Annotated in this window: 54 protein-coding genes (2 of these 54 running past the window's edge); 24 read left to right on the top strand and 30 right to left on the bottom strand. The window is 71.4% G+C overall.

Translation table 11 applies throughout. The features are described from left to right. The 5 genes from J5Y10_RS02280 to J5Y10_RS27680 form a co-directional block, all read left to right on the top strand. Positions 1-2314: the 3' portion of a helicase-related protein gene (locus tag J5Y10_RS02280; RefSeq protein ID WP_245214194.1), read on the top strand. Its footprint begins 653 nt before the window's first position; the window shows 2314 of its 2967 coding nt (coding positions 654-2967); the start codon falls outside the window, past its left edge; the stop codon is at positions 2312-2314. 9 nt (positions 2315-2323) lie between these two features. Then, the gene (locus J5Y10_RS02275) at positions 2324-2617 is read left to right on the top strand and encodes an RNA-binding S4 domain-containing protein (RefSeq protein WP_209370178.1); all 294 of its coding nucleotides are present in this window, start codon (positions 2324-2326) and stop codon (positions 2615-2617) included. Further along, positions 2614-4560, top strand: a complete 1947-nt coding sequence (locus J5Y10_RS02270) for a glycosyltransferase 87 family protein (protein ID WP_209370170.1) — start codon at positions 2614-2616, stop codon at positions 4558-4560. Before J5Y10_RS02275 ends, J5Y10_RS02270 begins: the two co-directional genes overlap by 4 nt. Before the next feature lie 116 nt (positions 4561-4676). Beyond that, positions 4677-5009, top strand: coding sequence for a ferredoxin FdxA (fdxA, locus tag J5Y10_RS02265; RefSeq protein WP_209370331.1), 333 nt, complete (start codon positions 4677-4679; stop codon positions 5007-5009). A gap of 294 nt (positions 5010-5303) precedes the next feature. Next, on the top strand, positions 5304-6299 hold the full coding sequence (locus J5Y10_RS27680; protein WP_245214193.1) for a CarD family transcriptional regulator: 996 nt from the start codon (positions 5304-5306) through the stop codon (positions 6297-6299). 18 nt (positions 6300-6317) lie between these two features. Here the strand turns inward: J5Y10_RS27680 and J5Y10_RS02255 are convergent, their stop codons facing one another. After that, entirely contained in the window at positions 6318-6935 is a 618-nt protein-coding gene (locus J5Y10_RS02255; protein ID WP_209370168.1) for a pyridoxamine 5'-phosphate oxidase family protein, read from the bottom strand. Between the two features lie 144 nt (positions 6936-7079). On the opposite strand from J5Y10_RS02255, the gene J5Y10_RS02250 reads away from it, so the two are divergent. Together J5Y10_RS02250 and J5Y10_RS02245 are read left to right on the top strand one after the other, a co-directional pair. Further along, entirely contained in the window at positions 7080-7973 is an 894-nt protein-coding gene (locus tag J5Y10_RS02250) for a dihydrodipicolinate synthase family protein (protein ID WP_209370166.1), read from the top strand. A gap of 9 nt (positions 7974-7982) precedes the next feature. Further along, positions 7983-8453, top strand: a complete 471-nt coding sequence (locus J5Y10_RS02245; protein WP_209370164.1) for an RrF2 family transcriptional regulator — start codon at positions 7983-7985, stop codon at positions 8451-8453. Position 8454: 1 nt separating this feature from the next. Here the strand turns inward: J5Y10_RS02245 and J5Y10_RS02240 are convergent, their stop codons facing one another. Then, the gene (locus tag J5Y10_RS02240; RefSeq protein WP_209370162.1) at positions 8455-9876 is read right to left on the bottom strand and encodes an alpha/beta hydrolase fold domain-containing protein; all 1422 of its coding nucleotides are present in this window, start codon (positions 9874-9876) and stop codon (positions 8455-8457) included. A gap of 27 nt (positions 9877-9903) precedes the next feature. Continuing rightward, complete coding sequence (locus tag J5Y10_RS02235) at positions 9904-11073, bottom strand: SMP-30/gluconolactonase/LRE family protein (RefSeq protein WP_209370160.1); 1170 nt, start codon at positions 11071-11073, stop codon at positions 9904-9906. A 183-nt stretch (positions 11074-11256) separates the two neighbouring features. On the opposite strand from J5Y10_RS02235, the gene J5Y10_RS02230 reads away from it, so the two are divergent. Then, positions 11257-12144 carry a dienelactone hydrolase family protein gene (locus J5Y10_RS02230; RefSeq protein ID WP_209370158.1) on the top strand — a complete coding sequence of 296 codons (888 nt, stop codon included), beginning with the start codon at positions 11257-11259 and terminating at the stop codon, positions 12142-12144. Here J5Y10_RS02230 and J5Y10_RS02225 read toward each other — a convergent pair. The 7 genes from J5Y10_RS02225 to J5Y10_RS02195 all read right to left on the bottom strand — a co-directional run bounded on the left by J5Y10_RS02225 (position 12141) and on the right by J5Y10_RS02195 (position 20552). Beyond that, positions 12141-13319, bottom strand: a complete 1179-nt coding sequence (locus J5Y10_RS02225) for a TIGR03862 family flavoprotein (RefSeq protein ID WP_209370322.1) — start codon at positions 13317-13319, stop codon at positions 12141-12143. The genes J5Y10_RS02230 and J5Y10_RS02225 overlap by 4 nt on opposite strands. Continuing rightward, a complete protein-coding gene (locus J5Y10_RS02220; protein ID WP_209370156.1) occupies positions 13312-14094 on the bottom strand; it encodes a succinate dehydrogenase iron-sulfur subunit in 783 nt (260 codons plus the stop codon). The genes J5Y10_RS02225 and J5Y10_RS02220 overlap by 8 nt, the downstream gene beginning before the upstream one ends. Before the next feature lie 14 nt (positions 14095-14108). Next, positions 14109-15935, bottom strand: a complete 1827-nt coding sequence (sdhA, locus tag J5Y10_RS02215; protein ID WP_209370154.1) for a succinate dehydrogenase flavoprotein subunit — start codon at positions 15933-15935, stop codon at positions 14109-14111. 166 nt (positions 15936-16101) lie between these two features. Beyond that, the gene (sdhD, locus tag J5Y10_RS02210) at positions 16102-16509 is read right to left on the bottom strand and encodes a succinate dehydrogenase, hydrophobic membrane anchor protein (protein ID WP_209370152.1); all 408 of its coding nucleotides are present in this window, start codon (positions 16507-16509) and stop codon (positions 16102-16104) included. A gap of 28 nt (positions 16510-16537) precedes the next feature. Further along, complete coding sequence (gene sdhC, locus J5Y10_RS02205) at positions 16538-16987, bottom strand: succinate dehydrogenase, cytochrome b556 subunit (RefSeq protein ID WP_209370150.1); 450 nt, start codon at positions 16985-16987, stop codon at positions 16538-16540. Between the two features lie 153 nt (positions 16988-17140). Further along, positions 17141-18145 carry an aspartate-semialdehyde dehydrogenase gene (locus tag J5Y10_RS02200; RefSeq protein ID WP_209370141.1) on the bottom strand — a complete coding sequence of 335 codons (1005 nt, stop codon included), beginning with the start codon at positions 18143-18145 and terminating at the stop codon, positions 17141-17143. A gap of 91 nt (positions 18146-18236) precedes the next feature. Beyond that, positions 18237-20552, bottom strand: coding sequence for a methyl-accepting chemotaxis protein (locus J5Y10_RS02195; RefSeq protein WP_209370132.1), 2316 nt, complete (start codon positions 20550-20552; stop codon positions 18237-18239). Positions 20553-20678: 126 nt separating this feature from the next. Between J5Y10_RS02195 and J5Y10_RS02190 the strand changes: the two genes are divergently transcribed. From J5Y10_RS02190 to J5Y10_RS02170, 5 genes are all read left to right on the top strand, one after another. After that, positions 20679-21107: a DUF1489 family protein gene (locus J5Y10_RS02190; protein WP_209370130.1), complete on the top strand. Its 429-nt coding sequence runs from the start codon at positions 20679-20681 to the stop codon at positions 21105-21107. A gap of 64 nt (positions 21108-21171) precedes the next feature. Further along, positions 21172-21990 (top strand): lysophospholipid acyltransferase family protein, encoded by an 819-nt coding sequence (locus J5Y10_RS02185; protein ID WP_209370129.1) that lies wholly within the window; start codon positions 21172-21174, stop codon positions 21988-21990. Then, complete coding sequence (locus J5Y10_RS28285) at positions 21987-23348, top strand: 3-deoxy-D-manno-octulosonic acid transferase (protein WP_342452813.1); 1362 nt, start codon at positions 21987-21989, stop codon at positions 23346-23348. Before J5Y10_RS02185 ends, J5Y10_RS28285 begins: the two co-directional genes overlap by 4 nt. 18 nt (positions 23349-23366) lie before the next feature. After that, on the top strand, positions 23367-24356 hold the full coding sequence (gene lpxK / locus J5Y10_RS02175) for a tetraacyldisaccharide 4'-kinase (RefSeq protein WP_209370127.1): 990 nt from the start codon (positions 23367-23369) through the stop codon (positions 24354-24356). A 153-nt stretch (positions 24357-24509) separates the two neighbouring features. Then, positions 24510-25358 carry a DUF2272 domain-containing protein gene (locus J5Y10_RS02170; protein ID WP_245214192.1) on the top strand — a complete coding sequence of 283 codons (849 nt, stop codon included), beginning with the start codon at positions 24510-24512 and terminating at the stop codon, positions 25356-25358. A 10-nt stretch (positions 25359-25368) separates the two neighbouring features. Here the strand turns inward: J5Y10_RS02170 and J5Y10_RS02165 are convergent, their stop codons facing one another. The 11 genes from J5Y10_RS02165 to J5Y10_RS02115 form a co-directional block, all read right to left on the bottom strand. Next, the gene (locus J5Y10_RS02165) at positions 25369-26322 is read right to left on the bottom strand and encodes a TAXI family TRAP transporter solute-binding subunit (RefSeq protein WP_209370125.1); all 954 of its coding nucleotides are present in this window, start codon (positions 26320-26322) and stop codon (positions 25369-25371) included. 11 nt (positions 26323-26333) lie between these two features. After that, positions 26334-27815 carry a carboxypeptidase M32 gene (locus J5Y10_RS02160; protein WP_209370119.1) on the bottom strand — a complete coding sequence of 494 codons (1482 nt, stop codon included), beginning with the start codon at positions 27813-27815 and terminating at the stop codon, positions 26334-26336. Then, a complete protein-coding gene (locus J5Y10_RS02155) occupies positions 27812-28501 on the bottom strand; it encodes an SURF1 family protein (RefSeq protein WP_209370117.1) in 690 nt (229 codons plus the stop codon). The genes J5Y10_RS02160 and J5Y10_RS02155 overlap by 4 nt, the downstream gene beginning before the upstream one ends. A gap of 69 nt (positions 28502-28570) precedes the next feature. Next, complete coding sequence (locus J5Y10_RS02150) at positions 28571-29440, bottom strand: cytochrome c oxidase subunit 3 (RefSeq protein ID WP_209370115.1); 870 nt, start codon at positions 29438-29440, stop codon at positions 28571-28573. Positions 29441-29556: 116 nt separating this feature from the next. Further along, positions 29557-30159: a cytochrome c oxidase assembly protein gene (locus J5Y10_RS02145; protein WP_209370113.1), complete on the bottom strand. Its 603-nt coding sequence runs from the start codon at positions 30157-30159 to the stop codon at positions 29557-29559. Between the two features lie 4 nt (positions 30160-30163). Continuing rightward, positions 30164-30316, bottom strand: a complete 153-nt coding sequence (locus J5Y10_RS02140) for a cytochrome c oxidase system small membrane protein (RefSeq protein ID WP_209370333.1) — start codon at positions 30314-30316, stop codon at positions 30164-30166. Continuing rightward, entirely contained in the window at positions 30316-31272 is a 957-nt protein-coding gene (locus J5Y10_RS02135) for a heme o synthase (protein WP_209370111.1), read from the bottom strand. The genes J5Y10_RS02140 and J5Y10_RS02135 overlap by 1 nt, the downstream gene beginning before the upstream one ends. A gap of 53 nt (positions 31273-31325) precedes the next feature. After that, positions 31326-32927: a cytochrome c oxidase subunit I gene (gene ctaD, locus J5Y10_RS02130; protein ID WP_209370109.1), complete on the bottom strand. Its 1602-nt coding sequence runs from the start codon at positions 32925-32927 to the stop codon at positions 31326-31328. A gap of 23 nt (positions 32928-32950) precedes the next feature. Further along, positions 32951-33853 carry a cytochrome c oxidase subunit II gene (gene coxB / locus J5Y10_RS02125; RefSeq protein ID WP_209370107.1) on the bottom strand — a complete coding sequence of 301 codons (903 nt, stop codon included), beginning with the start codon at positions 33851-33853 and terminating at the stop codon, positions 32951-32953. A 153-nt stretch (positions 33854-34006) separates the two neighbouring features. Then, the gene (locus J5Y10_RS02120; protein ID WP_257717180.1) at positions 34007-34333 is read right to left on the bottom strand and encodes an ArsR/SmtB family transcription factor; all 327 of its coding nucleotides are present in this window, start codon (positions 34331-34333) and stop codon (positions 34007-34009) included. 90 nt (positions 34334-34423) lie between these two features. Then, the gene (locus J5Y10_RS02115; protein WP_209370105.1) at positions 34424-34987 is read right to left on the bottom strand and encodes a hypothetical protein; all 564 of its coding nucleotides are present in this window, start codon (positions 34985-34987) and stop codon (positions 34424-34426) included. A 214-nt stretch (positions 34988-35201) separates the two neighbouring features. Here J5Y10_RS02115 and J5Y10_RS02110 point away from each other — a divergent pair, with 214 nt between their 5' ends. From J5Y10_RS02110 to J5Y10_RS02095, 4 genes are all read left to right on the top strand, one after another. Then, entirely contained in the window at positions 35202-35846 is a 645-nt protein-coding gene (locus tag J5Y10_RS02110; RefSeq protein WP_209370103.1) for a LolA family protein, read from the top strand. Between the two features lie 71 nt (positions 35847-35917). Beyond that, positions 35918-36724 (top strand): gamma-glutamyl-gamma-aminobutyrate hydrolase family protein, encoded by an 807-nt coding sequence (locus tag J5Y10_RS02105; RefSeq protein ID WP_209370101.1) that lies wholly within the window; start codon positions 35918-35920, stop codon positions 36722-36724. A gap of 444 nt (positions 36725-37168) precedes the next feature. Continuing rightward, positions 37169-37852 (top strand): fumarylacetoacetate hydrolase family protein, encoded by a 684-nt coding sequence (locus J5Y10_RS02100; RefSeq protein WP_209370099.1) that lies wholly within the window; start codon positions 37169-37171, stop codon positions 37850-37852. An 8-nt stretch (positions 37853-37860) separates the two neighbouring features. Next, positions 37861-38691, top strand: coding sequence for an exodeoxyribonuclease III (locus tag J5Y10_RS02095; protein WP_342452812.1), 831 nt, complete (start codon positions 37861-37863; stop codon positions 38689-38691). 7 nt (positions 38692-38698) lie between these two features. On the opposite strand, the gene J5Y10_RS02090 is transcribed toward J5Y10_RS02095, so the two are convergent. Continuing rightward, positions 38699-39181 (bottom strand): hypothetical protein, encoded by a 483-nt coding sequence (locus tag J5Y10_RS02090; protein ID WP_209370097.1) that lies wholly within the window; start codon positions 39179-39181, stop codon positions 38699-38701. 267 nt (positions 39182-39448) lie between these two features. Here J5Y10_RS02090 and J5Y10_RS02085 point away from each other — a divergent pair, with 267 nt between their 5' ends. Continuing rightward, complete coding sequence (locus J5Y10_RS02085) at positions 39449-40759, top strand: MFS transporter (RefSeq protein ID WP_342452811.1); 1311 nt, start codon at positions 39449-39451, stop codon at positions 40757-40759. Between the two features lie 102 nt (positions 40760-40861). Here the strand turns inward: J5Y10_RS02085 and ppdK are convergent, their stop codons facing one another. From ppdK to J5Y10_RS02065, 4 genes are all read right to left on the bottom strand, one after another. Beyond that, a complete protein-coding gene (ppdK, locus tag J5Y10_RS02080) occupies positions 40862-43540 on the bottom strand; it encodes a pyruvate, phosphate dikinase (RefSeq protein WP_209370095.1) in 2679 nt (892 codons plus the stop codon). Positions 43541-43550: 10 nt separating this feature from the next. Continuing rightward, on the bottom strand, positions 43551-45788 hold the full coding sequence (gene glyS, locus J5Y10_RS02075; protein ID WP_209370093.1) for a glycine--tRNA ligase subunit beta: 2238 nt from the start codon (positions 45786-45788) through the stop codon (positions 43551-43553). Then, the gene (locus J5Y10_RS02070; protein WP_342452810.1) at positions 45788-46642 is read right to left on the bottom strand and encodes a glycine--tRNA ligase subunit alpha; all 855 of its coding nucleotides are present in this window, start codon (positions 46640-46642) and stop codon (positions 45788-45790) included. Before J5Y10_RS02070 ends, glyS begins: the two co-directional genes overlap by 1 nt. A 94-nt stretch (positions 46643-46736) precedes the next feature. Continuing rightward, the gene (locus J5Y10_RS02065; protein ID WP_342452809.1) at positions 46737-48881 is read right to left on the bottom strand and encodes a heavy metal translocating P-type ATPase; all 2145 of its coding nucleotides are present in this window, start codon (positions 48879-48881) and stop codon (positions 46737-46739) included. 75 nt (positions 48882-48956) lie between these two features. Between J5Y10_RS02065 and J5Y10_RS02060 the strand changes: the two genes are divergently transcribed. Further along, a complete protein-coding gene (locus J5Y10_RS02060; RefSeq protein WP_209370089.1) occupies positions 48957-49376 on the top strand; it encodes a MerR family transcriptional regulator in 420 nt (139 codons plus the stop codon). A 1-nt stretch (position 49377) separates the two neighbouring features. On the opposite strand, the gene panC is transcribed toward J5Y10_RS02060, so the two are convergent. Then, positions 49378-50226 (bottom strand): pantoate--beta-alanine ligase, encoded by an 849-nt coding sequence (gene panC, locus J5Y10_RS02055; RefSeq protein ID WP_209370087.1) that lies wholly within the window; start codon positions 50224-50226, stop codon positions 49378-49380. A gap of 120 nt (positions 50227-50346) precedes the next feature. Here panC and J5Y10_RS02050 point away from each other — a divergent pair, with 120 nt between their 5' ends. Then, positions 50347-50730, top strand: coding sequence for a hypothetical protein (locus J5Y10_RS02050; protein WP_209370078.1), 384 nt, complete (start codon positions 50347-50349; stop codon positions 50728-50730). Beyond that, positions 50730-51140, top strand: a complete 411-nt coding sequence (locus J5Y10_RS02045; protein ID WP_209370076.1) for a DUF167 domain-containing protein — start codon at positions 50730-50732, stop codon at positions 51138-51140. Before J5Y10_RS02050 ends, J5Y10_RS02045 begins: the two co-directional genes overlap by 1 nt. A 4-nt stretch (positions 51141-51144) precedes the next feature. On the opposite strand, the gene J5Y10_RS02040 is transcribed toward J5Y10_RS02045, so the two are convergent. Beyond that, entirely contained in the window at positions 51145-51648 is a 504-nt protein-coding gene (locus J5Y10_RS02040; protein ID WP_209370068.1) for a YciE/YciF ferroxidase family protein, read from the bottom strand. 177 nt (positions 51649-51825) lie between these two features. On the opposite strand from J5Y10_RS02040, the gene J5Y10_RS02035 reads away from it, so the two are divergent. The 3 genes from J5Y10_RS02035 (at position 51826) to J5Y10_RS02025 (ending at position 54409) form a co-directional block, all read left to right on the top strand. Beyond that, positions 51826-53103 (top strand): FAD-dependent oxidoreductase, encoded by a 1278-nt coding sequence (locus tag J5Y10_RS02035; RefSeq protein ID WP_245214191.1) that lies wholly within the window; start codon positions 51826-51828, stop codon positions 53101-53103. A 29-nt stretch (positions 53104-53132) separates the two neighbouring features. Continuing rightward, a complete protein-coding gene (locus J5Y10_RS02030) occupies positions 53133-54095 on the top strand; it encodes a Bug family tripartite tricarboxylate transporter substrate binding protein (protein WP_209370065.1) in 963 nt (320 codons plus the stop codon). 86 nt (positions 54096-54181) lie between these two features. Continuing rightward, a complete protein-coding gene (locus J5Y10_RS02025; protein ID WP_209370063.1) occupies positions 54182-54409 on the top strand; it encodes a hypothetical protein in 228 nt (75 codons plus the stop codon). Positions 54410-54422: 13 nt separating this feature from the next. Here the strand turns inward: J5Y10_RS02025 and J5Y10_RS02020 are convergent, their stop codons facing one another. Then, entirely contained in the window at positions 54423-54797 is a 375-nt protein-coding gene (locus tag J5Y10_RS02020; RefSeq protein WP_209370061.1) for a hypothetical protein, read from the bottom strand. Positions 54798-54895: 98 nt separating this feature from the next. Then, on the bottom strand, positions 54896-55407 hold the final stretch of the coding sequence (locus tag J5Y10_RS02015) for a glycoside hydrolase family 17 protein (protein WP_209370059.1). The gene runs 1117 nt beyond the window's last position; only the last 512 of its 1629 coding nucleotides appear in the window; its start codon lies beyond the right edge, outside the window; the stop codon is at positions 54896-54898.

Raw genomic sequence — 55407 nt, 5'->3', positions numbered from 1 at the left:
AACCGACGCGATCGGGATGGGGCTGAACATGAACGTCGATCATGTCGCCTTCGCCTCCATCCAGAAGTTCGACGGCCACCGCCCCCGCCAGCTGACGGCGCAGGAGGCGGCGCAGATCGGCGGCCGCGCCGGGCGCGGCATGCGGGACGGCACCTTCGGCGTGACCGCGGACTGCCCGCCCCTGCCGGAGGACATGGTCCACAAGATCGAGAACCACCACTTCGAGCCGCTGACGCAATTGGCCTGGCGCAACAGCGACCTCGACCTCTCCAGCCTGGACGCGCTGCTGACGGGCCTCTCCCTCCCCCCGCCCCGCCCTGGCCTGGCGCGCGGGAACGACGCCACGGACCACATCACCCTGGAGCACCTCTCCCGCGATGCGGACATCCGCAGGCTCGCCGGGGGCCGGGCGCGGGTGCGGCTGCTGTGGGAGGCCTGCCAGATCCCGGACTTCCGCAAGCTCTCGGATGAGTCCCACACACGTTTCTGCGCACGTGTCTTTCGGCATCTCGTGGAGGATGGCAATCTGCCGGTGGACTGGGTCGCCTCCCAGATCCGGTATCTCGACAACACCGAGGGCGACCTCGATACACTGATGGCGCGGCTTGCGGGGATCCGCACCTGGACGTATGTCGCCGCCCGCTCCGATTGGCTGAAGGATGCCACCGCCATGCAGGAGGCCGCCCGCGCTGCCGAAGACCATGTCTCCGATGCGCTGCACGAACGCCTCACCGCCCGCTTCGTGGACCGCCGCGCGGCCCATCTGATCCGCAAGCTCGACGAGGGCGAGGAGAATCTCCTCTCGGCGGTCGCGCGGAACGGTGAGGTCACAGTCGAGGGACACGTCGTTGGTGCCGTGAAGGGGTTCCTCTTCGAGACCGCCGCCGATGCGGAGGACGAGGAGGAGCGCAAGGTCATGCTCCGGGCCGCCCGCCGGGCGCTGCGCGAGGAGATGCCCCGCCGCGTCGCCGCGCTGGAGACCGCGCCGGACGATGCGCTCAGCCTGACGAAGTTCCAGCGCATCGCCTGGAAGCCGGAGGGGGCCGACGAGGCCGCCGAGGTCGCGAAGCTGAAGCCCGGCACCACCCCCGAGAAGCCGGTGATCGAGCCCATCGATTCCGAGTTCGTGGACGGCGCCGAGCGCGAGCGCATCCGCGCCAAGCTCGCCGCCTGGTTCGAGGCCCTGGTCGCCCGCGACTTCTCTCCCCTGATCGAGGCCGAGAAGAAGGCTGAGGACGACGCGGAGCTTCGCGGCCACCTCTTCCGCCTGCGCGAGTTCCTGGGCCTGCTGCCCGGCGGCACGGAGCGCGAGATCACCCCGGAGATCCGCGCGAAGCTGAAGGCCATCGGCGTGCGCGCCGGCCGCTTCGCCCTCTATATCCCGGAGATGCTGAAGCCCCGGCCCATGGCGCTGCGCGCGCAGCTCTGGGCGCTGAAGGCGAACCAGGCCGTGCCGGAGGTGCCGGGCGGCGGCCTCGTCTCCATCACCCCGCCCCGCGACTGGCCGCGCGGCTTCGGCGCCACCATGGGCTGGGTGCAGGCCGGGCCGATGCTCGTCCGCCTGGACGTGGCGGAGCGCATCGCCGGCGAGCTGGGCCACCTGACCCGCCGCGCCGCCGCCGCGCTGCCCGTGGACGTGGCCAGCCGCCTGGGCGCTAAGGCCGACACGCTGCCGGCGGTGCTCACCGCGCTGGGCTTCCGGCTGGTGACGCCCGAGCCCCTGCCCGAGGACGCCTTCGGCCCGCCCGCGCCCCAGCTGGTCGCCGCAAGGCGTGAGGAGCACCAGCACCGTGGCGGACGCGGCGGCGAAGCCCGCCGGGATGGCCGCAACCGCGGCGGCCAGGGCCAGCGCGGCGGCCAGGGCGCGCCGGCCGAGGCGAAGCCCGTCGAGGCCAGCCCCGAGGGTGCCGGGACGGCGCCGACCGAGGGTGCCGCCACCGATGGCGCCGTCGTCGAGACCGGCGCCGCCACCGAGGCGCGCGAGGCCCGCCAGCCGCGCGGCCCGCGCCGCGACGAGCGGGGTGGCCAGCGTGACGGCGGACGCCAGGGGGACCGCGGCGGCCAGAATCGTCCTGACCACCGCGGAGATCGCGGCAGCCGCGCCCCCGGCGAGGATCGTGGCCCGCCCCGCAGCGGCCGCCCTGAGGGTCGCCCGGACGGTCGTTCCGGCGGCTACGGCAACGGGCCGCGACGCGACCGGCGGGACGACGGCCCCGTCACCCCCCGCCCGGTTTTCGAGCCGGCGCGCGGCAAGGGCCCGGACCCCGACAGCCCCTTCGCCGTGCTGGCGAAGCTGAAGCTCGGGAAGAGCTGAAGCGCGCGCATGGCGGAGGCGGAGGACCGGGACTGGCAGCGCCTGGACAAGTGGCTCTGGTGCGCCCGCCTGTTGAAATCCCGCTCCGCCTGCGCCGCGCTGGTCGAGGCCGGCTCCATCCGGCTGAATCGTCAGCCCGTGGACAAAGCCCATGCCCGGCTGCGGCCGGGTGACGTGCTGACCCTCGCCCTGGGCGGGCCGGAGCGCGGCGTGGTGAAGGTCTGGCGCGTGCAGGCCCTGGCCCTGCGGCGCGGCCCACCGGCCGAGGCCCGCACCCTCTACGAAGAGATCGCCCCGGGTTGAGCCCGCCCCCTGCCGGCCGGCCCTGGCGCGGCGCCTTTCGCGCCTGGGCCGTCGGCTTCGTCCTCTTCGCCGCCTGGGCACTCTGGTCCGGCGATGACACGAACTGGGACCTGCAGAACTACCACGACTACGGTCCCTATGCCCTGCTGCACGGGCGGATGGGGCTTGATGTCGGCCCGGCTGGCATCCAGGGCTACTTCAATCCCCTGCCCTACCTTTCCCTCTACCTGCTCCGGCAACTCCTGCCGCCGCCGGCCGTCGCCGTGGCGGTCGCGGCGCTCCAGGCGCTGACGGTCGGCACCGCCTGGGTGCTGGCCGGGGCACTGGGCGCGCGGGATGGCGCCGTGCGGGCCTTGGCGGTGCTGGCGGGCGCGGCGGGCGCAATGGCCCTCTCCGAGATCGGCACGAGCTTCGCCGACCTTGCCCTGGCAGCGCCCGTGCTGCTCGGCCTCGTCGCCGTCATCCGGGCCTGGGAAGGAGACCGCCGGCTGTTCGTCGCGGCCGGGCTGCTGGTCGGAGGGGCGGTGGGGCTGAAGCTGACGAACGCCATCTTCATCCCGGCCCTGGCCACCGCCGCCCTGCTGCCCTGGCGCGGGTTTCCGGCCGGCTTCGCCGCGGCCTGGCGCGTCGCGGCCGGGGGTATCGCCGGCCTTCTCCTCACGGGTGGTGTCTGGGCGGCCTATCTCCTGGCGACGCTGGGCAACCCCGTTTTTCCCGCCATGAACGGAATTTTCCGCTCGCTTTCTGCCAACCCGGACTCCTTCGCCGACCTGCGCTTCGTGCCGCAAGGGCTGGGGCAGGCCCTTCTATATCCCTGGTGGATCGCGACCGGCGCCCATCCCACGGCCGAGTTCCCCTCCGCCGACCCGCGCCTGCTCCTCGCCCTGCCGGTCTCGCTGCTGCTGCTCGCCGCCGCCTTCTTCCGCCCCCGCCCGACGGCGGAGGAGGAGGCGCGGCAACGGGCGATGCTGTTCCTGGTGGTCAGCACGGCCGTCTGGTTGCTCGGCTTCGCCATCCATCGATATGCCATCGTGCCGGATCTGCTGGCGGGGATGCTGCTGGTGATCCTGGCCGCCCAGACCCCTGCGCGGCTGGCAAGGCCGGCGGCGCTGGTGGTGACCACCCTCCTCCTTGCCGCGACCCGCGTGCCGGACTGGGGGCACCGGCCCTGGGCGGAGGCGCACACCCTGGTTCCGCCCCCGTGCCTCCGCGCACCCGCTGCGGTTCTCATCACCGCGCATCCCATGGGGATCTGGGGCCCCGTGCTGCCGGTGGAGTCCCGCCTCTTCGCCGTAACGGATACAGGCCTCGCCACCGGCGGGCCGCTGCGGGCCCGGATCGAGGCCGGGCTGCGCGCCCCGCCCGGCGGCCGGATTGTCACCCTCGGCCCCGACCTGCCGATGGAGGAATCAACCCGCGCCGTCATGGCCGGCTACGGCGTGGTGCCCACCGGCCCCTGCGAGCGCGCGCCAGGTGCCGCCGGTACCCCCGCCATCGCCTGCATCGCCACCCCGGCACCGTCCCGCCCCCTCGCCGCGCCCGATCTGACGGAGGGCAAGGTGGTGGATTTCAGCGCCTCGGGCGCGGGCTGGACTTATCTGGTCGCCCGCCCGCCTCCAGCCAGCCCGGGATGGGCCTCGGCGGGTCCCGAAGGAACCCGCGCGGAGGACGGCGCCCAGCTGGTGCTGCGGCCCGTTCCCGGCACCGCGCGGCGGCAGCTTGCCTTTGACCTCCGCGCAGCGGGGAACGGCCCCGCGCGCATCGCCGTCCTCCTCGACGGTCGTCCTGCGGTGGAGTGGGCGCTGCCGGCCGCCGGCGACGCCGAGGCCCATCTCTGCCTGCCCGCGGCGGCCGAGGTGACCGGCCTCGCCTTCACGGGCGGCGCCTTCATCCTCCGCCGCATGGCCCTGCGCCGGGCCGGGCCCGAGGAATGTCCGCCCTGATCCCGCGGCCCGTATCGCCAGCCGGCCAAACCCCGGCTTGCATGCCGCGCCGCAACAGTCCATCTGCCGGGCACGGGGCAATTTCTCCGCCCCGTGGGCCGTGAAGGGACGTGCTTGTGACCTACGTCGTCACCGAGAACTGCATTCGCTGCAAGTACATGGACTGCGTCGAGGTCTGTCCGGTGGACTGCTTCTACGTCGGCGCCAACATGCTGGTGATCCACCCCGACGAGTGCATCGACTGCGGCGTCTGCGAGCCCGAGTGCCCGGCCGAGGCGATCTTCCCCGACAGCGACGAGCGCGCGACGGACTGGGCCGAGCTGAACCGCACCTACGCCGCCCAGTGGCCGAACATGTCCCGCAAGGGCGAGCCCCCGGCCGATGCGAAGGAGTGGGATGGCAAGCCGGACAAGAAGGCGCTCTTCGACGCCGCCCCCGGCGAGGCCTGAACGACCCGTCGCGCCTCAACCGCGGGCCGCGCGCCGCGTTGCCCCATCGGACACGGCGGCGTGACGGAATCGACATCCTGTGATAATATACCGCCCGGAACGCGAGTGCCCCTTACCGGCCCGTAGAGGCCCGGCCGGGACTTGTCGTGCCGCAGGGCAGGAACGGCCCCTGCGGGGTCGGGACCGCCCCGTCTGCCCGACCTCCTGGCCGGAACCTGCGGCGTCACAGAGATCGCGGAGAGCATGATGAAGGCACCCGCCGGAAGCAAGGCGCCGGGCAAGGCTCCCGAGAGCATGCCCGAGAGCGCTCCCGAAACCTCCACCGCATCGAAGACCACGGTGCCGAAGCCTGTCGCGAAAGCGAAGCCCATGGCCACCGCTCGCAAGAGCGAGGCCCCCAGGGCCGAGCCGAAGCAGGCCGACGTCGGCCCCGCCCGCACGGAGACTGCCGCGACAGCGGGTCCGGTCGCACCGGCAACCCAGGCCAAGCCTGTCGCCAAGGCGCCAGCGCCGAAGGCCGCCGCCGCCCGCACCAGCAATCCCGCCAAGGTTGAGGCGGCGCCGCGGGCCGAGCCCGCCGCCCCTGTGGAATCGGCCGAACCCGCAACCTCTCCTTCCCGCGCCCCCGCGCGCCCCGCGCCCACCCAGGGCATGGCGGAGGCCCAGGCGCCCGCACCGAGCATGACCAGCAGCACAGCACCCGAGCCTGTCATCCAGGCCCCCATCCGTCCCGCCCCGCCGCCCAAGCCCCTCGGCAATGCCGGGAAGGACTTCAAGGCCGGCGACCACGTCGTCTACCCCACCCATGGCGTCGGCCAGGTGCAAGGGATCGAGGAGGTTCCCGTCGCCGGTCATACCCTCAAGGTGATCGTCGTCACCTTCGAGGAGAACCGCATGACCCTGAAGGTGCCAATGGCCAAGGCGGCCTCCTCGGGCCTCCGCAAACTCGCCTCCGAGAAGGTGATGGGCGAGGCGATGGACACGCTGAAGGGCCGCGCGCGCATCAAGCGCACGATGTGGTCCCGCCGCGCCCAGGAGTACGAGCAGAAAATCAACTCCGGCGACCCGATCGCCATCGCCGAGGTGGTGCGCGACCTGCACCGCAACGCCGGCCAGCCCGACCAGTCCTTCTCCGAGCGCCAGATCTATGAGTTGGCGCTGGACCGGCTGGCGGCCGAGGTCGCCGCCATGGACCGCACGGACAAGGTGGTGGCGACGCAGAAGCTGCTCGACCACCTCAAGACCGCTGAGAAGGGCGAGAAGCCGGAGAAGGGCGAGAAGGAGAAGTAGGGCGCCCTCAGGGCCCCCTTACCACATCGTCTCCTTCGCCCGCGCCGCCCAGCTGGCGTCATAGGGCTCGCCGCCGACCTGGCCCTCGCTCAAGGATGCCAGGATCCGGCCCGGGGTGGGCAGGCTTCCCGGCGCCACCCGGGCGGCCGGGTCCCAGAGCCCGGCGCGGATCACCGCCCGGGCGCACTGGAAGTAAACGCTTTCCACCGCCACCACGGTCACGCTGCGCGGCAGCTTGCCGTCCACCGCAAAACTCCCGAGCAGCGCCGGGTCGGCGGAGAGATGGGCGCGCCCGTTCACCCGCAGCGCGTTGCCGTGGCCGGGGATGAGGAACATCAGCGCCACGCGCGGGTCCCGCACGATGTTGCGGAGGGAGTCGATCCGGTTGTTGCCGCGCCGATCGGGCAGCAACAGCGTCCGCGCGTCAGCGATCCGCACCAGCTCCCCCGTCCGGTCGCCGCGGGGCGAGCAGTCCAGCCCCTCCGGCCCGACCGTGGCAAGGGCGAGGAAGGGCGAGGCCTCGATCATCGCCCGGTACTCCGGCGTGATGCGCGGCACCTCCTTCACGGTGGAGGCGTCGTTCGGCACGCCGTAGAGGGTTTCCAGGGCCTCGACGGTATCGATGCGGTGGGTCATCGGGGGTTCCTTTCGGCGCCTCCTGCTGCGCCGGCCGCTCCCGCTCCGCAAGCGCGCCGTGAAGCGCACCGCAAATCGCCGAGCCACCGTTGCGCGGGGGCCTGGACAGGTGGCGAACCTGTCGCCTTCCCCTAAGCTTGCCCCATGCAGGACTTCCACGGCGTCTTCCCCTATCTCGTCTCACCGATCGGCCCGGACGGGCGGGTACTGGACGAGGTTCTGGCGCGGCTCTGCGAGCACCTGATCGCCGCCGGCGTCCACGGCCTCACCCCGCTCGGCAGCACGGGGGAATTTGCCTACCTGAACGCGGACCAGCGCCGCCGCATCATCGAGGTGGTGGTGGAGGCCGCCGCCGGGCGCGTGCCCGTTGTGGCGGGGATCGCCGCGAACACGACGGCCGAGGCGGTGCGCCAGGCGAAGGAGGCGTCCGCACTGGGCGCGGACGGCATCCTCGCGATCCTGGAAGCCTACTTCCCCGTGCCGGAGGCGGGGGTGGTGGACTACTTCACCGCCGTGGCGGACGCGACCGACCGGCCGGTGGTGCTCTATACCAACCCGCAGTTCCAGCGCTCCGACCTCTCCCTCCCCGCCCTCGCGACGCTCTCGCGGCACCCGCGCATCGGCTACGTGAAGGACGCCTCCACCAACACCGGCCGCCTCCTCTCCATCATGGACCGGACGGAGGGGCGGATGCGGGTCTTCGCTGCCTCGGCCCATATCCCGGCGGCCGTGATGCTGATCGGCGGGGTGGGCTGGATGGCCGGCCCCGCCTGCGCCATCCCCCGCCAGAGCGTGCGCCTATACGAGCTATGCCGCACCGGCGACTGGGCGGCCGCCATGGCCCTGCAGCGCCGCCTCTGGCGCATCAACGAGCTTTTCGCCCGCCATGCCCTGGCCGCCTGCATCAAGGGCGCGCTGGATATCCAGGGCTTTCCCGTCGGCACCCCCCTCCCGCCGCAGGCCGCCCTTTCGCCACAGGGTCAGCAGGAGGTGAAAGCGGCGCTTGCCGATCTGGAAATCCACATGGGAGATACGTAGATAGGGCGGATGCAGCCGAGCCTCCGACTTCTTCGCCAGGACCGTGCCCTGACGGCCGTTTCCGTCCTCTTGGACGTGGCCTTCCATGCCGGTCGCGGCGGGAACGGCCCCGTTGCCGGCGGCGCGGAGGTGGCCAAGCGCCTGGGCGCGGCGCGGCGGGGGATCGAGCCGGTCTTCCAGGCTCTGTCCCGCGCCGGCCTGCTGGAAGGGGTGCGCGGCCCGCGCGGCGGCTACCGCCTGGCCCGACGGCCGCGCGACATCCGGCTCTCCGAGGCCGTGGCGGCGGTGGCGGAAGGGGCGGAGGCCAGCGGCGACCTCTCCGGCCCGCTTCACACCAAGGTGGCTGCCCCACTCTGGGCGGAGCTGGACGAGGCGCTGCGCGAGAGGCTGGAGGGCCTGACGCTGGAGGACCTTCTGCGCCGATCCCAGGCCGCCGGGCTGAACCCGCCGGCCTCGGAACCGCTGAACTTCGCGATCTGAGCTAGTCCACCACCCGCCAATTCCGCCGAGCCTGTTCCGCGGGGACGGTGAGCTGCACCCGCCCACCCTCGACCGCGGCCACCGAATCCAGCTCGAGCGCGTGGTTCTTCGCGTCCGGCGCGGTACCGTCCTTCCCCAGGATCATACGGGTGCCATCGAGATAGTCGATGGTGCCGATCACGCCGCCATCGGCGCCTGCCACTTCCATCCCCAGCTCGATGCGCGCCGCGATGCCGAGCCGCCGTGCCGGGCCTGAGGGAGGCAGCTCCGGGCGCCTGGTGCCGAAGGCGCTGCCGAGCCGCGCGGCCACATAGGCTTCCGCATTGGCCGCGGACTGCACCACCGTGCCCATGCCGAAGAACTCGTGCGTCACGCCCGGGTAGTTGCGGGAGGCGACGGGCACCCCGGCCTGCCGCAGCTTCTCGGCAAGGGCCTGCCCATCGCTCCGCAGCGGATCGATGCCAGCGGTGACGACCGTGGCGGGCGGAAGGCCCGCGAGGTTGGCGCGGCCTACCAGATCCACGCGCGGGTCCGCCTTGTCCGAGTCGTTGCGGAGGTAATGTCCCATGAACCAAGCCATCATCGCCCGGTTCAGCGGCTGGGCGTTGGCGTTCTCGCGGTAGGACTCCGTGTTCATGTCCACCCCGGCCATGGGATAGACGAGAACCTGCGCCACGGGAGGCTGCACCCCGGCATCCCGCGCAGCGATGGCGACATTGGCCGCCAGATTGCCGCCCGCGCTCTCCCCCACAACCGCCACGCGGCGGGAATCACCGCCGAAGCTCGCGGCATTCGCCACCACCCAGCGATAGGCGGCGAAGGCGTCGTCATGCGCCGCCGGGAACCGGTTCTCCGGTGCCTGGCGATAATGCACGGCCACCGCGATGGCGCCGGTGAGGTGCGAGAGGGCGCGCGGCGTCGCGTCGTAGGTGTTGAGGTCGGCGATCACGAAGCCGCCGCCGTGGAGGTAGAGGATCACCGGCCGAGCCACGCCCCCGCCGCCCGCAACCGGCCCGTCCGGCGTATAGACCCGCGCCGCCACCGCCCCGCCCGGGCCGGGCAGGGTGATATCGCGCGCGGCAACGCCGAGGCTGGGGGCCGGCGGCTGGTTATTCCGCCGCAGCAGCTCCTGCACCGCGTCCGCCGCGCCCGGCTGCCGCCGCGCCTCCTCCGGCGAGAGGTCCGCGATCGGCTTCGGCTTCAGGTCGTTCAGGGCGGCAAGCACGCGGAGCATGTCCCGGGTCGCATTGGCGGCGGGGTTGCCCGCGATGGCGCGGGTGGCGTCGCCCAACCGCTCGCCGAGGCTCGGGGGCTGCTGCGCGGCGACGGGCGGCGGCGGCTCCGGCGCCGGCGCGGGGCTGGTGCCCTGCGCCAGAGCCGTGGAGGAAAGCAGCAGCGCGGCGAGGGTCGCGACGGGCTTCATGGCCGGTTCATCCTGTCCGTGGCCGCTTCAGCGCGCGGGCTGCACGCGCCAGAGCGCGTAGGCCTGCTGCGGGGTGGCCCCCTTCTCGTGGTAGCGGGCCATGTCCTGGATCTGGGAGGTGGTGACGAGGATGGTCCCGTCCGGGGCCTCCGCGAGGCTGTCCGGCCAGCGCAGGCGCTTGTCCTGCACCAGCGTGTCCATCCGCCCATCGGGACGGCGGACCTTCAGCGAGTCGTCCTCGGGGCTGGTGACGTAGAGGTTGCCCGCCTTGTCCATCCAGTAGCCATCGGCCACGCAGGTGGTGCCGATCTTCTCGACCGCGGAGGCCAGGCGCGTGGGCGGAATGCCCTCGTCGATCAAGGAGGCGACGGGGAGGCGGTAGAGGGTGCGGCCCGTCAGCGCCTGCCAGTAGAGGTACTTGCCTTCCGCATCCAGCGCGATGCCGTCCGCGGCGAAGAGGGTGGGGCGGCCATCCGTGCGGCGCAGTTCCCGCCCATCCGCCTTCACGATCACGTCCGGCTCCGGCTGGGTGGGGCCGGCGCCGTCCAGCACGCGGCGCGCGCGACCGGTGGACAGGTCCACCACGACGATGGCGCCGCGCTGGCCGCTATCGGTGATGAAGGCCCACTTCCCATCCGGTGTCACGCGCACGTCGTTCAGATACGCGCCCTGCGGGGCCGTCGCGCTGTCGAAGGCCACGGTCTGGACGACCTGGTTGGTGCCCAGATCCACCTTCAGCATCTTCACGCCGCCGGGCATGTTGAACTCGTTGCCCGGCGCGGCGGGGTCGAGGATCCACAGGAAGCCCTGCGGGTCCACCGTCACGCTCTGCACGCAGATCAGGTGGTTCGCCAGGTCGCGCGGGGCGGCGTTGCGGTAGGCGTTCCACTCCGCATCCGGATAGGGCTTGAGCGACCCATCGCGTCCGACCTCGGCGACGGAGATCTCCACGTCCTTCTCCCAGCGCGGGAAGCAGACGAACATGCGCCCGTCCTTCGAGACGGCGACGCCCGTGACCTGCCCCTCGAAGGCGGCCACGCGCTCCAGCCCGTTCGAGGGCGGGGGGGCCTGCCCGGGGGTGGATCCGGGCGGCTGGGAAGCCGCCGTCTGCGCCCGGGCACCATCGAGGGCGGCGAGGCTGGCGACCGCGCCGAGAAGGGCGGCCCTGCGGCCGGCGCGGGGGGCGGTGAAGGACATGCGCGTCTCCTCGGGCGTGCTGGGCATGGACGTCCCGGGAGGACGGGCCAGGCGGTACGGTGGCGCGATAACGCCCGGGCAGCGTCGCCGTTCGTTCGGCCGGCGGATGAAGCTTCCTTGAAGGCGGCGTGCCGTGGCCGGCAGGGTGTGTAAGCTGACGTCCACCCAACCGAGGATTCGACCATGGACCGGCTGCCCGAGACCCCGCCCGCTGGGGAAATGATCTCCCCGCCCCTCTTTGAGCGCCTGGGACGGCGCGGCTTCCTCGGCACCACAGGCGGTGTCGCGGGCTATACCCTCGCGGCCGGGCGGGTGATGGCACAGACGATCGTCACCACCCCGGCGGATGGCCTGGTGGCCGGGGACATCATGATCCCGGCGGGGGACCGCGACATTCCCGGCTACCGCGCCCGCCCGGCCAGCGGCAGCGCCTGGCCCGTCGTGGTCGTGTGCCAGGAGATCTTTGGGCTCCACGAGTACATCAAGGACGTCTGCCGCCGCCTGGCCAAGGAGGGCTATCTCGCGGTTGCCCCGGACTACTACGTGCGCCAGGGCGACCCGAAGAACGCCGAGAACCAGCAGGCGGCCGCTGCCATCGCCATGCGCAAGCCGGATGACGAGCTGTTTCGCGACCTGGACGCGACCTGCGCCTGGGCGGCCTCGGATGGAGGCAATGGCGAGAAGCTGGCGATCATCGGCTTCTGCCGCGGCGGGCGGAACGTGTGGGCCTATGCGGCGCAGAACCCGAAGCTCAAGGCGGGCGTGGCCTGGTACGGGCCGATTGCCGGGCAGCCCAGCGCGCTCACCCCGCGCGTGCCGCTGGACATGGCGGCGGACATCAAGTGCCCCATCCTCGGCCTCTACGGCGAGGCGGACACCGGCATCCCCGTGGAGGGCCTGCGGACCATGGAGACCCGGATGCGCGAGGCCGGGAAGCGGTTCACCCTCGTGATCTACCCCGGCGCGCCGCACGGCTTCCACGCGGATTACCGCCCGAGCTATCGCGAGGAACCGGCCAAGGCCGGCTGGCGGCTGATGCTCGACTTTCTGAAGGGGAACGGGGTCGCCTAGCGCCCCATGGCCCGCAGCATGCCCCGGGCGGCGGCCCGCCCGGTGGCAAGGCAGGCGGTGAGAAGGTAGCCGCCCGTCGGAGCCTCCCAGTCCAGCATCTCACCGGCGGCGAAGAGCCCGGGGATGCGGCGGACCGCGTAATCCTCGTCCAGCTCCTCCCATCGGAGGCCGCCGGCGGAAGAGATGGCGCGGTCCAGCCCGGACACGCCGGCGACCCGGAGTTCCAGCGCCTTCACGGCGCCCTCCCCTTCGCGCAGCAGCGCGATGGCTGCGGGCGTCAGGGCGAGCTGGCGGCGCAGGTGGTTGGAGAGGGACTGCGCCCGCCGCGGGGCATCCAGCCGCCGCGTCACCTCGGCCGGCGACAGGTCAGGGCGCAGGTCCAGCGTGACCCGCGCCTCGCCCTGAGCCGCGACGGCGTCCCGGATGGCGGCGGAGAGGGCGTAGACCGCCCCACCCTCCAGCCCATGCGCGGTGATCATTGCCTCGCCCCGAACCGTGCGCCCACCGAAGGTGATGGCGATCCGCTTCAGCGGCGTGCCGGCGAATCGATCCCTGAAGTGGTCAGACCATCCGATCAGGATGCCGCAATTCGCCGGCGCGAAAGGGGATAGCGCGACGCCGCGTGCCTCCAGGATCGGCGCCCAGCCACCGTCCGACCCCAGCCGCGGCCAGGAGGCGCCGCCCATGGCGAGCAAGGCGGCGTCCGGGGTGAGGCAGAGCGGCGGGCCATCCGGCCTCTGGAAGAGCAGGGCCCCCGATTCATCCCAGCCGGCCCATTCGTGGCGGGACAGTAGCGTGACGCCCCGCGCGGCGAGCCTTGCGAGCCAGGCCCGTAGCAGCGGTGCCGCCTTCATGGCCTGCGGGAAGACACGGCCGCTGGTGCCGGCGAAGGTCGGCTGCCCCAAGGCCTCGCACCATGCGCGGAGAGCCTCCGGCGGGAAGTCGCGGATGGCGGGTTCCAGCCTTCCCCGGGCCACGCCGAAGCGGGCCAGAAAAGCTTCCAGAGGCTCAGTATGGGTGATGTTCAGCCCGCCGCGCCCGGCCATGAGGAGCTTGCGCGCGGGGCTCGGCATGCGGTCCAGGACGGTGACCGCAATGCCCGCTTCCGAGAGGAGTTCCGCCGCCGCCAGCCCCGCGGGGCCGGCGCCGACGATGGCAGCGCTCAGATCAGCGATCGCGCTCGACCAGCAGCGTCTTGATCTCGCCGATCGCCGCGGCCGGGTTCAGCCCCTTCGGGCAGGTCCGGGCGCAGTTCATGATGGTGTGGCAGCGATAGAGCCGGAACGGATCCTGGAGGTTGTCCAGGCGCTCGCCCTGATACTCGTCGCGGCTGTCAGCGATCCAGCGATAGGCCTGGAGCAGCACGGCCGGGCCGAGATAGCGGTCGCCGTTCCACCAGTAGGAGGGGCAGGCCGTGGAGCAGCAGAAGCACAGGATGCACTCCCACAGCCCGTCGAGCTTCGCGCGCTCCTCCTTGGACTGGCGGCGCTCCTCGTCCGGCGGGGCGGCCGTGTCGGCCTTCAGCCAGGGCTCGATGGAGCGGAGCTGCGCGTAGAGCTGGCTCAGGTCCGGCACCAGGTCCTTCACCACGGGCATGTGCGGCAGCGGATTGATCCGCACGTCGCCCTGCACGTCCTCGATTGGCTTGAGGCAGGCGAGGGTGTTCAGCCCGTCGATGTTCATCGAGCAGGAGCCGCAGATGCCCTCGCGGCAGGAGCGCCGGAAGGTGAGCGTGGTGTCCACCTCGTTCTTGATCTTGATCAGCGCGTCCAGGACCATCGGGCCGCACTTGTCGAGATCGATCTCGTAGGTGTCCATCCGCGGGTTGTCCCCGGTATCCGGGTCCCAGCGGTAGATCTTGAAGGAGCGCACGTTCTTCGCCCCGGCCTCGGCCTTGTAGACCTGGCCGGGCTGGACCGTGCTGTTCTTCGGGAGGGTAAAGGTCGCCATGGTTCCGGGGCTTCCTAGTAGACGCGTGCCTTGGGCGGGAAGACCTGGACCTCGTTGGTGAGGGTCCGCATCTTCACGTCGCGATAATCGAGCTTCACGCGGTACTGGTCATTCACCCAGGCCAGCGTGTGCTTCATCCAGTTCTGGTCATCGCGGTCCGGGTAGTCCTCGTGCGCATGGGCGCCGCGGGACTCGTGCCGGGCCTCGGCGCCGACCACGGTGGTCAGCGCGTTGCCGATCAGGTTGTCCAGCTCCATCGCCTCGACGAGGTCGCTGTTCCAGATCAGGCTGCGGTCGGCGATGTGGATGTCGCTGTAGCCGGCAGCGACCTTCTCCATCTTCTCCACGCCCTCCTTCAGGAGGTCGGAGGTGCGGAACACCGCGGCATGGTTCTGCATCGTGCGCTGCATGTTCACGCGCAGCTCGGCGACGGAGGTGCTGCCCTTCGCGTAGCGCACCCGGTCCAGCCGGGCAATCGCGTTCTCGCCCGCGCCTTCCGGCAGCGGCGCCTGGGAGGCGCCGGGGCGGAGCGTCTCCTTCGCCCGGTGCGCCGCGGCGCGGCCGAACACCACGAGGTCGAGCAGCGAATTGGTGCCGAGGCGATTGGCGCCGTGCACGGAGACGCAGGCCGCCTCACCCACCGCCATCAGGCCGGGCACCGTCGCATCCTGGTCCGTCGCGGTCGGGCGCAGCACCTCGCAGTGGATGTTCGTGGGAATGCCGCCCATGTTGTAGTGGACGGTCGGGAGCATCGGGATCGGCTCCTTCGTCACGTCCACGCCGGCGAAGATCTTTGCCGTCTCGGAAATGCCGGGCAGGCGCTCATGCAGCAGCTCGGCGCCGAGGTGCTCCAGGTGCAGGTGGATGTGGTCCTTGTGCTCACCCACGCCGCGGCCCTCGCGGATCTCCATGGACATGGCGCGGGACACCACGTCGCGGGAGGCGAGGTCCTTCGCCGTCGGGGCATAGCGCTCCATGAAGCGCTCGCCCTCGGAGTTCGTCAGGTAGCCACCCTCGCCGCGCGCACCCTCGGTCACGAGGCAGCCCGAGCCGTAGATGCCCGTCGGGTGGAACTGCACGAACTCGTTGTCCTGCAGCGGCAGGCCGGCGCGCAGCACCATGCCGCCTCCATCGCCCGTGCAGGTGTGGGCGGAGGTGCAGGAGAAGTAGGCGCGGCCATAGCCGCCGGTCGCCATGACCGTGGTCTGGGCGCGGAAGCGGTGGATGGAGCCGTCCTCGAGGTTCCAGGCCATCACGCCGCGGCAGGCGCCGTCCTCGTCCATAATGAGGTCGAGGGCGATGTATTCGACGAAGAACTCGCAGTTATGCTTCAGCGACTGCTGGTAGAGCGTGTGCAGGATCGCGTGGCCCGTGCGGTCGGCCGCGGCGCAGGCGCGCATGGCCGGCGTCTTGCCGTAGTTCTGCATGTGGCCGCCGAAGGGGCGCTGATAGATCTTGCCGTCCTCCGTGCGGGAGAAGGGCACGCCGTAGTGCTCCAGCTCGATGATCGCCGGCACGGCCTCGCGGCACATGTACTCGATGGCGTCCTGATCCCCGAGCCAGTCGGAGCCCTTCACCGTGTCGTACATGTGCCAGCGCCAGTCATCCTCGCCCATGTTGCCGAGGGAGGCGCCGACGCCGCCCTGGGCGGCGACCGTGTGGGAGCGGGTGGGGAAGACCTTCGTGATGCAGGCGGTCTTCAGCCCCGCCGCGCCCATGCCGAAGGTGGCGCGAAGCCCGGCGCCGCCGGCCCCCACCACCACAACGTCATATGTGTGGTCCACGATCCGGTAGGCGCCGCCGTTGAGGCCGGGGCGCGGAGGCTGGCTGATGGCGTTCATTGCGGGTTCTCGTACGTCCTGGCGCCGGATCCGGCGCATGTCCTGTCGCCCCTTCGGGCGCTGAAGCTCTTGCGCCCGGAAAGGCGCGACAACCGGGCGCGGAGGCGCCGGGCAGAGATGGGGAGGGCCCCTGCGCGGCTTGGGAAGGTGAGCCGCGCCACGCTCATCAGACCGCCAGCCGAACCACGGCGAGCGCCGAGAGCAGGCCCAGCACCAGACATATGGCCTTGATCACGAGGCCTGCAACCATCGCGCGGCGCTCGGGGCGAATGTAGTCCTCAATCACCACCTGCAGCCCGGCCTCCGTGTGGTGGAAGCCGATGCCGATCAGGACGATCAGCAGCACGGCATTGAAGGGCCGGCCGATCCACTCGGCCATCACCTCCCACGGGTCGCCGGCATGGACGGCGAGGGAGAAGACAAGCCAGATCGTCAGCGGCAGCAGCGCGATGGAGGTGACGCGCTGCATCCACCAGTGATGGGTGCCGTTGCGGGCGGAGCCCGAGCCGCGCACGCGGCCGAGCCCGGACTGCATGCTGGTCTGGCGGTTCACCGCCGGGATGTGCTCGCTCATGGGCGGGCCCCTCTCTCGAAACCCGTGCTCACGAAGCCCAGGCGATGATGGCGACGATCCAGGTCACGACCGTCATCACGGCGGTGGCGATCGCCGTGGCCCAGCCGGTCCGGTAGGTGGTGGGAATGTCGTAGCCGTAGCCGGCATCCCAGACGAGGTGCCGGACGCCGTTCAGCGTGTGGTACCAGACCACCGCGGACAGGCCGAACAGCATGATCAGGCCAATGAAGCCACCGAAGAACCACTGGACGGTCGCATAGGCCTCGGGTCCCGCCGCCGCGGCCGAAAGCCACCAGACGAAGAAGATCATGCCCACGGACCAGATGCTGCCGGTGATCCGGTGCATGATGGAGGTGAGGCTCGACATCTGCAGCATGTCATAGACCTGCAGATGCGGAGAGAGCGGCCGGCGGACGGTCGAGCCGTCCGTGCGGGTGCCGATCATGAGGGCTTCGCGCGCGTCGGGGTTATGGGCCATGCGGCGTCCTGCAATGCTGCCGGGCGCGACTGGTCCGCGCGGGGCTGGGCAGCTTTTATGGTGCGGCACCGCGAAGCGTCAATCACACGAAATCAAGGCGTTGCGAAGGGGTCGCAAGTAGAATGGCAGGGGATTTGCCATCCCCCTGTAACTTCAACCCCGTAGCGCGCCGCGCCGCAGCAACTCCTCAGCGATCTGCACGGCATTCAGGGCGCCGCCCTTCCGCAGATTATCCCCGGCGCACCACAGGGCGAGTCCGTTCGGAACCGTAAGATCGGGCCGGATGCGCGAGACGAAGACCGGGTCCTCCCCCACCGTGTCCAGCGGCGTGACGTAGCCGCCGTCGTCCCGGTGATCGAGAAGGGTCAACCCGGCGGCGCCGCGGATCGCCTCCCGCGCCTCCGCCTCGTCCACCGGCCGATCGAAGGTCGCCTGGATCGTCAGGCACTGCCCGATAAAGACCGGCACGCGCACGCAGGTGGCGGAAACGGCGACGCCGCCCAGAAGCCGCCCTGCATCCTCCGCCATTGCCTCTTCCTCATCCGTCAGCCCGCCCTCCCCGAAGGCGCCGACCTGGGGGATGACGTTGAAGGCGATGGGCTTGGGGAATTGCTCCGGCACGGCCGTGTCGTTCACAAAGACGCCGCGGGTCTGGCTGAACAGCTCGTCCATCGCCTCGCGTCCCGCGCCGGAGACGGGCTGGAGCGAGGTCGCGACCACCCGGACAAGCCCGGCCAGGGCCTGCAGCGGGTGCAGCGCCATCGCCATCAGGATGGCGCCCGAGACCGGGGAGGCGACGATCCGTGGATTGCCGGTCAGCGCGCCCGGGTTCACCTCCGGCACCACCACCGGCGCATCCGGATTGGCGAAGCCGCTGGCATCCACCACCGCACAACCCGCCGCGGCCGCCTTGCGAGCCAGGGTGACGGGGCCGGTCGTGCCCGGCGCCAGGAAGAGAAGGTCGGTCCCGGCCCAGTCGTGCCGCTCCACCGCCTCCACCTTGATGTCCTGGTCGCCGAAGGAGAGCGAGCCGCCGACCGATCGCCCGGAGCCGAGCGCGGTCATGGAGGCCACGGGGAACTCCCGCTCGGCGAGCGTCTTGATGATCTCCCGCCCCACCTGCCCGGTGGCGCCGGTGACTGCGATCCGATGAGCCATGCAGAAAACCCCTTCCCCGCCAGCATCCCGGCGGGGAAGGGCGGGCCGCAGATAGGGTGGCGCGCCCCCTTCCTGCAACCCGCCCATCGGATCAGGCGGCGCGCACGGCCCGCAGGAAGCCCGAGGACTTCTCCCGCAGGATGGCGGTCTGCCCCGCCAGCGCCTCGGTGGCGGAGAGCATGCCGCCGGCGGCGCTGCCCGTTTCCTCCGCCGCGGCGCGGACGCCCGCGATGGCCTGGTTCACCGTGTCCGTGCCCCCGGCCACCTGGGCGGCGCTGCGGGCGATTTCCCGCGTCGTCGCGCCCTGCTCCTCCACCGCGGCGGCGATGGCCGTCGCGATGCCACTGGTGCGCTCCACCGTCTCGCCGATGCCGCGGATCGCCTCCACCGCGCCGGTGGTGGCCGCCTGCATCTGCTGGATCTGGCTGGAGATCTCCTCCGTCGCCTTCGCGGTCTGGGCGGCCAGGGTCTTGACCTCGCTCGCCACCACCGCGAAGCCGCGCCCGGCCTCGCCGGCACGGGCCGCCTCGATCGTCGCGTTCAGGGCCAGCAGGTTCGTCTGCCCGGCGATGTCGCCGATCAGCCGCACCACATCCCCGATCCGCGCCGCGCCCTCGGCCAGGCCGCGCACCGTGCCGTCGGTGGCCCGCGCCTCGGACACGGCCTGGGCCGCCACCTCGGCAGCCTCCGCCACGCGCCGGGTGATCTCGGTGATGCTCGCGGCCATCTCCTCGGCGGCGGCGGCCACCGCCCCTACCTCGCCGCTGGCCCGCGCCGCGGCATCGGCCACCTGCGCCGCCTCTCGGCCGGAGCGCTCGGCGGTGTCGTGCACGTCGCCGGCGGCACGGCGGAGCGACTCCACCTCCCCGGCCAGGGCCTCGACCACGCCGCCCACCTCGGCCTCGAAGGTATCGGCCAGCCTGGCCTCCTCCGTCACCAGGCGCCAGGTGAGCATCGGGCCGGCATAGGCGCCCGTGCCGTCCGTGATGGCGCTGGCCTGCAGGTCCACCACCTCCTTCCCGATCCGCAGGCGTGCGCGGTGCGGCAGCGCGGCAGGATCCGCCAGATTGGCCGGCAGTCCAGCCAGGCCTTCCAGAGGCAGCTCCTCCAGCGCCCGGCCGACCACCGGCTCCGTCACGCCCAGCCGGGCCAGGACCTCACCCATCTCGAGGTTCACGTGGGTCACGCGCAGGGCGGGGTCGGCGGCCATCAGCCCCAGCGGCATCTGCTCGATCATCTGGGCCTGGGCGAAGGCGCGGCCCACCGTGCCGCGCAGATCCTCCAGCGCGGTGGCGATGCGGCCGGTCTCGTCGCGGCCCTCACGGTCCCGCGCCTCGGCGGCGTCCCCCGGCGTGGTGTCGCCCGAGGCGATGGCGCGCACGCGCACCGCCGCCCGGCGCAGCGGCGCGCCGATGGCCCGGCTGCTGGCCCAGGAGGAGAGAAGCTGGATCAGCGCCACCGCCGCGCCGATCCAGAGGGTGAAGCGCACCACGCTCTCCAGCGCGCCCGCCATCTCCGTGCGGCGCTCAGCCGCGTCGGCCCGCAGGAGCCGGGTGGATGCGTCCAGCGTGCGGCGCAGGGCGGCCGCGGCGGGCTCCGTCTCCTCCGCCCGGATCTTCGTCACATCGGCGAGGGAGGCGAGGATGGTCTCGCAGCCCTCGGCAAGGCCGGCGGCCACGGCGCCGATCCGCGCCACGTCGTCCTTCAGCCGGGGCGTCATGTCGTAGGCCTGCACGCCCCGCAGGTGCACCCGCTGCTGCGCGATGGCGCGCCGGACGCGGCGGGCCTGCGCCTCCTCCCCCGTGACGAGGAAGCGCTGCACCGCCAGCCGCGCCTCGTTGACGGCGTTGCTGAAGGCCATCACGCGGCCGCGCACCTCGTCCACCTGGGCACGGTCGGGCACCTCGAACTCCAAGGCGCCGAGCACGGCCTCCATGCCCTGGTCGAACTCGGAGGTGAGGCGATAGAGCCGGTCGTCCCGCGCCTCGATCATGCGGCTGCGCGCCTCCAGCATGTGGGCGATCGCGGCCTCGTAGCGGCGGCTCTCCGGCAGGGCGGCCAGTGCGGACTCCCGTGCGGCGGGCAGGGCGATGTCGGCCGCGGCCTCCTCGATCAGCTTCCGCGCGGCGTCCAGGGCCGTGCGGGCCTCCCCGGCCGCCGCTTGCGCGGCGGGAAGGGCCTGGGCGGTGCCGAGCTCGGCCTCCTGCACCGGGGCCTGGGCGGCGCGGCCGCCGGCCTGCTCCACCAGGGCCTGCACGCGCGCCGCCACGCGCATCCGGTCCTGCTGCTGAGCGACGTCCTGCATCTCAGACCAGACGAGGCCGACCAGGCCGCCGAGAAGGCAGAGGGTGAGCCCGGCGCCTGCGCCGAGCTTCCGGGCAACGGATAGGTTCTGGAAGGCGCGCATGGCCTGGACTGGCTCCTCGGCTGAGATCGTGGCGCGATCATCGGCGCGAATCCCTAACCACCGGATAAGCGGTCTCCGTGCCGCCGCTCCCTTGCACGCCGGGGCCGGCGCGCGCAGATCGGCCCCGTGCTGCACCTCATCAAGCTGGCCGTCGGGCCAAAGGACGTCGAGGCGATGGAGCGCGGCCAGGCCCTGCGCGCCCGCGGGCCGGAAGGGCTGCGCCACGTCACCCGCATGACCCCGAAGCGAGCGCCGGAGATCCTGGCGGGCGGCGGCTCCCTCTACTGGGTGGTGGCCGGGGTCTTGCGGGTGCGCCAACGCATCCTGGCGATCGAGCCGGTGAAGCGGGCGGACGGCGCGGCGGCCACCGCCCTCATCCTCCAGCCCGGGCTGGTGCCGGTGCAGCCGCGCCCGATGAAGCCCTTCCAGGGCTGGCGCTACCTGGAGGCGGCGGCGGCGCCGGTGGACCTGGCGGAGGGCGCCGTGGGGGTGGAGGGGATCGAGGACCTGCCGCCGAAGATGCGGCAGGCCCTGGCGGAGCTTGGACTGCTGTAAGCTACCGCATTTGGCCCCCGGACCCGGCCCATGCTAGGCCGCGCCGACCCATGGCCCCCCTCGCATGCTCAAGCGGCTAACGCGCCACCCTCGCTTCCTCGCCGCCATGGCGTGGCTGCTCGGCCTCTACATCGCCCTCGTCCACCGGACCACGCGCTGGACCCTCGTCGGCGATGCCGCCCTGGACGCGATGCGGGCGCAGCCCGGCAACATCATCCTCTCCTTCTGGCACGAGCGGATCGCCCTCGGGCCGCGCCCCTGGCTGGACATCATCCGGCAGATCCCGCCGCTGCAGCCGAAGCGGCCGCAGGTTCTCGTCTCCCGGCACCGGGACGGCGTCTTCATCGCCAGGGTCGTGGCGCGCTTCAACCTGGACACGATCCACGGCTCCACCTCGAAGGGCGGCAGCCAGGCGTTGCGGATGATGCTTCGTATCCTGCGCGGCGGCGGCGTGGTGTGCATCACGCCTGACGGGCCGCGCGGGCCGCGCCGGGTGGCGGCGCCGGGTGTGGGGCAGCTCGCCGCCGTCTCGGGCGCGCTGGTGCTGCCCTATGCCGGGATCACCACGCGCCACATCCGCCTCCGCTCCTGGGACCGGATGGTGGTGCCCCTGCCCTTCTCCCGCGGCTTGATGCTGCTGCATCCCATGTTCGCCGTGCCGCCCCATGCGTCCGAGGCTGGGCGCGCGGCGGTGGAAGCGGCGCTAACCGAATCCTGCGAGGCGGTGGATGCCTGGGCCGCCGCGCGTCGCGCCGGCGGCACGGGCGAGGCGGAACTGGCGGCCGTGCGGGCCATCGCCCGGCGCGCCCCGCCCGCCTTTCCGCCCCCCGCCGACGATGCGAGGGACGCAGGCCCCGCCACCCTTCCGGACGATGCGGCGTGACCACTGCTACGCGCCTCGATTCCACTCCCCGGACCGGCGGCTGGCGCGGGGACCTGCCGCTTCTCGCCTGGCGGGGGGCCGCGACGCTCGCCGCCCCTCTCCTGCCCTTCTGGCTGGCCCGCCGCGCCCGGCGCGGGAAGGAGGACCCGGCCCGCCTCCGCGAGCGTCGCGGCGAGGGGGCGGAGCGCCCGCCCGGCCCCCTCCTCTGGCTGCACGGGGCCAGCGTGGGGGAAAGCCAGTCCGCCCTGCCGCTGATCGAGGCCCTGGCCGAGGCCCGGCCGGCGCTGCGCTTCCTCGTCACCACCGGCACCGTCACCGCGGCGCGCCTGCTGGCGGAGCGCCTGCCGCATGCCCTGGCCGGACGGGTGCAGCACCGCTTCCTTCCCATGGACGTGCCCGCCCATGTCGCCCGCTTCCTCGATGGCTGGAAGCCGGATGCGGCGGTGTTCATCGAGAGCGAGATCTGGCCGAATCTCCTCCTCGCCACCCGCGCGCGGGGGATCCCGATGGCGCTGATCAACGCGCGCATCTCCGACCGCTCCGCGCGGGGCTGGGCGCGGCTGCCCTCGGTCGCGCAGCGCCTCTTCGGGGCCTTCGACCTCGCCATCGCCCAGACGGAGGCCGATGCCGACCGCCTGCGCGCCCTGGGAGCCAGGACGGCACGCGCCTGGGGCAATCTCAAGTTCGCATCACGCCCCCTGCCCGCCCCGGAACCGGCCTTGGGCGCGCTGCGCAAGGCGATCGGCGCGCGGCCCGTGCTGCTGGCCGCCAGCACCCATCCCGGCGAGGAGGCGCAGGTGGCCGAGGCCCATGCGCGCCTGCGGGAGCGCCTGCCGGAGCTGCTGACGATCATCGCTCCCCGCCACCCGGAGCGCGGCGCGGCCCTGGCGGGGGAGCTGGGCGCCCACAACCCGGTCCTCCGCTCCACCGGGGCGCTGCCGGGGCCGGAGACGGCCGTCTACATCGCCGATACGCTGGGGGAGCTGGGCCTGCTCTACCGCGTGGCAGGGGCGGCGCTGATCGGCGGCTCCCTCGTGCCCCATGGCGGGCAGAACCCGCTGGAGGCGGCTCGGCTGGGCTGCCCGGTGCTCCTGGGCCCGCATACCGGCAACTTCACCGCCATCGTGGACCGGATGCTGGAGGCGGGCGCCGCCATCCCGGTGGCGGATTCCGCCGCGCTGGCCGAGGCCGCGGGCGGCGTGCTAACGGATGCGGACCGGGCCCGGTCCATGACCTCGGCCGCTGCCCGGATCGCGGCGGATGCCGGGGCCCTGCCCGAACGGATGGCCGCCGCGATCGGGACTCTCCTGCCCGCCCCTGCCCCGACCGGGGATGGTGACGCGGCGGCACACGGATGAAGGACGCCTGACGGCACCATGCGTGCCCCCGATTTCTGGACCGGGGATGGCGGCGGAATCGCGCCCATCCTGCTCTCCCCCATCGCCGCGCTCTACGCGGCGGCGACAGCGCGCCGCGTGGCGCGGCCCGGCTGGCGCGCGCCCGTGCCGGTGATCTGCTGCGGCAACGCCACCGCCGGCGGCGCGGGCAAGACCACCCTGGCGCTGGACCTCGGCCGGCGCCTGGCGAACCGCGGGATCGCCGTGCACTTCCTCACCCGCGGCTATGGCGGCACGCTCAAGGGCCCCGCGCGGGTGGAGCCCGGCAAGCACGACAGCGAGACGGTAGGCGACGAGGCCCTTCTCCTGGCCGCCGAGCGCCCGACCTGGATTGCCGCCGACCGCGCCGCCGGCGCCAGGGCCGCGATCGAGGCCGGGGCGCAGGCCATCATCATGGATGACGGGCTGCAGAACCCGACGCTGGAGAAGGACCTCTCCTTCCTGACGATCGATGGCAGCTACGGCTTCGGCAACAACCGCGTGATCCCTGCCGGGCCGTTGCGGGAGCCGGTGGCGGCCGCTGCCGGCCGGTCCGGCGCCGTAGTGCTGATCGGCAAGGACGAGTGCGGGGCCCTGGCGCTGCTGCCGCCGGGCCTTGCCGTGCTCCGCGCCCGCACGGTGCCGGGGCCCGAGGCGAAGCAGCTCGTGGGGCAGTCCGTCTTCGCCTTCTGCGGCATCGCGAATCCCCGGAAGTTCTTCTCAACCCTGTCAGAATCCGGCGCGATCATCGCCGGGCGCGCGCCCTACGCGGACCACTACCCCTTCGATGCCGGGGACATGCGGGAGCTTCTGGCGGAGGCGGACCGGCTGCGCGCCATCCCCGTGACGACGAAGAAGGACTTCGTCCGCATCCCCCCCGCCTTCCGCGCCCGGGTCACGGTGGTGACGGTCGGGCTGGAGTGGGAGGAGCCGGCGATGCTGGAGGCGATCCTCGATCCTCTGGCCGGGCGCGTGCCCATCCCGGCCTGAAGGGCTGGTGACAGCGGCCAACGGGAATGCGCCACCCCGGCGAGTTCCTGCCGGCCGTGTCCTGGCGGCATCACCGGCCGGAGCATCGCACGACCGGGAACATTCTGTGCGGCCAGTACGCAACCGAACCATGCTGCGCCGCGATACGCGACCATGCGCCGGCTGCTCCTTCTCCTCCCGCTCCTCCTCGTGACCGCCTGCGCCAGTACGCCTCCTGCCTCGACGGGCCCCTCTCAGGCGCGCAGCGGGACGAGCCAGAAGCCGGCCGGTCCCGGCGCCGCGCAACTCGTCGCCGCGGCGGAACGGGAGTGGCGGGACTGGGGACGCATCGCCGTGGAGGGCTGGCCCATCGCGCTGGACCGCACCCCGGACGCGACGCCGGAGCTCTTCGACAAGCTGATGTCCTACTGGTCCGCCACGCCGGATGGAGCAGGGATCATCAACGCCCACATGCACTTCCGCGACACGATCTCGGGCCCCGCCCTCGCCTCGGCCTCGCTCGATCCCGTCTCCGGACTGCCCTTCAACGTGGAGCCCGCAAACGTCGCGATCTCCTCCTACAACACCCCGGCCTGGTCAGCGGCCTTCATCAGCTACGCGATGAATTCGGCCGGCGTGTCGCGGTCGGATTTCCGGCCCTCCTCCGCCCATGTCTTCTACATGGACGGAATGATCGAGAACTACCTGGCCGATCCGGACTCCGCCGCCTTCCGCCCGCACCATGTGGAGGAGTACGCGCCGCGCCCCGGCGACCTGCTCTGCTACGACCGCTCGGCCAGCCCCCTCCCGAACTGGGAGGCCCGGATGGCGGAGCGCGGGCGTTCGCGCCCTTCCCACTGCGACATCGTGGTGCGGGCCGCCGGGGGCACGATCGACCTCATCGGCGGCAACGTGATGGACGTGGTGCTCCGCCGCCGCATCCCCGTGGACGCGCAGGGCATCGTCCTGCCGCCCCCGCTGGAGCGCCCCCCTTTCTTCGTGGTGTTCGAGAACCGGCGCTGAACTGGGCCGCTCAGCCCTCGATGCCCCTCTCCCGCAGCAGACGGCGCGTGCCGGGGTGGATCATCGCCACCTCGGGCACGGAGCGGCGCGTGTTCTCCGGCGTCGTCTCCCGCCCCTGCGGCAGCCGCGCGGCGATACCCGGCCGCGCCGCGTCGATTGCGGCTGCGAGCCGGTAGGCGGTCTCCTCCGCAAGCCCGGGGCGGGCCAGGATGTAGCTCCAGGTGCCCACGGAAAGGATCGGCGCGGTCTGGTGCGGGTAGCTGTCCGCCGGCAGCACCATCTCGCGCACTGCAGGGTCGGCCGCCATGGCCCGGCGTCGCTCGGCCTCGTCCAACGGGATGAACCTGGCCCCGGCCGGGCCGGAGGCGATGGCGGTGAAGGCCGGCCAGCCGGCGCCGCCGCCCCAGAGCGCCGCCACGCGGCCGCTCTCCACCATGCCCGGCCCCTCTCCGACATGGTCGAGATAGACGGGCTGGAAGTCGCGCTCGATGTCGAGCCCCAGCCCGCCGAGGATGCGACGGGCCAGCACGACGAAGCCGGACCCGCCCGCGCCCCAGGCGATGGGCTTCCCTATCAGATCCCGGATGGACCCCGCCGGCGAATCGCCCCGGGTCACGAAAAGCCCGGGCGTCGCGTAGATGGCGGTGATCACGGACAGTCCGCGGCCGCCGGCCAGCGCACCGGTCGCTACCTCGCCCGCGACCAGGGCGATGTCGACCGCCCCATCCGCCAGCAGGCGCGCGTTCTCCGTGCTGCCCGCGCTGTTGCGCGGGGTGATCCGGATCGCCGGGTCCACCCCGGCCAGGGCGGCGATCAGGGCGTCGCCATAGGCCGGGAAGCCGCCACCCGGCGTGGCGGTGGCGAGGGTGAGGCCGATGGCCTGCTGGGCCAACGCGGCCGGCGCGGACAGCGCGGCGGCGAGCGCGAGGGCCGTGCGGCGGCCCGGGCGGAACAGGTTGGGCATGGCGGCCTTCCTCAGCTCAGATAGCGGGCGCGCAGATGATCCATGAAGTCGGAGGGGTCCAGCGGGCGACCGGTGGCGGCCGTCATCAGGTCCTGGAAACCGAGGAGGGAGCCCTTCCCGTGGACGGAAGTCCGCAGCCAGCCCAGCAGGGGCGTGAAATCCCCCTGCCCCAGCGCCCCGTCCATCCCGGGCAGCGCGGCGCGGGCCGCCTGCATCAGCTGGGCGGCCGCCATGGCGCCGAGGGTATAGGATGGGAAGTAGCCGAAATTCCCGTCATACCAGTGGATGTCCTGCAGGCAGCCCCGCCGGTCATCGGGCGGGGTGATGCCGAGGAGCGCGTGCAGCCCCTCCGCCCAGGCGCCGGGCAGGTCCGCCACGGAAAGGTCGCCGGCGATCAGGGCGCGCTCCAGCCGGAAGCGCAGGATGACATGGGCGGGGTAAGTGATCTCGTCCGCCTCGGTGCGGATGAACCCGCGCTCCACCCGGCGCCACAGGCGGCCGAGATTGGCGCCCGAATAGGCCGCCGCGTCGCCGCCAAAGGCCGCGTGCAGCTCCGGCCCGAGCCAGGTGAGGAAGGCATCGGAGCGTGCGGCCTGCATCTCGATAATGAGGCTCTGGGACTCGTGCGCGGCCATGCCGGCGGCCTCGCCCACGGGTTGCCGGGCATAGGGCGCGGGCAGGCCGCGCTCATACAGGGCGTGGCCGGTCTCGTGCAGGATCCCCAAGAGCGCCTGGCCGAAGGCGTCGGGGGTGTAGCGCGTGGTCAGGCGCACATCGGTGGGGGTGCCGCCGCAAAAGGGATGCGCGCTCTCGTCCAGCCGGGCGTGCTCGTAATCCAGCCCGGCCCGCTCGGAGAGGCGGCGGCCCAGGGCGCGCTGCACCTCCGTCGGGAAAGGTCCTTGTGGCTGCAACGGCGCCGGGCGGGCCGCCTGGATCGCCTCGGCCCGGGGCAGCGCCTCCTTGAGGAAACTCTCATAGGCGGCGAAGACGGGCTCCACGTCGGCGGCGGCGATCCCGGGCTGGTAGGCGTCCATCAGGGCGTCGTAGGGCGAGAGGCCCGTGGCGGAGGCCAGCGCCGAGGCCATCTCCCGCTGGAGGCGCACCACGTCCTCCAGCCAGGGGCGGACGGCGGCGAAGTTGGATTGCGGGCGGGCCTCCCGCCACACCTTCTCGCAGGCGGAGTTGGCACGCTCCATCGCTTCCACCAGATCGGCGCTCATGGCCGTGGCGCGGCGATGGGCACGGCGCATCAGAGCGAGGTTGGCCTCGTCCCAGGGCCCCTCCGCCGCCGCGGCCGAGAGGTCCTCCGCCACCTCGGGCGCCACCAGCATGGCGTGAGAGACGCCGGCCAGAACCGCCAGCTGCTCCCCACGCGCCGCGCCACCCCCGGGCGGCATCATGGCGGAGGCGTCCCAGCCCAGCATCGCCGAGCACTCGCCGATCGTGGCGATGCGGGCGAAGCGGTCCTTCAGGCGGGCGTAGGCGTCGTTCATGCGTCGTCCTTCCGGATGGCCCAGGCGATCAGCACGCCCAGCAGCGATGCGGCGAGCCCGTACCAGGTGATGGCGTAGCCGAGATGGGAGTTGGACGGCCGCGGCAGCGTTTCGGCCGGTTGCGGCAGGGCGTCCCGCGGCGTGTCCGTGGCGCGCAGGGCCACGAGCAGGTCCGGCATCGTGCCGGGCAGGCCCAGAGCCGCGCCGATCGCGCCCGCATCGGCGGTGTAGAAACGGCGTCCTGGCAGGTCGTCCGTGGCGGCGAAAAAATCCCGGTCATGCGGTGGGGAGACGTAGCCGACCACCGTCACACGCCCGTCCGGCCGCGCGATGGTCACCCCATCCCGCTGCATCGGCACCCAGCCCCGGTTCACCAGCACGGGGGGCAGGCCTTCCGCCTCCAATGGCGTGACGAGATGGGTGCCGAGGCTGCTCCCGCGCACCTCAACGCCCAGCACCGCCTCCAGGTCGTAGCGGAAGCGGCCGGTGACGGTGACCTTCGTGAAGGGCTGCGGCGCGACCGTGAGCGGTACGGGCGGCCCGGCCTCCGCGGCGGCGATGGTCGCCAGCAGGTCGGTCTTCCAGGCCAGCCGCCGCACCTGCCATGTGCCCAGCACCAACAGGATCGCCAGCACAGGAATGGAGGCCAGCACGGCCGGGAGGATGCGGCGCGGGCGGGACGTCATGCGGAACCCTTCAACGACGAACCCCGCCCAGAGACCCGGGCGGGGTTCGGAATGCGGTGCTGTCGAGGCCTAGTGCTCGGCGATGGGCCCGGCGCCCCAGACATAGATGCAGACGAAGAGGAAGAGCCACACCACGTCCACGAAATGCCAGTACCAGGCGGCCGCCTCGAAGCCGAAATGCCGGCGCGGGGTGAAGTCGCCCCGCCAGCCGCGGATGAGGCAGACCAGCAGGAAGATGGTGCCGACGATCACGTGGAAGCCGTGGAAGCCGGTGGCGAGGAAGAAGGTGGAGGGATAGATGCCGCCGCCGTGGAAGGCGAAGGGCGCCTCCGAGTACTCGATGGCCTGGAGCGTGGTGAAGAAGAGGCCGAGCGCCACGGTGAGCGCCAGCCCTTGCAGCATGCCCTTCCGGTCGCCCTCGATCAGGGCGTGGTGCGCCCAGGTGACCGTGCAGCCGGAGAGCAGCAGGATCATCGTGTTCAGGAAGGGCAGGCCGAAGGGATCGAAGGTGTGGATGCCCTGGGGCGGCCAGACATGCTCCGTCGCGCCCGCAACGTGCTCCGGGTAGAGCGCGAAATGGAAGAAGGCCCAGAAGAAAGCGACGAAGAACATCACCTCGGAGGCGATGAACAGCGCCATGCCGTAGCGCAGGCCGATCCGCACGATCGGGGTATGGACGCCCGGCTGCTTCGATTCGCGCACCACGTCCCGCCACCACAGGAACATGGAGGCGAGGACGCCGACGATCCCGAGGCCGAACATCCAATGGATGTTGTAATGCGACCAGAGAACGATCCCGAAGAGCAGCGCCGCGCCGGAGAAGGAGGCGAGCAGCGGCCACGGAGAGGGATCGACGAGGTGGTACGGGTGCTTATGCGGCGCCGGGGGCTCGTTCGGATCGAGCGTGATGTCGGCCGTGGTCGTGTCGAGGGTCGCCATCGAACGTCCTGGTTCTTGGGGTTCCGTTATGGGGGGCGGTTGCCCCGACGCGTCCCCGCATCAATCCCGCAAACGGGGGTGGGGATCAAGGGTTCGGCAGGCGGAACCAGCCGTCATCAGGGCGTGGCGGCGGCCCGCCCGACATGCGGCCCGGCGCTGGCCAGCGCGCCCGTGCGCTCCGCATCCGCCAAAGTCCGGAAGAAGGTGTAGCTGAGGGTGATGGTCCGGATGTCCCGCGTGTTCGGATCCTGCGCGATGGCGGGATCCACCCAGAAGGAAACGGGCATCTCCACGGACTGGCCGGCCTGTAGGGTCTGGGCGTCGAAGCAGAAGCAGGCGGTCTTGTGGAAGTACTTGCCCACCACCTCCGGCGTGACGTTGTAGGTGGCCACCCCCTCCACCGCCCGGTCCGTCTCGTTCGCTGCTCGGTAGAAGGCGAGCCCCTGTTCGCCGAGATGGACGGGCATGGAGCCCTGCGCCGCCTCGAACCGCCAGGGCAGGCCGGGATGGGTGGTGGCCGCGAATCGGACGGTCACCTGCCCGGCCACCGCGCCCGGGGCGGCCGGTCCGCCCGTCTGCACCGTGCCGTTATAGCCGGTGACGCGGCAGAACACGGCATAGAGCGGCACGGCGGCGAAGGAGAGGCCGACCATGCCGGCCACCACGCCGAGCACGGCAATCCCGGTGCGGCGGTTCCGGCGGGCAACGGGGTCCTGCACGTCCTCAGCCTCCGGAAGTCAGCTTGGCCATGGTGATGGCGTAGAAGATCGCCACCAGCGCGACCAGCACCACCAGCATGCCGATGTTGCGGCCCTTGCGCCGGCGATAGAAGGCGGCCGCCTCCTCCTCCGTCATGCGGGCGGGTTCCAGGGCCATCAGCCCAGGATCCCCGCGTAGTGCAGCCAGTGGTCCAAGGCCAGCGCCGCGAAGAGGCCAGCGAGGTGCAGCAGGGAGAAGCGGAAGGCCGCCCGGGCCGCCTTATCGCCTTCCAGGCTCACCCCCGTGGCGTCCTGCGGCTCCCGCAGCACGCGCCAGGCGTGGAACAGGAACCCGGCGCCGAGGGACAGGGCAAAGGCGCCATAAACCCAGCCCACCAACCCCAGCAGCACCGGCGCGAGGCCCAGCGGCGCGAGGAGGAGGGTGTAGGCCATGATCTGGCGCCGCGTCTCACGCGCGCCGGCGGTGACGGGCAGCATCGGCACGCCCGCCCGCTGGTAGTCGTCATGCGCCCAGAGGCTGAGGGACCAGAAATGCGGCGGGGTCCAGATGAAGACGATGGCGAAGAGGAGCAGGGGCAGCACATCCACCCCGCCCGTTACCGCCGCCCAGCCGATCACCGGCGGAAAGGCCCCGGCCGCCCCGCCGATGACAATGTTCTGCGGCGTCCGGCGCTTCAACCACATGGTGTAGACGAACACGTAGAAGAGGATGGAGCCGCCGAGCCAAGCCCCAGCCACCGCGTTCGTCGCCAGCCCCATCAGCAGCACGGACATCACGGCCAGAACGATGCCGAAGGCCAGCGCCGCCCCAGGCTCCACCCGGCCGGCCGGGATCGGCCGACGGGCGGTGCGGCGCATCACCGCATCGATGTCCCGGTCGTACCACATGTTGATGCAGCCGGCTGCGCCCGCCCCCACGGCGATGCAGAGGATGGCGACGGCACCCAGCGTGGGGTGGATGTGCCCGGGGGCCACCAGCATCCCCACCAGCCCGGTGAAGACCACCAGCGTCATCACCCGGGGTTTGAGGAGCGAGATCCAGTCCCGCAGCTCCGACCAGTCGGCGGAAACGTCGAGGGGGGCCGCGGCCCCCCTCCTCATCAGGTCACTCATGGCGGGTGTCTCTTACCCTTCCGAAGCCTGAAATCGCAATGGGAAGCTGCGGTTCAGCGGATGCGCGGCAGTTCGTCGAAGGTGTGGAAGGGCGGGGGAGAGGAAACCTGCCACTCCAGCGTCGTCGCGCCCTCGCCCCAGGGGTTCGCCGCGGCCTTTTCCTTCCGGGCGAAGGTCAGGAAGACGACGTAGATGAACACCAGGAACGACGCCGCCGAAATATAGGAGCCGATGGAGGCCACCAGGTTCCAGCCGGCAAAGGCGTCCGGGTAGTCCGGGTAGCGGCGCGGCATGCCCTGGGCGCCCAGGAAGTGCATGGGGAAGAAGGTGATGTTCACCCCCACGAAGGTCATCCAGAAATGCACCTTCCCCCAGAACTCCGGGTACTGGTAGCCGCTCATCTTGCCGATCCAGTAGTAGAAGCCGGCATAGATGCCGAACACGGCGCCCAGCGACAGAACGTAGTGGAAGTGGGCGATGACGTAGTAGGTATTGTGCAGGATCACGTCCACGCCGGCATTGGCCAGCTTCACGCCCGTGACGCCACCGACGGTGAAGAGGAAAACGAAGCCGATGGCGAACAGCATCGGCGTCTTGAGCTGGAGCGACCCACCCCACATCGTTGCGATCCAGGAGAAAATCTTGATGCCCGTGGGCACCGCGATGATCATCGTGGCCGCCATGAAGTAGGCCCGCGTGTCCACCGAGATGCCGGAGGTGAACATGTGGTGCGCCCAGACCACGAAGCCGACCACGCCGATCGCGACCATGGCATAGGCCATGCCGAGGTAGCCGAAGATCGGCTTGCGGCTGAAGGTGGACAGCACGTGGGAGACGATGCCGAAGGCCGGCAGGATCATGATGTACACTTCGGGGTGGCCGAAGAACCAGAACAGGTGCTGGAACAGCACGGGGTCGCCGCCGCCCTCAGGCTTGAAGAAGGCCGTGCCGAAGTTCCGGTCCGTGATCAGCATGGTGATCGCGCCGCCGAGCACCGGGACCGAGAGCAGCAGCAGGAAGGCGGTGACGAGCATCGCCCAGACAAACAGCGGCATCTTGTGCAGCGTCATGCCCGGAGCGCGCATGTTGAAGATGGTGGTGATGAAGTTGGCCGCGCCGAGGATGGAGGAGGCGCCCGCCAGGTGAAGGGCGAAGAGCGCCATGTCCATGGAGGGGCCGGACTGGTAGGCACTGTCCGAGAGCGGCGGGTAGATGGTCCAGCCCGCGCCGGCGCCCTGGCCGACGAACATGGAACTGCCGAGCAGCATGAAGGCCGGTACCAGCAGCCAGAAGGAGATGTTGTTCAGCCGCGGAAAGGCCATGTCCGGCGCGCCGATCATGATCGGCACGAACCAGTTGCCGAACCCGCCGATCAGGGCGGGCATGACCACGAAGAACACCATCACCAGCCCGTGGGCGGAAACCATGGCGTTCCACATCTGGCCATTGGCGAAGATCTGCAGCCCCGGCTCCTGCAGCTCCATCCGCATCAGGACGGAGAGGCCGACGCCGAGGCAGGCCGCCACCACCGAGAAGATGATGTAGAGGGTGCCGATGTCCTTGTGGTTGGTCGAGAAAAACCAACGCGAGACGAAGCCCGGCGTGTGGTCGTGGTGGTCGTCATGACCATGGGTGTCGTGCGCGGCGTGCGCCATGTCTGTCTTCCTGTCAGGCCGCCTTACCGGCGGGCCTCCACGGGGGAAGCGGCGGGGGAGTCGAGGGCGGCGACCGAGGTGGCCCGGTCACGCTCGGGCCAGCCCGGCCCCTGCCCTTCGGCGAACTTCGTCTTGGCCTCGGCGGCCCAGCGGTCGAACTCGGCGCGGGGCACGGCGCGGACGGCGATCGGCATGAACCAGTGGTTGTTGCCGCAGATCTGGTTGCACTGGCCGTAGAAGGTACCCTCCCGGTCGGCGCGGAACCAGGTCTCCATGGTGCGGCCGGGGATGGTGTACTTCTGCACGCCGAGGCTGGGCACGAAGAAGCTGTGGATCACGTCATGCCCGGTAGTCAGCACCCGCACCGTGGCGCCCACCGGCACCACCAGGGGATTGTCCACCGCGAGGTTCCGCAGCTGCCCCGGCTTCAGGTCGGCCTCCGCGATCGGGTAGCTGTCGAACTCGAAGTTGCCGCTGTCCGGGTAGCCGTAGTGCCAGTACCACTGGCGCCCCTGCACGTTCACCGTCAGGTCCGCCTCACGCGCCCGGTCCTCGTAGTAGATCAGGCGGAAGGAGGGGATGGCGATGATCAGCAGGATCAGCACCGGCACCACCGTCCAGGCGATCTCCAGCACCGTGTGGTGGCTGGTGCGGGACGGAACGGGGTTACGGCTGGCGTCATAACGCCAGATCACCCAGGCCAGCAGCCCGGCCACGAAGATCGTGATGGCGATGATGATATAGAGAACAAGGTCGTTGAAGTCGTGGATCGCCGCCTTCACCGGCCCGAAGGCTTCCTGCAGCCCCAAGGCCCAGGGGTGCGGCACGCCCAGCGCCTCGCCCGTGGCAGCGGGCTGGGCCATCGCGACCCCGGCCAGGCCCAGCAGGGCCACCAAGGCCAGGGCTGTTAAGAGAATCCGCCGCATTCCGCTGTCCTGATCCGATTTTCCGCCCTGTCGTTCCGCAGGCCTGTGGCATGCGGCCGTCCCATTCCCCGCCCAGCTGAACACGGTACGGAACGCAACCGGACACTAATCACGCGACGCCGCGTGACACAAGGTTGCGGGACGTGCCGCGGGTCAGTTCGGGGCCGCCACCTCGCCCTCGGCCTCGCCCTCCGCAACATGGTCCACCATGTCGGTCAGCATGGAGCGGATGTGTTCATCCATCACGGCGTAGAAGACCTGCCGCCCCCGCCGGTCCGCCTGGAGCAGCCGGGCCGCGCGCAGCAGCCGCAGGTGGTGAGAGACGAGGCTGCCGGAGATGCCGATCCGCTCCGCCATCTCACCCACGGAAGCCGGGGCATCCAGGCAGGCCAGGATGATGCTCAGGCGCGTGGGGTCGCTCATCAGCCGGAACATCTCGGCCAATTCCACCACCTGGTCCTCGCCGATTCTGCCTCGCACCGGTCACCTCATCGTTCTGCGGTCCGAGTCTCGGGGCCAGGGGCCGGTCTGTCCAGGGCAACGGGGCATCGCCAGGCCAGTTAGCGCGGATCAGGCGGGCACGGTGCGCAGCCCGGCCGCGTCCGGCCGCCGCCAGGGGGAGTCGCGCTCCGTCCAGGCCGCACCGGCCCCCAGCCGCCCGCGGCCGGAGGACCATCGTTCCATCGCCGTCTGGGCGCGGAGGGAGAGCGCCACGGGCAGCCGGACGCCCGCCAACAGTCGTTCCAAGAAGCCCGCCCGGCGGGTCACGAGGTCCGCGCCGTCCCGCAGTGCCGCGAGGAGGCTGTAGGCCCAGCGAGGCGGCACGGGCTCGCCGGTGGTAGTGAGGAGGATCGGCACCCCCGGGACCCCGAGGGTGGCCGCCCAGGCGGCCGCCTGCCGGACTGCCAGGACCGCGTCGCCCAGCCCATCCTCGACATGAAGGGGAAAGGGGTAGTCCGGCGCCAGTTGCTCCGCCACGGACAGCGCCTCCGGCTCGGCGGCCAAGATCAGCACGGCCAGGGAACCCGGGGCGGCGGGCAGGCCGCCGGCACCGCGGGACCGCGCCAGCGACTCGAGCACCGCCCGCAGCCGGCGAACCCCGCCCAGCGGCACGGGAACGAGCACCAGGGCCACCGGCGTCGCCTCCCGGGCCAGCGTCGCACCGGGTGGCGCGCAACGGGGGGACGAGGCAGCAACGGGTCGGGGGGAATCGGCGGCCAGAATGTCCATGGCCCGAGAAGACGCCTGCACGCCTTGCCACGGCGTTAACGTCCCTCGTCCTGGCGTTGACGCAGAGATGTATTCGCCGCCCCTTTCCCCGCCGCACCGGCCGCGCCATCTGCCGAGGATGCGTCGCCGACAGATCCTCCCCGCCCTCGCTCTCCTGCCGCTGGCCGCCCCGGCACTGGCCCCCAAGGCCCTGGCGCAGGGCGCCCTCTCCGCCCGCGACCGCGCGGACCTTCAGCGGGTGGAGGCCTATCTCAACGGCATCACCACGCTCCGCGCCCGTTTCATCCAGATTGCCCAGAACGGTGCCACGGCCCAGGGCACGGCCCTGATCTGGCGCCCCGGGCGGATGCGCTTCGACTACGACCCGCCGGAGCCGCTGCTGCTTGTCGCCAATGCCGGGCAGTTCATGCATTACGACAAGGAGCTGCGGCAGCCTTCCATCGTGCCCGTGGGCTCCACCCCGCTCGGCATCCTCCTGAGGGAACGGATCACCCTGTCCGGGGATGTGACGGTGAGCGGGTTGCAGAGGGAGGGCGGGTTCCTCCGCGTCACCCTTTTCCGCACGGCCAATGCCTCCGAGGGCCGGATCACCCTCGTCATGGCGGACAATCCCTTGGAGCTGCGCCAGTGGCTCGTGGTGGACGGCCAGGGGCACACCACGCGCGTCACCCTCTCGGCCATCGAGACGGGCATCCGGCTGGAGCGCGCCACTTTCGACTTCAACGACCCCCGATTCATGCAGGGCCCGGTGGATAACAACTAGGCGGAGGCTTTTCGGCACCGTCCGTGCCTTTCGCCTTGAAGCTGCCACGGTGCACCCGCAACATGATGGTCATGCGGCCCTTGATCGGCATTTCCTGCTGCGTGAAGCCCTTCGGTCCCACGGGGATGCCGAACCACGCGGCGTCTGACCACTATGTCCGGGTTATTCTCGGCCCTGTGGAAGGGATGCCCGTGCTGCTGCCAGCAGCCGGGGAAGCCATATCGCGGGAGCTTCTCTCCCGTTTGGATGGGCTGTTGCTCACCGGTAGTCGCTCGAATGTTTGCCCGGTCTATTACGACGGCCCGCAGCACGCTGAGGGCACGCCGGAGGACGAGGCGCGGGACGCGACCACTCTTCCACTCATCCGCGCGGCGATCGCGGCAGGCGTGCCACTCCTGGCCATCTGCCGCGGCTTCCAGGAACTGAACGTCGCCCTGGGCGGATCGCTGGATCAGCGGATCCAGGACCTGGAGGGCCGGATGGACCACTCCACCCCGGCCGACCAAGCCATCGTCCGGGTGCGGACGGGCAAGGCGCATTCCGTCCGTGTGGCGGCGGGCAGTGGCCTCGCGCGGCTCTGGGCCGGATTGGACTACGATGCGGCGGCGGTGCCCGTGAACTCGCTGCACAACCAGGGCGTCGCTCGGCCCGCGCCTCGGTTGCGGCCGGAAGCTTGGGCACCCGACGGAACGATCGAGGCGGCGAGCATCGAGGGCGCGCCCGGCTTCGCCGTGGGCGTCCAATGGCACCCGGAATATGACTGGGAGCGCGATCCCCTCTCCCGCCGGATCTTCGAGCGCTTCGGGGCAGCCGCAGAAGAGTTCGCGCGCCGGAGAATGCTGAACAGGGCCTTACCGAGCGCCGTTGCCGCGGAATAGCGCCGTCCAAGAAGCGTTCATTACCTGGACCGGAGCCCAGGAATTCTGGCCTGCCTCACGGCTCTGTGATCGTGAGAGCCTTTGCGCGCTTTGCATTCTTCCTGTGGATATGGGTAATGTTCCTTCGCCGGCCCAAAGCCGGCGGTGCTCCGGTATCCCCTGCCGGCTCACCCGACCAAGAGAACTCCGATCGGAAGTAGCGTATCCGGCGCCCGGTGACCCCCCTCACCGGGCGCCATTCTTTTTTGGCCGGGCCAAATGCATCTTGGTAACTTGGGATAGTCTGGTCATCCCGAGAAGACAACCTTTGGTTGATTCTCATGCTACCTCCTGGGATCATTGCATCGGGTATTGTCGGAGGAAGCACATTTCCCTTGGGGTATCCGGGCGGGTCGTCGGGCCTTATACCCTTGCGCCGTCCCCAGAACCGGATCCCATCCTCCCATGGCCGACTACGTCATCGCCCCGCCCGCGGTCGCCGCGCTGCCCGTGCGCGGCGGCGGGCTCTTCCCCGTGCGCCGGATCTTCTGCGTGGGCCGCAACTACGCTGAGCACGCCCGCGAGATGGGCAGCGACCCCGACCGCGAGCCGCCTTTCTACTTCACCAAGCCGGCCGATGCGGTGGTCATCAACGGCGCCGACATGCCCTACCCCACCATGACCAAGGACCTGCACCACGAGATGGAGCTGGTGGTGGCAATCGGTGTGGGCGGCAGCGACATTGCTGAGGCGGATGCGCTGAACCATGTCTGGGGCTACTGCGCTGGCCTCGACATGACGCGGCGTGACCTGCAGGCCGAGGCCAAGAAGGGCGGCCGCCCCTGGGACATGGGCAAGGGCTTCGACCAGTCCGCCCCAATGGGCGAGCTGGTGCCGGGCGCCGGAGTCGATGTGACCAAGGGCAAGATCGAGTTGAAGGTGAACGGCCAGGTTCGCCAGACCTCGGATCTGTCGAAGCTGATCTGGTCCGTGCCGGAGGTGATTGCGAACCTCTCCCGCCTCGTGAAGCTCGCCCCGGGCGACCTCATCATGACGGGAACGCCGGAGAACGTGGCCGCCGTTCAGAAGGGCGACCTGCTGGAAGGCGTGGTCGAAGGCGTCGGCACCGTCACCACCCGGATCGCCTGAACCAGCCCGTGACGGCATCTGCCTCGGTGGCCACGCCCCTGCGCGTGGCCACTTGGAACATCAACTCCGTCCGCCTGCGCGCCCCCTTGCTGCGGCAGGTCGTGGACGAGCTCGACCCGGACATCCTGTGCCTGCAGGAGACGAAGACCCCGGACGAGCACTTCCCGCATGAGGCGGCGGAGGCGCTGGGCTTCAGCCACCGCATCATCACGGGGATGAAGGGTTACAACGGCGTCGCCGTCCTCTCCCGCCACCCGCTCACCCGCATCCCGGACTGGCAGGACTGGTGCGGCAAGGGGGACTGCCGGCACCTCGGCGTCGCCGTGGACCTGCCCGGCGGCCCGCTGGAGGTGCACAACTTCTACGTTCCCGCCGGCGGCGACGTGCCGGACCGAGAGGTTAATATCAAATTCGCCCACAAGCTGGACTTCGTTGCCGAAGTGACGGCCTGGACTGCCGCCCGCGGCCCCGTCCGCCGCTCCGTGCTGGTCGGTGACCTCAATATCGCGCCGATGGAGCACGATGTCTGGAGTCACAAGCAGATGCTCGGCGTCGTCTCCCATACCCCGGTCGAGGTGGAGGCGATGGCCCGCTGGATCGCGGCGGGCAACTGGTATGACGCGCTGCGCCACTTCGTGCCGGCGGATCAGAAGCTCTACACGTGGTGGTCCTACCGCGCGAAGGACTGGCGCGCGACGGATCGGGGCCGGCGGCTTGACCACATTTGGGTCAGCCAGGACCTCGCGGGCGGGCTGCGGCGGCACGCGGTGCTGAAGGACGCCCGAGACTGGCCGCAGACGAGCGACCACGTGCCGGTGCTGATGGAAATTTCCTTCTAGGGCGGGATCAGCCGCGGGGGGCCCCGGACGCGCCCGCCGCGGCGACCTTTGCCTGCAGGGCTTCGATCGCCTGGATCATGTCCTGCGCCGGCTTGTTCAGGTCGGCGGGCTCGTGCTGCCCCTGCACGCGCTGCGTGATCGTGCGGACCCGCTGCTCCGTTTCCTCGAATTCCGGCCGGTTGCGGTAGTCAGCCGGCGCGGCCCGGACCACGCCCACGGCCTCCTGCATGGTGCGGAGCATGTCCAGACGCCCCCCGCGCTCCTCATACCTGCCCTCGGTAGCGGATTTGGTGTCCGGGCGTTCGGCGGCGCTGCGGAGCTTGTCCAGCACGGCCTGCAGCTGCCGGCCATAGGTGGGCAGGTCCGGCGCTGGGGTTGAATCGCCGGCCGGCGTGCCGCTGACCGGCCCCGCCTGACCCACAGTCTGGGCCGACACCGCGGTCGGGAGGCCAGCAAGGGCCAGGGCCACCATCATCGCCGTGACACGCATCGCTGCCTCCTCTCGGTCCTAAGGCTCTGGGAACGAGCGGCCTTGGCACGGGGTTGCGGCCGCGGCCGGAAGGCCCGGGTCTTAGAGAGACACGGGCGCGGATCGAGCCCCGGTTTACGGAAAGCCCTTCACTATCGGCCTGCCTGCATCCTGTCCGACCCCAGAAGCATCCCTGCCCTGCATCCGGGCGTCCAAGACGCATGGCCGGATCGGTGCCAAGCCGGCGTAACCTGGCCGGCAGGCTGCTTCTTGAGCGGAGACCCTCGGGTGGAAACCAGCGACATGACGCGCGGCGAGAAGGTGAAGGCCGTCTTCCGCGTCGCCTCGGGGAATTTCCTCGAGATGTATGACTTCATCGTCTACGGCTACTACGCGGCAGCGATCGGCGCGGCCTTCTTCCCGACCCACAGCGAGTTCGCCACCCTGATGGCCTCCTTCGCCACCTTCGGCGTGGGGTTCCTGATGCGGCCGCTCGGCGGGCTGATCCTCGGTGCTTATATCGACCGCCACGGCCGCCGGGCCGGGCTGCTGATGACACTTGGGCTGATGGGGCTGGGCACCCTGACCCTCGCGGTCACGCCGGGCTACGCCACGATCGGCGTGCTGGCACCGGCGATCGTGCTGCTAGGCCGCCTGCTACAGGGCTTCTCGGCCGGTGCCGAGCTCGGCGGCGTCTCGGTCTATCTCGCGGAGATGGCGACGCCCGGGCACAAGGGCTTCTACGTCTCCTGGCAGTCCGGCAGCCAGCAGGTGGCGGTGATCTTCACCGCGCTGCTGGGCGTGGTGCTCGGCAGCCTGATCAGCCCGGCGCAGATGGCGGATTGGGGCTGGCGCGTCCCGCTGCTGATCGGCTGCTTCATCGTGCCGCTGCTCTTCTGGGTGCGCCGCTCCCTCGGGGAGACTGAAGCGTTCGCGCGCCGCGCCGCGGGGAAGGCACGCCCGACGGCGGGGGCCATCTTCCGGTCCTTGGCGCAGAACTGGGGGCTGGTGGTGCTGGGGATGATGCTGGTCACGATGACCACCGTCTCCTTCTACCTCATCACCGCCTACACTCCGACCTACGGCAAGCAGGTGCTGCACCTCGCGGGCAACGACGCGCTGATCGTCACCCTCCTCGTCGGCATCTCCAACCTGTTCTGGCTGCCCGTCGGCGGCGCCATTTCCGACCGCATCGGGCGCTTCCCCGTGCTGGTCGGCTGCTGCGGACTGGCCTTGCTGAGCGCCTACCCCGCCATCTCCTGGCTGGTCGGCGCGCCATCCTTCACGCGGCTGCTGGTGGCGTTGCTTTGGCTGTCCTTTATCTACGGCCTCTACAACGGCGCCATGGTCGTCTACCTGACGGAGATCATGCCCGTGGAGGTCCGCACCGCCGGCTTCTCCCTGGCCTACAGCCTGGCCACAGCCATCTTCGGCGGCTTCACGCCGCTGATCTGCACCTGGTTGATCCACGTGACGGACAACCGGGCCATGCCGGGTCTCTGGCTGTCCTTCGCCGCGCTGCTGGGGCTCGTCGCCACCCTTCTCGTCCGCCGCCGGGCCGTCGAGGCGGAGCGGGCCGAGGGCGTGGCCCTGACCTGAGGCCTCCCGGCCGGGGATTCACCTCGCCGGAACCGCCCATCGCATTCGTTCAGCGAGGGCAGCCCTCCCCTTTCCGGGGATGGCTGCCCCGCCGCCGCGGGATCAGGCCGTGCGGTCGGCCATGGCCGGCTTCTCATTCGCCAGCGCCGCCTGCGCCGCCGCCAGCCGGGCCACCGGCACGCGGTAAGGCGAGCAGGAGACGTAATCCAGCCCGACCGTCTCGCAGAAGTTGATGGAGGCCGGGTCGCCGCCGTGCTCGCCGCAGATGCCAAGCTTCAGGCCGGGCTTGGTGGCCCGTCCTTTCTGGGCCGCGATCTCCACCAGCGAACCCACCCCTTCCACGTCGATGGAGACGAAGGGGTCCTTCGGCAGGATCCCCTTCTCCACGTAGAGCGGCAGGAACTTGCCGGCATCGTCGCGGGACAGGCCGAAGGTGGTCTGGGTGAGGTCGTTGGTGCCGAAGGAGAAGAAGTCGGCGGTCTCGGCGATCTTATCGGCGGTAAGGCAGGCGCGCGGCAGCTCGATCATGGTGCCAACGAAGTACTCGATCGTTATGCCGGCCTCGGCGAAGACCTCCTTGGCCACCTTGTCGATCTGCGCGTGGCTGATCTCCAGCTCCTTCTTGGTGGCCACCAGCGGAACCATGATCTCCGGCACCGGGGCCTCGGCCTCCTTCGCCACGATCACCGCCGCCTCGAAGATGGCGCGGGCCTGCATCTCCGCGATCTCCGGATAGGTCATCGCCAGGCGGCAGCCGCGATGGCCGAGCATGGGATTGGCCTCCGACAGATCAGCCGCGCGGCGCTTCATCGTCGCGAGGTCGGCGCCAAGGCTCGCCGCCACCTCGGCCAGTTCCTCCTCCTTGTGGGGCAGGAACTCGTGCAGCGGCGGATCCAGGAGGCGGATGGTGACGGGCAGCCCCGCCATGATGCGGAACAGCTCCACGAAGTCGTCGCGCTGGAAGGGCAGCAGCTTCGCCAGCGCGTCGCGGCGGCCGCCCTCGGTCTCGCTCATGATCATCTGCCGCACGGCGGAGATGCGGGAGGGATCGAAGAACATATGCTCCGTGCGGCAGAGCCCGATGCCCTCGGCGCCGAACTTGCGCGCGGTCTCGGCGTCCAGCGGCGTCTCGGCATTGGCGCGCACCTTCAGGCGGCGCACCTCGTCCGCCCAGCCCATCAGCGTCTCGAAATCGCCGGAGAGCTTCGGCTCCACCATGGCCACCGTGCCGGCGAAGACCTCGCCCGTGCCTCCGTCCAGGGTGATCGTCTCCCCGGCCTGCACGACCACGCCGCCGGCGGAGAGCGCCTGGGCGGCATAGTCCACCACCACGCCGCCAGCGCCCGCCACGCAGGGCCGGCCCATGCCGCGCGCCACCACCGCCGCGTGGCTCGTCATGCCGCCGCGGGTGGTGAGAATGCCGCGGGCCGCGTGCATGCCGTGGATGTCCTCCGGGGAGGTCTCGATGCGGACGAGGATGACGGACTCGCCCTTCTGAGCGCGCGCCTCCGCCTCATCCGCGTTGAACACCACCACGCCGCTGGCGGCCCCCGGGGAGGCGGGCAGGCCGCGCGTCAGCATGTTGCGCTTGGCATTCGGGTCCAGCGTCGGGTGGAGCAGCTGGTCGAGCGAGCCGGGGTTCACGCGGCGCACGGCTTCCTTGCGGTCGATCAGCCCCTCATTGGCCATGTCCACGGCGATCTTCAGGCTGGCCGCCGCCGTGCGCTTCCCGTTGCGGGTCTGCAGCATGTAGAGCTTGTTGCGCTGAACCGTGAACTCGATATCCTGCATGTCCGCGTAGTGCTTCTCGAGCGTCGCGCGCACCGCCACCAGCTCCGCATAGGCGGCGGGCATGGCCGCCTCCATGCTGCGCTCGCCGGGCTTGGCGCGGGCCTCGCTCATCGGCTGGGGCGTGCGGATGCCGGCCACCACGTCCTCGCCCTGCGCGTTGATCAGGTACTCGCCGTAGAAGATGTTCTCGCCCGTGCTGGGGTCGCGCGTGAAGCAGACGCCCGTTGCGCAGTCGTCGCCCATGTTGCCGAAGACCATGGCCTGGACGTTCACGGCCGTCCCCCAGTTCGCGGGGATGTCGTGCAGGCGGCGATAGGTGATGGCGCGGGCGTTCATCCAGCTGCCGAACACGGCGCCGATCGCCCCCCAGAGCTGGGCCCAGGGATCCATCGGGAAGTCCGCGCCCGTGACCTGGCGCACCATCTCCTTGTAGCTGGCGGCCACGCGCTGCCAGTCCTCGGGGGTGAGCTGCGTGTCCTCGTGGACGCCGCGGTCGAGCTTGGCGTCCTCGATGATCTCCTCGAAGCGATGGTGATCCACGCCGAGCACGACGGAGCCGTACATCTGGATGAAGCGGCGATAGCTGTCCCAGGCGAAGCGGGCGTCGCCGGAGGCGCGCTCCAGCCCCACCACCGTCTCGTCGTTCAGGCCGAGGTTCAGCACCGTGTCCATCATCCCCGGCATGGAGACCCGGGCGCCGGAGCGGACGGAGACGAGCAGCGGGTTGGCGGCGTCGCCGAAGCGGGCACCGACGGCGGCCTCGATCCGGGCGAGCGCCTCCTTCACCTGACCGTCCAGATCGGCGGGATAGGAGCTGCCGTTCTCGGTGAAGTAGGTGCAGACCTCGGTCGTGATCGTGAAGCCCGGCGGCACGGGCAGGCCGATGGCGGCCATCTCCGCCAGGTTGGCGCCCTTGCCGCCCAGCAGGTTCCGCATCTCCGCCCGCCCGTCGTTGCGACCGGCGCCGAAGCCATACACCCAGCTCGTCATGACCTGTTCCCTAGCCTTCGATGCGGGCGATGTCCGCCACTTCGTCCATGGCCGCCCGCAACAGCGCCAGCAAGCCTAGCCGGTTCCCGCGCAGGGAGCGATCCGGGTCGTTCACCGTCACCCGGTCGAAGAAGGCGTCCACCGGGACGCGGAGGGGGGCCAGCGCCGCCATGGCACCGGCGAAGTCCTCCCGCGACAGGGCGGCGCCCACCTCCGGGCGGGCTGCCTCCAGCGCCGCCGCCAGGGCCATCTCCTCCGGCGCGCGCAGCAGGCCCGGGTCGATGGACGGCGCATAGGCCCGGCCGTCCTTCTTCTCCTCGATCCGCAGGATGTTGGCGGCGCGGCGATAGGCGGCGACCAGATCCGTCCCGGCCTCGGTGGAGAGGAAGTCGCGAAGCGCGTCGGCCCGCGCCAGCAGCCGGTTCAGGTCGTCGTCGCCCGAGGTCCCGAAGGCGGCGGCCACAAGATCGTGACGAAGCCCTTCGGCCCGCATCTGCACGCGCAGGCGCTCCGCCAGGAACTCGATCACGCCCTGGGCGAAGGCGGCGACCATCGGCGGGTGGTCCGATTCGGCGGGCGGCTTCCAGCCGGCATTCATCCGCTCCGCCGCGACCGCCATGCCGAATTCCGGCGTGGCGGTGCTGCCCTGGGCCATGGGGTAGCCGAAGAAGGCTTCCGCGATGGCATCGGCCAGCGGCAGGCGCAGCCCGTTCTCGCGGATGATGCGGATCACGCCCAGGGCGGCGCGGCGCAGGGCATAGGGATCCCCGGAGCCGGTCGGGCGCTCATCCGCCGCGAAGAAGCCGGCGAGCTGGTCCAGCTTGTCCGCCAGCGCCACGGCAACGGCGGTGGGCTCGGCCGGCACGGCATCGCCCGGGCCGAGCGGGCGGTAATGGGCGCCCACCGCCTCGGCCACGCGCGGGTCCTCGCCGGCGTGCAGCGCGTAGTAGCGGCCCATCACGCCCTGCAGCTCCGGGAACTCGCCCACCATGCCGGAGGCAAGGTCCGCCTTCGCCAGCCGCGCGGCGCGGGCGGCAAGGTCGGGTTCGGCGCCCACCATCGGCGCGAGATGGCGCGCCAGGCGCTCCAGCCGGCGCACGCGGTCGCCCTGCGTGCCGAGCTTCGCGTGGAACACCACCGCATCGAGCTTGGGGAGGAAGGCTTCCAGGCTCCCCTTGCGGTCCAGGTCCCAGAAGAAGCGGGCGTCGGAGAGGCGGGCGCGCAGCACGCGCTCATTGCCGCCCACGATGGCCGCGCCGCCGTCCTTTGCCTTGATGTTGGCCACCAGCGCGAAACGGGCCGCCGCTTCGCCATTCGGATGGCGCAGTGCGAAGTAGCGCTGGTTCACGCGCATGGTCGTCCGCATCAGCTCGGGCGGCAGGTCCATGAAGGCGTCTTCGATCCGGCCCAGCAGGGGCACGGGCCATTCCACCAGCCCCGCCACCTCGGCCAGCAGGCCGCGGTCGGGCACAACCTCAAGCCCCTCGGCGGCAGCCAAGGCGGCGATGCCCTCATCGATCATCCGCTCGCGCCCGGCGGCATCGGGGATCACGGAGCGCTCGCGCAGCCCGGCCTCGTACTCGGCGGCGGACGTCACGGCGAAGGCGCCTGGGGACTGGATGCGGTGGCCCTCGGTGGTGTCGGCGGAGTGCAGGCCGTGCGCGTCGTCCGCGCCATCGGCCAGCCTGAAGGGCACCACCTTCCCGTCGAGCAGGCAGAGAATGCGCTGCATCGGCCGCACCCAGATCAGGTCCGAGGTGCCCCAGCGCATGGATTTCGGCCAGGGAAAGCGCCGGATCAGCGCGGGGATGGCCTCGGCCAGCACCTCGGCGCTGGAACGCGCGGGATTGGCGAGGCGCAGCAGGAAGGAGGCACCGGACTTCTCGGCCCGAGCGAGGATCGTCAGCCCCTTCCCTTCATAGACCGGCGCGTCGGAAGCGCCCGTGGCCGCCTTCATCGCCGCCACCGCCGCATCGGGCAGGGAGAACTTGCGGGCAAAGCCGCCCAATGCCTGCTCCGGCGCACCCAGGCGGGGGCCCTTCTCCTCGCGCTCGGTCGCCGGCGTCGCGGCCGGCAGCTCCGCGATCAGCGCGATGCGGCGCGGGCCGTAGAGGGTGCGCGCGCCCGCCAGCGTCAGCCCGGCGGGCTTCAGCGCCTCACCCATCAGCCGCGCCAGGTCCTCCGCGGCGCGGGCCTGCATGCGGGCGGGAATTTCCTCGGAGAGGATCTCGAGAAGGAGCTCGGCCATCACACCGTCTCCCCGGCCAGCCAGCCTTCGCAACACCGCTTCGCCAGCGCGCGGACGCGGCCGATATAGGAGGCGCGCTCCGTCACGCTGATTGCGCCGCGCGCGTCCAGCAGGTTGAAGGTGTGGCTGGCCTTGATGCACTGGTCATAGGCGGGCAGCGGCAGGTCGGCGTCGCAGAGCGCGTTGCACTCCGCCTCCGCCTCGGCGAAGTGGCGGAACAGCACGGGCACATCGGCCTTCTCGAAGGAATAGGCGGAGAACTCCCGCTCGTTCCGCAGGAACACGTCGCCATAGGTCAGGCCGGCGGCGTTGAACTTCAGGTCGTACACGTTCTCCACGCCCTGGATGTACATGGCCAGCCGCTCCAGCCCGTAGGTGAGCTCGCAGGAGGGGACGGCGCAGGGGATGCCGCCGACCTGCTGGAAATAGGTGAACTGCGTCACCTCCATCCCGTCGCACCAGACCTCCCAGCCCAGGCCCCAGGCGCCGAGCGTCGGGCTCTCCCAGTCATCCTCCACGAAGCGGATGTCGTGCAGCATCGGGTCGATGCCGATCGCCCGGTAGCTCTCGATCAGCAGGGACTGGGGATCGGGCGGGCTCGGCTTCAGGATCACCTGGTACTGGTAGTAGGCGCCCAGGCGGTTCGGGTTGTTTCCGTAACGGCCATCCGTCGGGCGGCGGCTCGGCTGGACATAGGCTGCCCGCCAGGGCTTCGGACCCAGAGCCCGCAGCGTCGTCGCAGGATGGAAGGTGCCCGCCCCCATCTCCAGGTCGTAGGGCTGCAGGATGGCGCAGCCCTGCTTCGACCAGAAGGCGTGGAGCGCCAGGATCATGTCCTGGAACGGGAGGGGCATGGTCTGCCCCACGGGCGGATGGTTGGGCAGCGGATGATCGGCCATGGCGCGGCCGGTATAGGGGGGCGGGCGCCCCCCCGGAAAGCCCCCGCCCCTATTCCCGCCAGGCCAGGAGCCGCATTGCATTGGCCGTCACCAGCACCGTCGCGCCCGTATCCGCCAGGATCGCCGGCCAGAGCCCGGTGATCCCGGCCAGGGTGGTCACAAGGAACACCGCCTTCAGCCCCAGCGCGATGGCGATATTCTGGTGAATGTTGGCCATGGCCGCGCGGGAGAGCGCGACCATGCGCGAGAGGTCCATCACCCGCCCGTGCAGTACGGCGGCGTCCGCCGTCTCCAGCGCCACATCCGTGCCGCCGCCCATGGCGATGCCGATATCCGCCGCGGCGAGGGCGGGGGCGTCATTGATGCCGTCCCCCACCTTCGCCACGCGCTTCCCCTCCGCCTGAAGGGTGCGGACGATGCGCTGCTTGTCCTCCGGCAGCAGCCCCGCCCGCACGGGCAGGCCAAGGGCGGTGCCGATGGCCTCCGCGGCACGGGGGTTGTCGCCGGTCAGCATCACCGGGGCGATGCCCAGGGCCTTCAGCGCGTCCAAGCCCGCCTTCGCATCGGCGCGCGGCTCGTCGCGCAGGGCGATCACGCCCTGGAAGCGGCCGTCGGCCAGCAGGACGGAGACGGACTTGCCCTCCGCCTGCAGCGCCTCGATCCGCGGGGCCCAGTCCGACGGAACGGCGCCGCCGGCGGTGGCGGAACCGGGCGCGCCGAGGAACAGGGCCTGCCCGTTCACCCGGCCCGCCACGCCCTCACCCGGCCGGGCGGCCGCATCGGTCGCCGGGGGCACCTCCACACCATCCGCCGCGGCCCGGGCCAGGATCGCCAGGGCCAGCGGGTGGCTCGACCCCGTCTCCAGCGCCGCGGCGCCTGCCAGCAGCGCGCGGCCATTGCCCCCGGCGGGCAGGAGATCCGTCACCTTCGGCCGGCCTTCGGTCAGCGTGCCGGTCTTGTCGAGCGCGATCGCGTCGATCCGCCCCAGCCCCTCCAGCACCGCGCCGCCCTTCATCAGCAGCCCGCGCCGCGCCCCGGCGGAAAGCCCGGCGGCGATGGCGGCGGGGGTGGAGATCACCAGCGCGCAGGGGCAGCCGATCAGCAGGATCGCCAGGCCCTTGTAGATCCACTCCGCCCAGGGGGCGCCGAGCACCAGCGGCGGCAGCACCGCCACCAGCGCGCCGAGCACCAGCACGGCCGGGGTGTAGTAGCGGGAGAAGCGGTCGATGAAGCGCTCGGTCGGCGCTTTGCTCTCCTGCGCCTCCTCCACCAGCCGGACCACGCGGGCAATGGTGTTGTCCTGCGCCGCGGCGGTCACGCGCAGGCGCAGCACCCCCTCCCCGTTCACCGTGCCGGCGAAGACCGTGTCGCCCGCGGCCTTGCGCTTCGGCACGCTCTCGCCCGTCACCGGCGCCTCGTCCACGGCGCTCGTGCCCTCGACCACCGCTCCGTCCGCCGCGATCCGGTCGCCGGGGCGGACGAGGATCGTGGCGCCCACCGCCAGTTCCGCCGCCGGCACCTCCCGCGTCCGCCCGCCCTCCTCCACCAGCGCCGTGGCGGGCACCAGGCCGGAGAGCGCCTGGATGCTGGCGCGGGCACGCCCGGCCGCCAGCCCCTCCAGCATCTCGCCGACGAGGAAGAGGAGGACGACGGTGGCCGCCTCCTCCGTCGCGCCGATCAGGGTGGCGCCGATGGCGGCGATGACCATCAGGGTCTCGATGGAGAAGGGCGTGCCCAGCCGCGCGGAGACGAAGGCCCGCCGCGCCACCGGCACCAGCCCGACGAGCATCGCCGCGCCGAAGGCCCAGGGCTCCACCGCCGGCGCCAGCCGCCCGACGATCCAGGCGGCGACGAGGGCGAGGCCGCAGCCGATCGTCAGCAGGGCGCGCGGATTGCGCCACCAGGGGCCGCCAGTCGGGCCGTGATCATGCGCGTGGCCGTGCAGACCGGCCTCGGCCGGCGCGCCGCGCGGCGGCAGGGGCGTCGCGGCATAGCCGCCCAGCGCGCCCACCTGCCGCAGAACCGCTTCCCTGAGCCCGGGCGTCTCGGCGTGGCGCACCGTCATCGTGCCGGCGGTGACGGAGACGTCCACCTCCTCCACTCCGGGCACCCGCTTCACGGCCGTGCTGATGCGCGACGCGCAGCCCGCGCAGTCCATTCCGTCCACGCGGTAGCGGGTGCTGGTCTCGGCCACGGCGGGCGCCTTCTCCATCCTCGTGCCCGTGCCTACATCCTCCAGTGACTAGAGGATCAAGCGGAAAGGATGGAGATGGACCGGACGATCGGGGCGCTGGCCAGGCTGGCGGACGTGAAGGTGCCGACCATCCGCTATTACGAGGAAATCGGCCTCCTCCCCGCCGCGCCACGCACGGAGAGCAACCGGCGCCTTTACGGCGAGGAGGCCGTGCGCCGCCTGCGCTTCATCCGCCACGCGCGCGACCTGGGCTTCGAGGTGGAGGCCATCCGCCAGCTCCTCGCCCTGGCGGACCAGCCGGAGCGGCCCTGCGCGGAGGTGGACGGCATCGCCCGCGCCCATCTGGCCGCCATCGACGACCGGATCGCCCGCCTCACCGCACTACGGACGGAGATCGGGCGGATGACGGAGTGCGGGTCGCATGGCCGGGTGGGAGATTGCCAGGTTATCCAGGTGCTGGCGGACCACGGGCTCTGCACCCACCCGCAGCACTAGGCTACCCCGGCAGGCCGGCAGGCATGTTGTCGAGCAGGCGCACGTCCCCCAGCCGGGCCGCGGCGAGCAGCCGGGCCTGGCCCGGGGTGTCCTCCGGCCAGGGGCGCAGCGTCCCCGGTTCCACCAGCGCCAGGTAGTCCGGCGCGAAGCCCGCCGCGCGCAGGCGCAGGATGGCGGCTTCCAGCGCCGGGCCGGGAACCGCGCCGCCGGCCATGGCGGCGATCGCCTCCCGCATCTCCCGCGCCAGGACGGGCGCCAGCGCCCGCTCCCCCGGCGAGAGGCGCGCGTTGCGGGAGGAGAAGGCGAGACCATCCTCCTCCCGCACCGTCGGGTAGCCGACGATGCCGATCGGCATGTCCAGGTCCGACACCACGCGCCGCACCACTTGCAGCTGCTGCCAGTCCTTCTCCCCGAACACCGCCGTGTCCGCGCCCGTCTGCTGGAACAGCTTGGTGCAGACGGTCGCGACCCCACGGAAATGACTCGGCCGGGCCGCGCCCTCGAAACCCTCGGAAGGGCCGCCCACCTCGATCACCGTCGCCGCGCCGGGCGGGTACATGGTCTCCACGCCGGGCATCCAGACCAGGTCGCAGCCGGCCCCGCGCAGCTTCTCCAGATCGCCCGCCTCGTCGCGCGGGTAGCGCGCCAGATCCTCGTTCGGGCCGAATTGCAGCGGATTGACGAAGATGGAGACGGCCACCGCCTCCGCGTGGCGCCGCGCCTCCGCGACCAGCTCCAGGTGGCCGCGATGCAGCGCGCCCATGGTGGGCACCAGGGCCAGGCGGCGCCCGCCCGCGCGCAGCCCGGCGGTGGCCGCCCGCAGCGCGGCCAGATCGCGGATGACCTGCATGGCCCCTTCCTCTCCCCCAGTGGCGGCGCCAGCCAATGGGCCGGCGGGCGAAGGCGGGTCAAGCCGGCCGCCACGATGTTGCCGCTTGCACCCGGGGTCCGATCGCGCGATTCCCGTGCCATGCGCGTCACGAAGCACGACCTGATCGCCATCCTCGCCGTGGCGGCCGCCATCGGGCTGATGGTGCTGTACCGGTATCTGCAGGTGGAGCCGCGCCACATGGGGGCGCTCTGCCTGGACCTCTCCACTGCGCCCTTCGCCTGCAAGCCGCGCGCGGCGCTGCTCTGGCTGCAGCACTGGCAACTCTGGGGCGCGGGGGCGGTGATGCTGGGGATCTGGGCCTTCATCGGCGCGCCCTTCGCCGTGCGCGCGGCCGCCGTGGCGCTGGGCGTGATCGCCGTGCTGAATTTCAACGCCACCTGGGGGATGATCGGCGCCGCGCTCGGCGGCTGGGCCTGGGTGGAGGCCGCGGCCCGCGCGCCGGCCGCCCCCCGTCGCGCCTGATGCCCCCTGCCCCGCGCGAATCCGCCTGGCGCGCGGTGGAGGGCGGGCTGGAACTGCGCGTGAAGGCCCAGCCCCGTGCCCGCCGCCCGGGACTGCAGGGGGTGGTGGAGGCTGCGGACGGCCCGCGAATTAGGGTGGCGGTGAACGAGGCCCCCGAGGACGGGCGCGCCAACCGCGCGATCTGCGCGCTGCTGGCCGGGGCTCTGGCGGTCCCGCCCTCCCGCGTCACCGTTACGCAGGGCGCGGCGTCCCGCGAGAAGACGGTCCTGGTGGCGGGCGAGGTCGAGGCGCTGTGCGCGCTGCTGGGGAAAATGTTGTCCTGGAAACAGGGAAGCGCCGGCCCCATCCCGGATCGGGATGGCGGCCGGCGCCCCTTGCCCCTGGTGGATCGGCTAGAGGCGGGTTCCTAACGCCTCAGGCCGCCATCCGGTTCACCTTGCTCTCGGCCAGCATCGTCAGCTTCTTGTCCGTCGCCTTCTCCTCGGCGAGGTTCTCCTCCAGCACGGAAGCGCAGTCGTTGCGGCCGAGCTGGCGGGCGAAGGCGACGAGCGTGCCGTAGCGGGTGATCTCGTAGTGCTCCACCGCCTGGGCGGCGGAGAGCATGGCGGCGTCCAGCACCTCCTTGTCGCCCACCTCGCCCATGATCTCCTCGGCCTCGGCCAGGATGCCGTCCATGGCGGCGCAGGTGACGCCCTTTACCGGCTCCCCGTGCATCTGGAAGACCTTCTCCAGGCGGGTGATCTGGTTTTTCGTCTCCTGCAGGTGCAGCTCGAAGCCCTGCTTCAGCTGCGGATCCGTCGCCTTATCGATCATCTTTGGCAACGCCTTCGTGATCCGATTCTCGGCGTAGTAGATGTCCTGCAGCGTGTGGACGAAGAGGTCGTTCAGCGTGTTGATCGGCTTCGAGAAGAGGCCCATGGCGGTGCGCCCTCGTGCTGGATGTCGCGTGGCGGGGAATGGCCGGCCGATGTGCCGCCACCCCCTGGAACGCCCGGGCGGCCGGGGATGTTGCAGCGATGTCCCGCCTCATTCCCGGTCCGCGGCATTGACGCCCTTCTCCCCCAGGGCCTACCGCGCCCCGCTGGAGGTGCGCCGATGACGATGCTGGAGGCTGAGGTGCTGGTGATGGGCGGCGGCATGGCCGGCACCGTGGCCGCCATCGCCGCCGCGCGCGCCGGGGCGGAGGTGCTGCTGGTGGAGCGCCTTGGTTTCCTGGGCGGAGCCGCGACCGCAGCGGCGGTGGGCCAGTTCGTCGGCTGGGAGACGCGCGCCGGCCGGCGCATGGTCGGCGGCATCGCCGAGGAGATCGTCGTCCGCCTCCAGGCCGCCGGCGGCAGCGATGGGCACAGCCACTTCACCATGTCCACCGGCCACCGGATGGACCGTGTCTGCTATGACCCTGAACTCTTGAAGCCCGTCCTGGATGCTCTCTGCGCCGAGGCCGGGGTGCGCCTGCTGTTCCACGCCGCCCTGCTGGGCGTGGAGCGGGAGGGTGCCACGATCACCGCCGTGAGGGTGCTGACGAAGGCCGGGCCCTGGACGGTGCGGCCGAACACGGTGATCGATGCCTCCGGCGACCTCGACCTGCTCGCCAGCGCCGGCGCGGAGTTCCTGGAACTGGCGGAAGGGCAGTCGATGCAGCCCGCCACCGCCATGTTCCGCTTCGGCCCCATGGACCTCGACGCCTTCGAGGCCATCCCCGGCCCGGAGCTGGCCGCACTGGCCCGGCAGGGCGTGGAGGAGGGCCGCTTGGCCCGCGCTGCGCTGCATGCCAGCCGGATCCAGGACACGCGGGATGCCTGGTTCAACATCTCCCGAATCGCCTTCGATGCCACGGATCCCCTCGCCCTCTCCGCCGCCGAGGTGGAGGGGCGCCGGCAGGCCCTGGCGGCGGCCGCCTTCCTGGCGGAGCGGGTGCCGGGCTGCGCCGGCGGGCGGCTGGTCGCCACCGCCCCGGTGATCGGCGTGCGGGAGAGCCGCCGCGCGGTGGGGCGCCACCTGCTGACGGAGGCGGAGCTGCATGCCGGCACCCCCTTCCCCGACCGCATTGCCTGGGGCGCCTATCCCATGGACATCCACCCACCCAAGGGCGGCGGGCTGCATTTCGAGGAGTTCGGGGCGGACCACGCCTACGCCATCCCCTTCGGCAGCCTCGTGCCGCGCGGCTTCGGCAACGTGCTGGTCGCCGGCCGCGGGATCTCGGCCACGCACAAGGCCCATGCCGCCATCCGCGTCATGCCCATCGTCATGGCGATTGGCCAAGCGGCCGGGGTGGCCGCCGCCCAGTCCATCGCCGGCAATGCGCCGGTAGCTGAGGCGGACACCGCCCGGCTGCAGGCCCGGCTGCGCGCGGACGGCGCGATCCTGCCCTGAGACGCGTCTGAACACCCGGAGCAACGCCCATGGTCACCCGCCGCGCCGCCCTTTCCCTCAGCGCCCTCCCCCTCATCCGCCCCGCCCTGGCGGCGGAATGGCCGAACCGGCCCGTACGGATCATCGTGCCCTTCGCGGCCGGCGGCCCGGCGGACGGGCTGGCGCGCATGCTGGGCGAGGTCTTCGCGCCGAAGCTGGGCCAGCCTGTCGTGGTGGAGAACCGCGCGGGTGCGGGCGGCATCATCGGCACTGCAGCGGCGGCGGCAGCGACTGACGGGCACACGCTGCTATTCGGCAGCATCAGCATGACGATCGTGCCCCACCTGCAGCAGAGCCCGGTGGGCTACGACGTGGTGCGCGATTTCCTGCCGCTCGGGCTCGTCGCCTCCACTCCCTTCATCGCCGTGGTGCCGGCGGGCTCGCCCATCCGCAACGTGGCCGGGCTCATCGCGGCGGCGAAGGCGCGCAAGGGCGCGCTGACGGCCGCGAATTCCGGCTACGGCACCCTTTCGCACCTGACCGCCGAGCTGTTCAACGAGCGGACGGGCGCGGAGATCGAGACCGTCGTCTACCGCGGCGAGGGGGTGCTGATGCCGGACCTGCTGGGCGGCAACGTGGGGATGGGCTTTCTCACCCTCTCCTCCCCGCTCCCGCATATCCGCGCGGGCAAGCTGCGCGCCCTGGCCGTGGCCGGCCCGCAGCGCCTGGCGGAGTTGCCGGACGTGCCCACCTTCGCGGAGGCAGGCGTGCGGGGCATGGAGGTGGATGGATGGCAGGCCCTCCTCGCGCCGCGCAGCACGCCGCCGGAAGGTGTGGAGCGGGTGGCGTCCCTGCTGGCGGAGGCCATGGCCGATCCTTCCGTACGGGACCGCATCGCCACCTTCGGCGCCCTGCCGGCCACGGCCGACCGCGCCGCCTTCGCGCGCGAGTTCCCGGATGAGTTCCGGCGCTGGGGCGAGGTGGTGAAGGCGCGCGGGCTGCGCGCGGAGTAGGCGCCGGGCCGGGCAGCGACGCTGCCCCGATTCTCCTGGCAAGGACATGTTCATTACGCTTTCCTCCAAGAACGGAGGACACGTAGATGAACGCGACGATGGAGCCCCTGGTTCTCGACCTCGTGGAGTGGGTCGCCAGGGCGCCGCGCCCCTATGCCGAATGTATGGATGCCTGGCGCACCTCTTGCCCCCGCCTTGGCATCTGGGAGGAGGCGGTGGACCGAGGCCTGGTGGCACGCGGCGAGGCGGTTCGCGCGACGCCGCTCGGCCTCCGCCTCCTCTCGGAGCACGGCCGGGCGCTGCCGGCCGCCTGAGCGGAGGCCTGCCCTACTCCGTCACGGCCCGCGTGGTGCCGGCCTGTCGGTTCCAGAACAGGGTGATCCGCGAGATGTTGCAGAGGTTCACCTTGGACCACTCGGTCTCGTCGCCGTCCGTGTAGACAACCTTGATGTCCCACTGGCAGCCGCGCGCGCCCGGGCTGAAGCGGATGTCGGCGTTGTTGCCGTTGACCAGCGTGCCCTGCCCCAGCACGTCCGAGCCCCAGTTGGAGGAGGCGGAGGAGGAGACATAGACCTCGTTGATCTCGTAGCCGGTGCGGTTCACCAGGCTGAAGTCCAGGCGGCTCTGTGCCGCCGCCGGGGCGGCGAGCGAGGCAAGGGCGAGCGGCGCCAGCAGGGCGGGCAGGACGAGGCGGCGGATCATTGATGGCTTTCCCAGGACCGGCGAAGGCCGGCCGCGGCGCCATCCTGCCATGGGATCGGATACGGAACGCTTAACGCACCCCGCTCGCCGAATCTTCTTCACCGGACTCGGGCGAACGGCCCTACCCGCAGCAGCGGCGCGAGGGAAAGGCCGATCGCGCAGGCGCTCCAGCCCAGGGCCTGGATGTTGTGCGCCCCCTCGTTCACCGCGCTGGCCACCGCGCAGAGCAGCAGCACCCCGCCCGCCAGCCATTCCGCCCAGCCGCCGCCCCGGCGCGGCAGGTCGCCCAGCAGCGCACGCGCCACCACCGCCACCAGCGGCACCGCGAAGGTCGGGAACGGGAAGTCGCGGTAGCGCGGGTCGAACAGCAGCATCATCTGCAGCAGGGCCGCGGTGAAGACGAAAAGGAAGAACAGGTCCTCGAAGGCGAAGCCGCGCCAGTCCCGCCAGCGGAACCGGCCGCGGAAGATGGAGCGGATGTTGGCACTGGCCTGGGCGCCGTTCCGCGCCGGCTCCACGAAGTCGCCGGAGAGGCGCTGGCCGGCGCGGCGCAGCAGCAGCGCCGCCAGCAGCGCCTGCCCCGCGAAGTTCACGGCGAAGGCGAGTTTCA

The sequence above is a fragment of the Roseomonas indoligenes genome, assembly GCF_017813365.1.
Lineage (GTDB): Bacteria > Pseudomonadota > Alphaproteobacteria > Acetobacterales > Acetobacteraceae > Roseomonas > Roseomonas indoligenes.
Note: the sequence above shows the minus strand (reverse complement) of the source record. Positions and strands in the feature narration are given on the sequence as shown.

Coding starts and splice junctions, on each gene's coding strand:
- J5Y10_RS02245 (WP_209370164.1), top strand. CDS start 7,983: ATGCAGCCGAGCCTCCGACTTCTTCGCCAGGACCGTGCCCTGACGGCC.
- J5Y10_RS02230 (WP_209370158.1), top strand. CDS start 11,257: ATGGACCGGCTGCCCGAGACCCCGCCCGCTGGGGAAATGATCTCCCCG.
- J5Y10_RS02110 (WP_209370103.1), top strand. CDS start 35,202: ATGCGTCGCCGACAGATCCTCCCCGCCCTCGCTCTCCTGCCGCTGGCC.
- J5Y10_RS02020 (WP_209370061.1), bottom strand. CDS start 54,797: ATGATCCGCCGCCTCGTCCTGCCCGCCCTGCTGGCGCCGCTCGCCCTT.
- ppdK (WP_209370095.1), bottom strand. CDS start 43,540: ATGACGAGCTGGGTGTATGGCTTCGGCGCCGGTCGCAACGACGGGCGG.
- J5Y10_RS02040 (WP_209370068.1), bottom strand. CDS start 51,648: ATGGGCCTCTTCTCGAAGCCGATCAACACGCTGAACGACCTCTTCGTC.
- J5Y10_RS02070 (WP_342452810.1), bottom strand. CDS start 46,642: ATGCCCCTCCCGTTCCAGGACATGATCCTGGCGCTCCACGCCTTCTGG.
- J5Y10_RS02150 (WP_209370115.1), bottom strand. CDS start 29,440: ATGGCGACCCTCGACACGACCACGGCCGACATCACGCTCGATCCGAAC.
- J5Y10_RS02195 (WP_209370132.1), bottom strand. CDS start 20,552: ATGCGCGCCTTCCAGAACCTATCCGTTGCCCGGAAGCTCGGCGCAGGC.
- lpxK (WP_209370127.1), top strand. CDS start 23,367: ATGCGTGCCCCCGATTTCTGGACCGGGGATGGCGGCGGAATCGCGCCC.
- sdhC (WP_209370150.1), bottom strand. CDS start 16,987: ATGGCCCATAACCCCGACGCGCGCGAAGCCCTCATGATCGGCACCCGC.
- J5Y10_RS02060 (WP_209370089.1), top strand. CDS start 48,957: ATGGACCGGACGATCGGGGCGCTGGCCAGGCTGGCGGACGTGAAGGTG.
- J5Y10_RS02185 (WP_209370129.1), top strand. CDS start 21,172: ATGCTCAAGCGGCTAACGCGCCACCCTCGCTTCCTCGCCGCCATGGCG.
- coxB (WP_209370107.1), bottom strand. CDS start 33,853: ATGCGGCGGATTCTCTTAACAGCCCTGGCCTTGGTGGCCCTGCTGGGC.
- ctaD (WP_209370109.1), bottom strand. CDS start 32,927: ATGGCGCACGCCGCGCACGACACCCATGGTCATGACGACCACCACGAC.
- J5Y10_RS02025 (WP_209370063.1), top strand. CDS start 54,182: ATGAACGCGACGATGGAGCCCCTGGTTCTCGACCTCGTGGAGTGGGTC.
- J5Y10_RS02050 (WP_209370078.1), top strand. CDS start 50,347: ATGCGCGTCACGAAGCACGACCTGATCGCCATCCTCGCCGTGGCGGCC.
- J5Y10_RS02105 (WP_209370101.1), top strand. CDS start 35,918: ATGCGGCCCTTGATCGGCATTTCCTGCTGCGTGAAGCCCTTCGGTCCC.
- J5Y10_RS02165 (WP_209370125.1), bottom strand. CDS start 26,322: ATGCCCAACCTGTTCCGCCCGGGCCGCCGCACGGCCCTCGCGCTCGCC.
- J5Y10_RS02240 (WP_209370162.1), bottom strand. CDS start 9,876: ATGAAGCCCGTCGCGACCCTCGCCGCGCTGCTGCTTTCCTCCACGGCT.
- J5Y10_RS02170 (WP_245214192.1), top strand. CDS start 24,510: ATGCGCCGGCTGCTCCTTCTCCTCCCGCTCCTCCTCGTGACCGCCTGC.
- J5Y10_RS02255 (WP_209370168.1), bottom strand. CDS start 6,935: ATGACCCACCGCATCGATACCGTCGAGGCCCTGGAAACCCTCTACGGC.
- J5Y10_RS02135 (WP_209370111.1), bottom strand. CDS start 31,272: ATGAGTGACCTGATGAGGAGGGGGGCCGCGGCCCCCCTCGACGTTTCC.
- J5Y10_RS02155 (WP_209370117.1), bottom strand. CDS start 28,501: ATGACGTCCCGCCCGCGCCGCATCCTCCCGGCCGTGCTGGCCTCCATT.
- J5Y10_RS02275 (WP_209370178.1), top strand. CDS start 2,324: ATGGCGGAGGCGGAGGACCGGGACTGGCAGCGCCTGGACAAGTGGCTC.
- J5Y10_RS02100 (WP_209370099.1), top strand. CDS start 37,169: ATGGCCGACTACGTCATCGCCCCGCCCGCGGTCGCCGCGCTGCCCGTG.
- panC (WP_209370087.1), bottom strand. CDS start 50,226: ATGCAGGTCATCCGCGATCTGGCCGCGCTGCGGGCGGCCACCGCCGGG.
- J5Y10_RS02235 (WP_209370160.1), bottom strand. CDS start 11,073: ATGTCCTTCACCGCCCCCCGCGCCGGCCGCAGGGCCGCCCTTCTCGGC.
- J5Y10_RS02035 (WP_245214191.1), top strand. CDS start 51,826: ATGACGATGCTGGAGGCTGAGGTGCTGGTGATGGGCGGCGGCATGGCC.
- sdhA (WP_209370154.1), bottom strand. CDS start 15,935: ATGAACGCCATCAGCCAGCCTCCGCGCCCCGGCCTCAACGGCGGCGCC.
- J5Y10_RS02250 (WP_209370166.1), top strand. CDS start 7,080: ATGCAGGACTTCCACGGCGTCTTCCCCTATCTCGTCTCACCGATCGGC.
- J5Y10_RS02220 (WP_209370156.1), bottom strand. CDS start 14,094: ATGGCGACCTTTACCCTCCCGAAGAACAGCACGGTCCAGCCCGGCCAG.
- glyS (WP_209370093.1), bottom strand. CDS start 45,788: ATGGCCGAGCTCCTTCTCGAGATCCTCTCCGAGGAAATTCCCGCCCGC.
- J5Y10_RS27680 (WP_245214193.1), top strand. CDS start 5,304: ATGCCCGAGAGCGCTCCCGAAACCTCCACCGCATCGAAGACCACGGTG.
- J5Y10_RS02200 (WP_209370141.1), bottom strand. CDS start 18,145: ATGGCTCATCGGATCGCAGTCACCGGCGCCACCGGGCAGGTGGGGCGG.
- J5Y10_RS02140 (WP_209370333.1), bottom strand. CDS start 30,316: ATGGCCCTGGAACCCGCCCGCATGACGGAGGAGGAGGCGGCCGCCTTC.
- J5Y10_RS02045 (WP_209370076.1), top strand. CDS start 50,730: ATGCCCCCTGCCCCGCGCGAATCCGCCTGGCGCGCGGTGGAGGGCGGG.
- J5Y10_RS02090 (WP_209370097.1), bottom strand. CDS start 39,181: ATGCGTGTCACGGCGATGATGGTGGCCCTGGCCCTTGCTGGCCTCCCG.
- sdhD (WP_209370152.1), bottom strand. CDS start 16,509: ATGAGCGAGCACATCCCGGCGGTGAACCGCCAGACCAGCATGCAGTCC.
- J5Y10_RS02160 (WP_209370119.1), bottom strand. CDS start 27,815: ATGAACGACGCCTACGCCCGCCTGAAGGACCGCTTCGCCCGCATCGCC.
- J5Y10_RS02030 (WP_209370065.1), top strand. CDS start 53,133: ATGGTCACCCGCCGCGCCGCCCTTTCCCTCAGCGCCCTCCCCCTCATC.